This window comes from Flavobacterium bomense (assembly GCF_003970355.1).
Genome location: NZ_RYDJ01000008.1, coordinates 1 through 57,671, shown reverse-complemented (window position 1 = coordinate 57,671; position 57,671 = coordinate 1). Strand labels below are relative to the sequence as shown.

Sequence of the window (57,671 nt, the reverse complement as noted above, 5' to 3'; positions counted from 1 at the left end):
ACTTTTATTTATGGAGAAGTTTTTATCAGAATAGCGATAATAGAAACCAGTAGCACCTTTAATGGTTTCAATAGGTGCATCATATCCCGATGAACTTCTCATAAAACTAATATCTTTACGTAAGGTTCTGATTTCAACACCAGAGCTATTTGGATCAAATTCTATTATAGCATCATTTACCGAATCGAGAAGATCTTCGATGCTATATTCTTTACCAAAGTTTTGAAAGCATTTGTCTAGCTTGTTGTACCGGACTAATTGGTGTTTTGTTGTAAACATTTTTATGAGTCTAAATAGGTTGATTTACAACTAAGTGTTGAAATAAATCACCTTGTAAATCTATAAATTTTAAACAAATAAACCTATTCAAATTTTGAACTGGTTATTATTACTGTAAGTAAACCCTTGTGTTTTATTTACAGTGTTTTGCTTAAATATTTCAAATTTATAGAATTAAAATCTTTATGTTTTACGGTTTTCCACATTGTGGAAATAATAATTAAATTTTCATAAATTATTGATAATATATATTTGGCTTTTATGGCTTCATTTACCGGTATATACTATATTAATCTGGTTTTCTTTCTTGAATTAATTTTATACAGATATTCAATAAAATCTGGAAATTCCTTCAGACTCAACAGACCTTTTGGTTCCAAATGCATTTGGTTTAACTCGATATACTTTATTTGTTTTCGGAAGGTTATTTCATTCATTAAAAAGTATCTTTTTGCGATAGGTACCGTTTTTGGGTACTTATCGCAAAGATTTACTTTCATTATTTTTTTCTGTTTCCATTGGAAGGGAAAATTGTTTTACATCGATATATGCCAAGCCTGTAAAGCAGCTAAAAACGAATATATCGCGAACGAGCTCCAATCGCTCGGAAACAAATTCTTTGTTTATCATTTGCTCTATTTCGGCTTCAGAAAGGAACTCTCGAATGACTTCTTTGACTTTTGCTTTGTAATTGGCGAAAAGATCCTTGTTTAGCCATCCATTGGCCAAACACTGGTTGATGATTTTGTGGAAGTTCTTGATGTATTTTACAGCAGTGTTATTGGCACATTTTCGTTCACTGCGCAAGTAGAATTCATATTCGGTGATAAAGGAATGATCGATCTTCTCAATATTGATATCCGTGATGTTGTATTTCCAAGAAATAAAATCTTTAGTGTGTTTTAACGAAGTCTCATAGCGTTCCAGTGTACCAGGTGCGTATTCCTGACCCACCAGTTCTTTGATTTTACGATTGTGTTCCTGGAAGATAGGAATTAACATTCGCTCCCTTTCTTTTTTACCGGTTAACTCATTTTTGAAGGATTCAAAGTTTACCGGGATGTCTTTTTTAATTAAATTTTTCTCCACATTTAAAATCTTTGATTTTAAATCGTCAAGATGTCCATTGATTGAACGAGCTTCCTCCGAAGTCCCTCTCATTTTAGACATTTCGGAGTGCCATTTGTCTGGGTCAACAAACTTGCCGGTGCTGTTATCCAGTCGTCTACCATTGATGGTAATTCGTTGAAAAATTGGAACCAAACCTTGAGCATTGACTTTGACTCTTTTTAAATAAAAAAGGATTGAAATTGGATTGTCCATAATTGGTAACCTTTAAGTTAATAGAAATTTAGAAAAACTATCAACTCAAAACAAGATGTTCAATGAATGAACCCCTTGTTTCAAAAGGGTTTACATAGGTAGGGGTACAATGTTTTTGAAATTTTATAGTGCCCCGAATTGTACTCCTTTAGAATGAGAAACTATGAATAATTTGGATAGGGAGTAAATTAAAAAACCCTCTAAATCATAGGATTTAAAGGGTTTTGGTAGGTTTTTTGAAATAACCAGCGGAGAAAGAGGGATTTGTATTCCATTTCTAACCGGTTGATATTGTTACGTTTTAATAACTTTTATTATCCTAGGGTCTTGCTTTTGCTCCTCAATTTTGACTCGAAAATTTTCGAATCCATCCATAGCAAATATAATGAAATATTTAGATTTAAAATTATTCAAGAGCATGGCTTAATTTAGAAAACTACAATTTCTCAACCCATTTACCGATTTCAACAAGTAGTTCGTCAAAGTCAGGTTGGCCTTTGTAATACAGTTTAGCTGTTTTTTTATATCGTTCTATAAATCGCTCTCTAAGTTCTAAATTCTTCAATAAAAAAGCTTCATTATCAGCAATGGGTATTTCATAGTCTTTGGGAGGAAAACGAGCTTCTTTGTGTTTCTGATATTCTTTTGTGCCTATGAATGATTTTACTGTATTATCTTGTAACAGACTATAGACATCGTAGTACTGGCGTATCAAATTTTGTCTTTCTATTTTATCTTCCTGCTCCTGCCTAAATTTGGTTGCAATTGTTTGTAGTTTTTCGACAAAAGTGTACCCAATGTGATAGCAGGCAATATCTACAGCCCGATTGTCAATTATGTCTACTTTTTGCTGTATTGCTTTTTCGTATGCCCAAGACGATATTGTTAGAGGGTTGTTTGGTGTTACCGTGTCAAATCCAACTTCCAGTAAAATTCCTTCTTTAACTCCTTCAATTGTTTCCATTATACTCTCATAATGTAATCGTATGCCTCCACTGCGGTATTGCTTTAGGTCGTCAAATGTTTCATCTCTTTTTACTGCTATGATTCCGTTTATTTTTATTTCATCTGCCAATCCATCATAAAAATCTTTTCTTTTTTGAATATTCCGGGGCTTATTGTTGTTTGGGTTTTCATTTATTTCCATTTCAGCCGGTGGTTTGATATGGAGGGCGATGTCTTCGGAGAAACGGTGTATGATTCCATACCCTTTAGATAGAGAAGTACCTCCTTTGAGTTCGAATTGAAACCCTTCCTGTTTTAGCCCGAACAACACATGCATAATCCAATAGTCTTTTTCGATAAGTCCAGGTTCGATATTAATTCTGCTCCTACAATACGGAGCAGATCACGGAAGTTTTTATGGTTGTGTAAGTAATCAGACATATTGTGCTGTTATAACAGGTTCCAACATTTTTTTTGCTTTAACACTGCCGTACTCCTGAAGTGATTTTTTTAGTTTTTTAGCATCCATTGTTTTTGCTTTCAATCTCACTTTTGACACTACTTCTTTTGGGTCTTCAGCTAATTGGTCGAGATTGTTTAACAGGTCTACCAATAAAAATTCTGGGGTGGCTTTTAATGGGAAGTGAGGTTTTACCCTAAATGAAAATGTCATATCGCCGAGGTTGAAATCGCCATGACGTTTGTGGTTATAAACCGTTTTGCTGTTGTATAACTGAGTGGTTCCTACTCCCAGAGAATTATAAGCATTTAAGGAAGTTATCAAAAAACGTTTGTCTTTGAGAAAAGAGCGCACCAATACTTCTTCTTCTGGAGGTGTTTCTCCAAAGACTGTTACTTCGGGATAATAGTATAAGCCTTGTGACAGTTTTTGCAAAGTGCCTTCCTGCACCAACTCATCTAAATGGCGGTCAACGGATTTTGACCATTTGGACAAATCAGCCCTACGGTATACTTTTCCTCGTTTTAAATGTTTTTTTAATTCTTGTAATTTATTCATGTTACAAAGTTAATAAATATTATTTAATTGCATATATTTTTATTGAAAATTCATGCAATATGTTTTACATAACTCTATTTAGTTCTGTCTAATCTAAAATAATTTTTTATCTTTAGCGCTTTTAAATCATTCGATCCATGAATATCAAAGGTCACTGCTATTCACAATCTATTATTCTTCAAGCTGTATATTTCAAACTTTGATTTAAGTTAAGCTATCGTGATGTTGAGGAAATAATGAAAATGAGGGGAGTTCAGGTTGACCATACGACAATTCAGCGTTAAGTGTAGTACTGCAATCACATCTTGCAAAAATTCTATTACTCGTTTAAGCCAAGTAGATAAACATACACTTACAATTTTACAAAAAAACTTGGATTTACTTGTTGATTTAAAATCAATATATAATCGAGCTAATATTACCCAAAAGAGAGAATTTGTAAAACTGGTGTTCGACAGCAACTTATACTATCAGGATGGTATCTATCGAACACCTACAATGATTGATTTATTGTCTCGTAATCACCTATTAATGAAGGAAAAAGGTTTGTTTTTATATAATAAAAAAAGGGATGATTTTTCAATCATCCCATCCAGTGGAGTCGCCGAGAATCGAACTCGGGTCCAAACAAGCAACTAAAAAGCTTTCTACGCGTTTATTTTCTGATTGAGTTTTCGATACTGTGCTAGGCCAGAAACAGCCACACGATACTTATCTTCTTAATTTTGAAATCCACCCGAAGCTCATGGAAATCTAGGTTTATTTTTACGGTTCTCCTAAACTGAACGCCACAAACCAAGGCTTTCAAGGAGAATCCAGCTTTCCTATCTGATAGGAACGTGGCTTAATCGTACTATAATTCGGATTATGCAGCTAAAGCGTAGTTATTTTCGCCGTGTAAAATGGTAAGATCTTATATTTACGAGCAAGGTCTCAATGCTCGACGTGCTTACTTATCAATTCGACTTGCTGTCAAAACCAGTCGACCCCTTTTTGTTTAAAATTCCAATCCTGAATTTTAAGTTTGCAAATTTACACTTTTTATTGGGATTACTATTGCAAATCTAGTATCACTATTCTAAAATCATTCTTTTTTTTATTCATCTCTTAATTTGAATGGATAGTCGCCAAATAAAACAGCTAATTTTCGTACATTATACGTTTTTCGTGTAAATTTATTAGAAAGTGCTATAATAGTAACTCCTTCTTTTCTCAAAGTAATATAGGCTGAAGTATTTCCATGCCACCAGCCGTTGTGGAAATAAAAATTTTGTCCCGTTTCCCAATTGACCATTCGAATCCCCAAACCATAATTTTTTGTTCCTTTGCGTTCATTACTGTAGCCTTTATATACCTGACTTTGTAGTTCAGGTGTTAAAAAAGCAGCGCTATTTCTGGCTCTGTCAAACTTTAATAAATCACGTGGTGTAGAATAGATATTTTTATCTCCATAAACGGCATCCAGGTAATCTTTTCCTATCTCGACTTTGTTTCCTTTGTAGGATGTAACGGCAGTATCTTTATCTCTTTCATAATCAAAAACATACGTATTTTTCATATTAAGTGGCTTGAAAATAATTTGTTTCATAGCCTCTTTATAGGGAAGTTTTGTGATTTTTTCAATTATTAGTGCTAACATGGCATAATTGGTATTGCAGTAACTAAAACGGGTATCGGTTTTGAATTCTAAACCAATGTCTTTTGTAGCCATGATCGTCAGTATGTCTTGATTGGAAAGTATGTTGTGTCGGTCCCATATCGTTTTGTCTCGATCTGTAAAATAGGCGTAATTACGCATGCCGCTTCTGTGATTCAATAATGTTTTTATCGTAATTTCGGGATAAGGAAATTCCTTCAGGATTGTATTTACCTTTTGATCCAATTCGATTCTTTTTGCGTTTACTAATTTTAAAATAGCCGTTGCCGTAATAACCTTGCTGACAGATGCAATGTGCAGCGGCGTAGATTTAGTAATGACTGTTTTATCTTTGAAATTTGCATACCCTTCATATTTTTCATAAATAATTTGACCGTTTTTAGCAACCAGAAAACTTCCATTTGCGCTGTTATTGGGCCAATTTTTTTTGTAAAAAGAGTCTATTTCTTTTCTTTTTGAATCGACATATTCCGCGGTAAGTTTGGGCTCTAGGTTTGTTAACGGCTTCATTTTAGGCAATGTACTCTTTGGAAGTTGGGCATCACTTAATTCAACTTTCTTTTTCTCCTTGGCGCAGGAGCTCAAAATCAAAAAGAGGAGGTATATATGTAGTATCTTTGTTTTTTTTATAAAATTCATTTCTGTGGTGCTGGAAAGGCAAATATATAGAATCAAAGCCTTTTTGTTTGTTATTTTTTCTAAACCTTAACACTATTTTATCAGTAGACAGGGTACTCATTTTTGTATCATTTTGTACTTCAGTGACTAGGAGTGTACTGCCTGCAGATTTTAATTTTAAAATAAATTCAAATTCGTTTATTTGTTACATTTGTAACAAATAAACGATATAAAGTTATATTAAACTAAATCAAAAGCATTCAAAACGTATGAAATTTGGAATCTTAAAAGAACGGAAAAATCCGCCGGACAGAAGAGTTGTTTTCTCACCTAATGAATTAATAAAGCTGAAACAACAGTATCAAGAGTGTATGGTAAAGGTAGAATACTCTGATATTAGAGTTTTTACCGACTCTCAATATGAAAATCAAGGCATCGAATTGACTGATGATATCAGTGATTGTGATGTTTTGTTTGGGGTAAAAGAAGTACCGGTAGAAAATTTGATTCCTAACAAAACCTATTTCTTTTTTTCGCATACCATAAAAGAACAGCCCTATAACAAAAAATTATTGCAGGCTGTTTTAGAAAAAAATATCGATTTGTACGATTATGAAACAATTGTAGATGCTAACAATCGCAGGTTAATTGGTTTTGGTCGTTATGCAGGGATAGTAGGGGCATACAACAGTATTCGTGCTTTTGGAATAAAATTCGAATTGTTCAAATTGCCAAAAGCAGAAACATTATCCGGTAAAGAAGCCTTAATAGCTCATTTAAAACGATTAGTATTACCGCCTTTAAAATTTGTTATTACAGGAACAGGAAAAGTGGGAAACGGAGCCAAAGAAATTTTGGATGCTATAAAAATAAAGGAAGTTTCGGTGGAGAATTATTTAACTAAAAACTATTCGCAGCCTGTTTATACTCAAATAGATGTCTTAGAATATAACAAAAGAAAAGACGGGCAGGTTTTAGATTTTATTGATTTTTATCACAATCCAAAAGAATATGTTTCTGATTTCGAAAGATTTACAAAAGTGTCTGATATCTATATAACAGGACATTTTCATGCCAATGAGGCTCCGGTAATTTTGACCCGAGAAATGCTTCAATCCAATGATTGCAAGATCAAAGTAGTGGCAGATGTTTCTTGTGATGTGAATGGGCCAATAGCCTGCACCCTCAGATCATCAACAATTGCTGAACCTCTCTATGGGTATGTGCCAAATGAAGATAAAGAAGTGGATGTGTTTCATCCTGCGGCAATTGTGGTTATGGCAGTTGATAATTTGCCGTGTGAATTGCCTAAAGATGCCAGTGAGGGATTTGGAGAAATGTTCATGGAACATGTAATTCCTGCATTTTTCAATGGAGATAAAGATGGAATTTTGCAAAGAGCCAAAATAACTGAAAACGGAAAACTGACTCCACGATTTAGTTATTTACAAAATTATGTTGATGGAAAATAAATCTTTTTTCTTATGAATCCAAAAGCCCTGAATACAACGTTGCCGGTTTTTTTTATTAAAAGTTTTTAGACATGTTTTTTTTTGGTTTTATAATATTATAAATCAATTAACACCAGACAATTTTTGGCTCGACCGAAAATGATTATTTTTGTATAAAATCAGAAATTTATAATGACTAAAAAGATTCCAATTTCCATATTAGAGTTAGCATTAATTACTCAAGATAGCGATGCAAACGAAACATTTAAAAAAACAACAGCACTGGCGCAACTGGCAGACAGTTTAGAGTACGACCGTTTTTGGCTAGCCGAACATCATAATATGGCTAATGTAGCCAGTACAGCAACGGTTGTTCTGATTGGTTATATTGCCAGCCAGACTCAGAATATCCGGGTAGGTTCCGGCGGAATAATGTTGCCCAATCATGCTCCGTTAATTATAGCGGAACAGTTTGGAACCTTAGAAATATTGTTTCCCAACAGGATTGATTTAGGATTAGGAAGAGCGCCGGGAACAGATGGATTAACCGCACAAGCGATTCGGAAAGATTTCTTTGAGCAATCGCAGCGATTTCCTCAAAATGTTGCCGCACTGCAAGAATTTTTCTCTAAAGATAATGCTATAGCCAAAGTGCGCGCTTTTCCTGCCGAAGGAACGAATGTTCCCATTTGGATTTTAGGTTCCAGTATGGATAGTGCTGCTTTGGCTGCTGCCAATGGTTTGCCGTATGCCTTTGCCGGTCATTTTGCGCCAAAACTAATGCATCAGGCATTTGAGTTTTATCGAGAAAATTTCAAACCTTCCCAATTTTTAGAAGCACCCAAAACTATGGCTTGTGTAAACGCCATAGCTGCTGATACGGATGAAGAAGCGGAAAAATTATCAACCAGTTTGACTCAAATGTTTTTGAACTTGATTCGGAATGATAGAAAACAATTGCAACCGCCTGTTGATTCGCTAGATGGGATTATGCGTGAAGAAGAACATTTTCATGTGAATCAAATGACTGCTTGTTCGTTTGTAGGAAGCAAAAAGAAATTAGAAACAGAATTGAAACAATTTATCGAATATACGCAAATTGATGAATTGATGATTACAAGCCCAATTTTTGATCATGAAGACAAATTGAAAAGCATTCGAATCATGAAAGAAGTTATGGATACAATTAATAAGAAATAAAAACTATAAGACATTCTTTCTCAAAGCATAAAGAAACTTAATTGACTTATATGATGAAAAAAAATAATCAGATAAGCCATGTAAGCAAAGATCAATTTTTAAATTTTGCTATTTAGAATATAAATAGATACAAAGAAACCCTGCAACGTTACATTGCAGGGTTTCTAATTTACAGCTTAATAATTAAAAATTCAACATTGATAATTAATTATTTAAGGCTTCCCACCATATCTTCGGGTTTAACCCAAGCATCAAAATCTTCTGGAGTTACGTAGCCTAGACGAACAGCTTCTTCTTTGAGAGTTGTTCCGTTTTTATGTGCAGTTTGTGCAATTTCAGCTGATTTGTAATACCCAATTTTAGTATTCAAAGCCGTAACTAACATCAATGAGTTGTCAACTAATTCTTGAATACGTTTGTAGTTAGGTGCAATTCCTTGTGCACAATGTTCGTCAAAAGACATACAAGCATCACCAAGTAATCTGGCTGATTGCAAGAAATTTGCAGCCATCAAAGGTTTGAAAACATTTAATTCATAATGACCTTGCATTCCTCCCACAGAGATGGAAACATCATTACCCATCACTTGTGCGCAAACCATTGTCAATGCTTCACATTGTGTTGGGTTTACTTTTCCTGGCATGATGGAAGATCCCGGCTCATTTTCAGGAATAAGGATTTCTCCAATTCCGGAACGTGGTCCAGAAGCCAGCATACGGACGTCATTGGCAATTTTATTCAATGAAACGGCTAGTTGTTTTAAGGCACCGTGCGTTTCTACAATGGCATCGTGCGCGGCAAGTGCTTCAAATTTATTTTCGGCAGTTACAAATGGATGTCCGGTAAATTCAGCGATGTATTCGGCAACTTTTACATCGTATCCATCAGGAGTATTCAATCCTGTTCCTACGGCTGTTCCTCCTAAAGCCACTTCGGATAAGTGTGCCAATGTATTTTTAACCGCTTTCAAACCGTAGTTCAATTGTGCTACATATCCTGAAATTTCCTGACCTAATGTTAGTGGCGTAGCATCCATTAAATGTGTCCGACCTATTTTGACTACTGTATTAAATTCAACTGCTTTGGCATGAAGCGTGTCTCTTAATTTTTCAACTCCGGGAATAGTAACTTCAACTACTGCTTTGTAGGCTGCAATGTGCATTCCGGTAGGGAAGGTGTCATTTGAAGATTGGGATTTATTCACATCATCATTGGCTTTGATGAATTGTTCGCCTTCGCCAATGTTGAATCCTTTAAGAACTTGAGCACGATTGGCAACTACTTCGTTCACGTTCATATTACTTTGTGTACCAGAACCTGTTTGCCAAATTACCAATGGGAATTCATCATCTAGTTTTCCGGCTAGAATTTCATCACAAACCGCAGCAATGGCATCTCTTTTTTCGACTGGTAAAACGCCTAAATCACAATTGGCATACGCCGCTGCTTTTTTAAGATATGCAAAACCTTCCACGATTTCTTTTGGCATGGAAGCTGATGGGCCTATTTTGAAGTTGTTCCTGGAACGTTCTGTTTGTGCACCCCAGTATTTGTCAGCGGGAACCTGCACTTCACCCATGGTGTCTTTTTCTATTCTGAATTTCATTTTGTTGTTATTTAAGAATAATTATGTTGTTTATTACGTTTTTAGCCCCGATGGCAACGGAAATCCTTTTCTTTTTATTTTCAAAAAGAAAAGATTGGAGCGTACAGCGGGAAATAGCTCCAAATTCTGAGTTCAAAAATACGGATAATTCCTTTTTTATAAAAATTGATTGATAGTTTTTATGGTTTTTTATTGGTACGAAAAGGAATTAAACTTACATTTGTGGCTACATTCAAAAATTCCGGAAAACATGTTTGAATTTTCACAGTATTTAGGCTTTTTACTTTTCTTAACCATCCTTACTATAGGATTTTGGTTAATGTTTTTTCTTGTAGGTTTCGTTCAATATTGGATTGGCGGTGCTTTATGGGAAATGTATAAAGAAAGAAAAGCAAAGAAAGAACAATCAGTATAATCTGTTTGTTAAATAAAAAAAGGACTTCTGAAAAGGAGTCCTTTTTTTATGCTTTTACTTTTCAATTTTATTAGCTCTGATGAATTTATAAAAAAAAAGACCCATTTTCATGAGTCCTTACTTTATTATCCTTGATAATCTCCTTCGTTATCATTTTGCAATTTTTTAGGCTGTTTTTCTTTTTCGTTTTTTGGTTTGTTAAAACGATATGTGAATGACAAACTAAACTGTCTGACTCTCCATTGCATCTCACCGTAGGAGTTTGCAAATCCGGGAAGGTTTGTTTCCATCATTCTTTTTCTGGAATTGAATACATCGCTGATATTAAACGAAAGCGTTCCTTTGTCTTTCATGATATCTTTACTGAATGCTAAGTTTGCACTAAAAACACCTAGACGATTTCCTTGAGCACTTTTTTCTGCACCATTATAAGTCGCATTCGTTTGCCAGTCAATTTTGTACGGCAACGAAACTTTTGAGGTGATTCTGGTGAACCATGATGTTGCGATATTGTCAAAATTTTGTGTAATTATTTTGTTGTTGAAATCAGTATAAACAAAATCTCCTTGTGTTTCGTTTCTGAAGAAATTGAAATTCCCGTTTAATTTCCACCATTTGTACGGAGAATAATTTAACGTGAATTCAAAACCTGCTCTATATTCTGTAGCTAAATTAATTGGTGAACTGATTGTTATTGGTATGCCGTTAACGAAATCTCCGGATTCTCTTCTTGCAAATTGAAAAACATCTGTTGTTTTATTTACATATAGGGATGTATTAAAGGTAAGTTTATCCCATCTTTTGATATAACCAAAATCAATAGCATCTGAAAAAGCAGGATCTAAATCTGGATTTCCCACAAAAATATTGATATTACTAGACAAGTTGCTGAATGGATTCAACATTCGTCCTCTTGGTCTTTGTATTCTTCGGCTGTAGCTTACCGAAGCGCTGCTTTTGTCTGAGATTTCATAAGTAAAGAAGGCGCTTGGGAAAAAGTTATTGTATTTTTTAGTATTAAAATCATTAGTTGCCAATTGATTGATATTAATATTAGAATCCTCAAAACGCAATCCTACTAAGACAGAAAATTTATTTATTTTCATTCCATATTGGGTGTAAACAGCATTCACTTTCTCCTTATATTCTAATGTATTGGTGAAGTTTTTATTGATTAGGCCGTCATTTTCAACTTGATAATCCGTGAGTAATTCTGAAAAATCACCACGATATCCAGCCTCAAACTGACCTCCTTCGCCAATAGGCAACACATAATCCATCTGTAGTAAATTTCGACTTTGACTTTGGTTGTTGAGGGTGTTGTCAAATTTTACCTTAGCGGTATTGGTAGCTCTATCCGTAATTACTGCTATTTCGAGGTCTTTACTAGTTGAAAAGGAACCGTCAAGGGTTAATTTATGTCCTTCTTTTTTGAATTTTTTAGTAAAATTAGTTGCAAATTCTACATTTTCACTATCACTGTTTTCTAAATTGATTCGGTTGCGAGTGTAATCAAAAGTATTGTCTGCTTCAAAATAATTCTGAAAAACATTATCCCGATTATCTCCGTTATTTTTTCGGTAATTGAATGTATTGGTCCATGCGGTGGTCTCGTTTAAAAACAATTCTATTCCAAAATTTCCATTGTATCCTTTACTAAATCGGTCATTTTCTCGGGTTTCATTTACAATATTGTTGATAGTGTTGTCCGCATTTAAATAATTGGTATTTGTAAGAGCGTTTCCTGGACTGTTCCGCTTGTTGTATCCTTGAGTAGTGAAAAGATTAAAGTTGTCAGATTTATAATTTAATGTACCACTCAAACCATTATTTTCAGGATAACCTGCCGAGCCAATAAATGTTCCGTTTAAACCTCGGTTTTTTCCTTTTTTCAAAATGATATTTAATAATCCACCACCACCTTCCGCATCGTATCGTGCTGATGGGTTAGTGATCACTTCTACTTTTTCAATGGCATCCGCAGGAATCAATCGCAAGGCTTCCGCGATATTTATGGCATTTGAGGGTCTGCCATCAATAAGAACGCGAACATTATCGTTTCCACGAAGACTTATATTTCCTTCAATATCTACCGCTACAGAAGGAATGTTGTCTAACACATCACTTACAGTTCCACCTTTTACCATCAGGTCATTACCCACGTTGTATACTTTTTTATCTAATTTGATTTCGACAGTAGTTTTTTCAGATCGAATAATAACCTCATTTAATTGATTCGCATCCTCCTCTAAACTAATCAATCCTAAACTGGTGTTAACCTGAAGGTTTTTTTGCTTAATTTCATTTACTTTGAAAGAAATAAATTCAATATTAATATCGTAAACACCTGGAATAACTTCTATATCAAATTCTCCTTTTGGATTTGTTATTCCTCCGGCAACCGGTTTTGGATTGTTAGGATTCAGGAATGTTATAGTAGCATATTCTAAGGGTTGTTTGCTGATTTTTTCTATTACTTTACCGGAAATTTTAATTTTTTGGGTGGGAGCTTGTTGGGCAAAACTAAATAGTGTAGTAAAGAAAAGCACTAGAATTAAAACAGATTTCATTTTTTTCATTTTAAAAAAACTTTGGTTACAGTCGTTAGATTGTAAAAGTAAGAGATGGTTTAATAGTACAAATCATAAAAAAATGTTAATTAAAAAAATAAGAATTTTAGGAAATAAAGGCCTCTACTTTTTCTAAATCTCTTCCTATTATTGCTTTATTTCCCATGATAACCAGGGGTCTTTCTATCAGAATTGGATTTGATAGCATAGCTTGAATGATTTGTTCCTCATTCATCGTTGTTCCTTTAAAATTTTCAATCCAAATTTTTTCTTTTTGACGAACCAATGCTATTGGTGCTATATTTAGTTTCTTTATAATTGCAGACAATTGCTCAAAAGTGGGCGGACTTGTCAGATAATTGATTACTTCAAACTCTTTTTCTGATTTTTCTATTAATGCAAGACAATTTCTAGATTTTCCGCAACGTGAATTATGGTATATTTGTATCATATTTAGTCGTTTTTAAATAATTGTTTAAAAGCATTAGATTAGTGGTAACAAAAATAACGTTTGTGAAACTAATCAAGTATAAAATTAAATTAAAATAGATGTTTATAGCGCAGGGTTTAAAATCAGAGAATACGTTTTGGAAATATATTAAGGGGTCATTTATATTTATTTTTGCTTCAACTTTGGGTCAGTTGCCACTTATAATTCTTTTAATTTATGAAACAACAGTTAAAGGAAAACCTTATCCTTTAAATAATGAAGCCGTAATGCAGTTTTTTGAACCCAATTTAACCCTGTTTTTAGTCCTGATTCCATTTGTGGTTCTCATGGGAAGTATTATTTTGGTTGTGCGTTATTTGCATCATCAAACGCTACTTTCGGTAACTACTTCAAGAGCTAAAGTAGACTGGAAGAGAATCGTATTTTCCTTTTTAATTTGGGCGGCATTTACTGTTGTATCTACGTTGTTATTTTATTTTTATAGTCCAAGTGATTTTGTGATCAATTTTAAGCCTGTTCCATTTGCTATTTTGGTTCTCATCGGTATTGTTTTAATTCCGATACAAACTAGTTCTGAAGAATATATTTTCAGAGGCTATTTGATGCAGGGATTTGCGAACCTTGCTAAAAACAAGTGGTTTCCTTTGCTGATGACTTCTGTTATTTTTGGGGGAATGCATTGGTTTAACCCTGAAGTAACTAAGATTGGTCCTATTATTTTAGTATATTATATAGGAACCGGATTGTTTCTTGGAATGATTACCTTGATGGATGAGGGTATGGAACTCGCATTGGGATTTCACGCAGCTAATAATTTAGTGGGTGCATTGCTGGTCACTTCGGATTGGTCTGCCTTTCAGACACATTCTGTTTTTAAGGATATTTCGGATCCATCTGCGGGATTAGATGTTATTGTGCCGGTTGTTTTTATTTACCCGATACTTTTATTTATCTTTAGTAGAAAATACAACTGGAAAAATTGGAAAGAAAAATTAACTGGAAAAATTTAGTAATAGAACAGTTTCAATAATTTATAAAAAAAAACGCAATCATGGTCAATACAATTACGTATCAAAATGTTCATAATCTATTTAAAATGAATGGTTACCATCTAAATCGAAACGATTTATGCAGAGTAGCGTATAGTTTTATCAAAGAAGGGGAAGAATATGAAAAAGCTGTGGGTGATTTTATCCTAGATTGGTTTGACAACAAATCCTATCTAGAATTGAATACATCAGGCACCACTGGAATCCCAAAAGTGATTCGAATAGAAAAACAAGCCATGGTAAATTCAGCCATTGCAACCGGTGATTTTTTTGATTTGCAACCAGGTAATAAAGCTTTACATTGTTTGCCAACTAAATATATAGCCGGAAAAATGATGTTTGTAAGAAGTTTTATCCTGGGTCTTGATATTGATTTTGTTGCGCCAAGTTCACATCCTTTGTTAAACAATGAAACTAAATATGATTTTGTTGCCATGGTGCCTTTACAGGCTCAAAATTCATTGACAATGTTGAAGAATGTCAAAAAAATGATTGTTGGCGGCGCTAAAATGAATAAAACTCTTGAAAAAGGACTTTGTAAATTAAAAACCAAAGTGTATGAGACCTATGGAATGACGGAAACCATCACGCATATTGCGGCAAAGGAAATAGGTGAGGTGGCTTTTTCAGTATTACCTAATATAAAAATAGCTAAAGACGACAGAGATTGTCTGGTTATTAATGCACCTAAAATTTCAAGCGAAGCAATTGTTACTAATGATTTAGTAGAACTGATCAATGAGAACCAATTTATTTTTTTAGGTCGAATTGACAACATCATAAACAGCGGAGGAATTAAATTAATTCCAGAGCAAATCGAGGAAAAATTAGCTACTATGATTCATTCCAGATTTTTTGTCACTGCAAAACAAGATCTTGTTTTAGGAGAAAAATTAGTATTGATTATTGAAGGGGAACAACAAATTATAGCTGAAACTGTTTTTGATGTTTTGGATAAGTATGAAAAACCAAAAGAAGTTTTGTTTGTTGCAAAATTCGCTGAAACACAAAACGGAAAAATAAAACGAAAAGAAATTACAGAAAGTATTTAAATTGTTTTTAATAAAAAAACATCCGCCTAAACGAGGGCGCTGAAAAAGTCTTTTTCCGAATAAATCGATAAATAAAAAGAGGGTAAATCTTAGGATTTATCCTCTTTTTTGGTATGTTTAGTTCTAATTATAAGAGTTTTTTTAGATGTTACTACAACAGTAATCAACACATTTCAGTGAACATTCTTTGTCTATGATTTATTTATTCCAAAGAATAATTTTTTGAGAAAGATCAATGATTTAATAGATTTTCCCTTAATTTATGACAAATTGTTAAATAAATACTGCACCAATAATGGACGTATGGCAGAAAGTCCCAATTCGTATGTTTAAGTATTTGCTTCTTAAAACAATTTGTAGCGTTTCGGATGTTGATGTAGTGGAAGGTTTGCGTTACAACATGTTTTTTAAATAAATCCAGAACCATTCCGGTTTAAACTGTACAGGTGAAATAACAATTTTCACAGTCAATTTAAAAAGAATATTTAAATTAATATAAGAAAAATGCAATCTACCAGAGTTACTTAAAAGGACTCTAGCTAAGCCTAAAGTAGGTTTATTGAACCTCCATTAAAAAATCAATCATAAAAAAAGAAAAAACGCTTGTAACCGATTATATAAATCCTGTTATAAGCGTTTTTTTATTATCTAAAAAATGATTCTGATCAAAATTAGGGATGTTTTTTTATTAAATTATTGCTGCATTTTAAAATAATAATCAGCTGAATTTTTCCCGCTTCCGTAGAATAAGAAAAATATGCAAGCTCCTAATATTAGCAATGCCAATAGTAAATTTTGGGAATGCATTGCTCCCATAAAATTTATTATAGTAGCACCTACCAATATGGGAAGTTGTGTTATTATAGCCCATCTTGTCAGTAAACCAAAAGCAATCATTATACCACCTACCATGTGTGCTGGAGCAATATAGTGGATAAGGAACATTCCGCCACCAATCCTGTCAATTGGAGATATTAGATCATTTAAATATTGGATGTTCGTTATAAAAGAGATTCCTTTCATAAACAAAAATACACCAAGTGTTATTCGTACCAAATCCACGGTTAAATAAGTGTGCGTATTCGCCCATTTATTTAAATTTTTTACGCTATTCATAATACTATAGTTTTAAATATTTAGTACTAAGTTACTGAATTTTAATATAATAAATTATAATTGTTAAAGAAAACTAAACTTTGATTGTTTTTTTGTTCAAAAAAATAGTATGTCAGCTATTGAGAATAAACCACTAATAATGCTGTCTTAATTTATAAGTACAGCGTAAGTAAGTATATTAAATAATTAAAATGAATTTGGTTTAGATTTTCAGCACGTTATATCGCAAAGGGGCTAATGCTATAACTACCAATACTTTGAATAAAGGCAATTATATGTGTGCAAAATAATAAATATAAGTGCCAGTAAATTAGGAGTTAAACTTGAATAATTCCTAAGTTAAATTTTTTATCAATAGGCGAGTGGTTAGCCGCTTCTATTCCCATAGAGATCCAAGTTCGGGTGTCTAAGGGATCAATAATAGCATCTGTCCATAATCGTGATGCGGCATAATAAGGCGAAACTTGCTCGTCATATCTGGCTTTTATTTTATCAAATAATTCTTTTTCTTTTATTTCATCTACGAGTTCTCCTTTTGCTTTAAGCGAAGAGGCTTCAATTTGAGCCAGCACTTTTGCAGCTTGGGTTCCGCCCATAACGGCTAATTCCGCACTTGGCCAGGCGAATATTAATCTTGGATCATACGCTTTTCCGCACATGGCATAATTTCCAGCACCATATGAATTTCCTACAATTACAGTGAATTTTGGTACAACGGAATTGGATACCGCATTTACCATTTTGGCACCGTCTTTTATAATTCCTCCATGTTCTGATTTAGATCCTACCATAAATCCAGTAACATCTTGAACAAAGATCAATGGGATTTTTTTCTGGTTGCAATTGGCAATAAAACGGGTGGCTTTATCTGCACTATCGGAGTAGATTACGCCACCAAACTGCATTTCACCATTTTTAGTTTTTACCACTTTTCGTTGGTTGGCAACAATTCCCACTGCCCAACCATCTATTCTGGCATAACCAGTGATAATAGTTTGGCCATAGCCGTCTTTATAAGCTTCAAATTCTGAATTGTCTACTAAACGATTGATGATTTCCATCATGTCATACTGCTCATTTCTGGCTTTTGGCAAAACACCGTAGATTTCTTTTTCGTCTAATGCTGGTTTTTGGGATTTAATTCGGCTGAAACCAGCTTTATCAAAATCACCTATTTTATCAACTATATTTTTTATTTTATCCAATGCATCTTTATCGTCTTTGGCTTTATAGTCGGTCACACCGGAAATTTCACAATGGGTAGTTGCTCCGCCCAGAGTTTCATTATCAATACTTTCGCCAATAGCAGCTTTGACAAGATAACTTCCTGCCAAGAAAATACTTCCTGTTTTTTCGACAATCAAAGCTTCGTCACTCATGATGGGTAAATAAGCTCCACCGGCGACGCAACTTCCCATTACAGCAGCAATTTGGGTAATTCCCATGCTGCTCATTTGGGCATTATTTCTAAAAATACGTCCAAAATGTTCTTTGTCCGGGAAAATTTCATCTTGCAAAGGCAAATATACTCCGGCGCTATCTACTAAATAAATAATTGGCAGTCGGTTTTCCATAGCAATTTCCTGTGCCCGTAAGTTTTTCTTGGCCGTTATAGGAAACCAGGCTCCCGCTTTTACGGTAGCATCATTGGCTACAACAATACATTGTTTGCCTCTGATGTATCCTATTTTTACCACGACACCACCTGATGGGCATCCACCGTGTTCTGCATACATTCCTTCACCAACAAATGCTCCAATTTCAATGCATTTCGCTTTTGGATCCAATAAATAATCAATACGTTCACGAGCGGTCATTTTGCCTTCACCATGTAATTTTTGAATGCGTTTTTCACCGCCGCCTAATTTAACTATGCTTAATTTTTGTCGCAATGCGGAAAGTAAAAGTTTATTGTGGTCTTCGTTTTTGTTGAAGTTTAAATCCATGATGAAAGAATGTTAAAAATAATTTTGGGCTAAAATACAAAATTCAACTAAATAAATTTTATTGGTTTAGAAAGAAAACGGAATATTTTTTTGATTTAAAAACAAAAAAACAGAAGTTACCTCCTGCTTTTTTATGAATTTAATAAAAAAAAAGGTTATTTATGTTTGGATTCATTTACAAGTCTTTTTAAAATTGCCCATTGTTTGAGTGCATCACGAGCTTCAACGGCCGGATACCCTAGCATGGTTTTTCCTGCAGGAATATCTCCTGTTACACCGGAACCGGCACCTACAATCGCACCATCGCCTATGGAGGTGTGATCCTTTATAGAAGCGCTTCCGCCAATGATTACGCCATTTCCTAATGTTACAGAGCCTGCTAATCCACTGTTTCCAGCCATAATACAAAACTTACCTAGTTTGCTGTTATGCCCAATTTGGACTAGATTATCAATTTTACAGCCGTCACCTAAAATGGTTGAACTGAATTTGCCTCTGTCCACACAGGTATTAGCGCCAATTTCGACACTATTACCAATAATTACATTTCCAATTTGCGGAATTTTGACCAAACCTCTTTGTGGGTCAGGCCGAAAACCAAAACCATCCGCACCTATAGTCGCATTAGGATGCAAAATACAATCATTGCCAATGTGACATCGTTCTCTGATAACCGTTCCTGACCAGATTACTGTGTTTTTACCAATCGTACATTCATCTAGAATGGTCACATTAGGATATACAGTGGAGTTGTCTCCAATTATGACATTAGGTCCTATATAACAGCCAGCACCAATTCGGGCACCAGTGCAAATAGAGGCAGTTGGATCAATCACAGCACTGGGATGAATGTCAATAGTAAATACTGGTGTTGGTGGAGCAAAGAGTTCTAGTACCTGAGACATCGCTAAATCAGCATTTTTAACTTTTATGAAAGCTCTATTTTCTCCGGGTTCTATAGCAATATCTTCATTGACCACTGCCGCACAAGCATTGGAAGTAAACCATAATTTTTCGTATTTTTTGTTTCCAATGAATGAAATTTCGGAAGCGGTAGCCATTTCTAATTGTTCAGGAGCAGTAATGTTTTGGGTAGTATTCCCTATAATTACGCCATTAAGAATCGCATTAATTTCTTGGATTGTATAAGATTTCATTCCGTGTAGATTGGATTTGGTTGTTTAATATTTTTCAAATAAAAGAATTTAGCGTTGAAATTCCTAATCTTACTAATTTCTTTAACAGGAATAAATGGAGTGGTTATATAAATTGTGAATACAATATTGTAATTGTTCCTTATCCTTTGGACATGAGGAAATGCTGATTGATTACAATAAATAGCAAACAACAGTTAGCGGTAGAGACTTTGTTGATTGAATGGTTGGGGTTAATTATAAAACAAATAGCCGGTACTTAATTATAAGTACCGGCTATTTTCTATTTATTTGACTCGGATAAATTATCTTTTCACAATCATTTTTCCATTGTTTTCTCCTTTAAATAAACCAAGTAGCGCTGTAGGTAATTGATCAAAACCTTCTACTATAGTTTCTGTAAACTTCAATTTTCCTTCATTGACCCATTTTGATAAGTGTGCAATTCCTTCTGGAAAGTCTTTTTGAAAATTATTGATAATAAAACCCTGCATTAATACACTTCGGGTTAATAACATGGGTTGGATTCGGGGTCCCATTGGTATTTCGGTGCTGTTGTATAGGGAAATTTGTCCACACAAAGCAATTCTGGAATGAAAATTCAGGTTTTCGATAACCGCATCAGAAATACTGCCACCTACATTGTCAAAATAAACATCCACACCGTTTGGACATAATTTAGCAATTGTGGATTTCATATTGGTATTTGTTTTGTAATTGACGACTTCGTCATAGCCAAATTCTTCTTTTAGCATTTTTACTTTTTCATCAGAACCGGCAATTCCTATTACACGAGCACCTTGGATTTTTGCAAGTTGGCCTACTACTATCCCAACGGCTCCTGCGGCTCCTGATACCACAACGGTTTCTCCCGCTTTTGGTTTTCCAATTTGCATTAGACCAAAATAAGCGGTAAGTCCTGTCATTCCCAGTATTCCTAAATAATATGTTAGGGATTCTACTGTTGATTCAATTTTTTGCAGGCCTTTTTCAGAGGCAATCATTTGTTCGCTCCAAGGCAAAGCGCCCAGAACAGTATCTCCTGTTTTGAAAAGATCGGATTTTGATTCTACTACAGTAGCCAAAACTCCGCCCTCTATAGGTTGGTCTAATTCAAATTGAGGTACATACGATTTTCCTTCATTCATTCGACCGCGCATATAGGGATCTACGGAATAATACAATCCTTTTAAAAGGACTTCTCCTTTTTTTAGATCGTTTAATTCTATATTTTCAGATCTAAAATCATTCAATGTTGGAATTCCATTAGGTCTTGATGCTAATACGATTTGTTTCGTTTTCATTTTTTTTTGTTTAATAAAAACTCCATTAGCCATTAGCTAATGAAGTTTTGTTTCCTGTTTTCTTTTTTAAAACTAATTTATAGTTTGGTTCTGAAATCATTTATGATTCCCCCTTTTGCAAGTACGTTAATTTGACGATCACTTAAACTGTGTTTGGTTTCAAATTCTAAAGTGCTTCCGTCCCCTTTTTCGATCACTACTTTTATATTATTTCTATTGACAACATCTTCACGGAGGTTTTTAAAACGGATCAAATCTCCCTGTTCCATTTTGTCATAATCAGAAACGTTTATAAATTCTAAAGGCACAATTCCAAAATTGACTAAATTTTGCCAAGCAATACGGGCATAACTTTGGGCAATAACAGCCACTTGCCCCAAATATTTAGGAGCAAGAGCGGCATGTTCCCGACTGGAACCTTGGGCATAATTTTCTTTTGCAATAACGATATGTCCACCAAATTCTTTTTTAGATTTCATGGCTCGGTCATAAAAACTAGGATCGATCACACTAAAAGCATATTTACTGATTTCAGGAATATTACTTCTTAAGGGAAGTACATCGGCTCCGGCTTTCAAAATTTCATCTGTAGATACATTATCGCCCATTTTTAATAAAATAGGAATTCGATAGTCTTGTTGTAAAGCTTCAATTTCAGGAATCGATTTGATATTTGGACCTTTATGTAATTCAACTCCTAATCCATCTTTTAGGGGAGCCACGAGCATATCAGTATTGATAATTTCTACTTCAGGATTCTCAAATTTAGGATATTTCATGCCATAGATTTTTTCCATATCTCTAGGATCTGTGATTTTTCCTGTCAGGGCAGATGCAGCAGCCGTTTCGGGACTACACAAATAAACCTGATCATCTTCTGTTCCAGAACGACTTGGGAAATTTCGAGGCATGGTTCTTAAACTGATTGTTCCGGTAGCGGGAGCTTGCCCCATTCCTATACAACCCATACAACCTGATTGATGAAAACGAGCACCAGCAGTAATCAAATTTGCAAAAGTAAAATTCTTTAGCATGTTTTGAATTGTTTGTCTCGAAGTAGGATTGACATCAAATGAAACTGCACTGTTGATTGTTTTGTCTTTTACGATCACTCCGGCAATCCAAAAATCTCGTAATCCAGGATTTGCAGAAGAGCCTATTACGACTTGACCAATTTCTTTTCCGGCAACTTCGCTCACAGGAACTACATTTCCAGGACTTGTAGGCAGGGCAATCAAAGGAACTAAATCGCCCAAATTGATTGCTGCATATTCATCATAAGTTGCTCCTGAATCGGCAATTAATTCCGTCCAGTCAGATTCCCGATTTTGGGAAATTAAAAACCGTTTGGTTTCATCATCACTGGGGAATACAGTTGTTGTAGCACCTAATTCAGCACCCATATTGGCAATTACATGGCGGTCCATCACGCTCAGATTTTTCAATCCTTCACCATAATATTCTATAATTTTTCCCACTCCGCCTTTTACATCATAGCGTCTTAGCATTTCTAGAATGACATCTTTGGCACTAACCCAATCGGGTAGTTTACCGCTGAGTTCTACACCCATTACTTTTGGCATTTTGACAAAATAAGGTTGACCTGCAATTGCAGCTGCAACATCTAAACCACCGGTTCCAATGGCCAGCATGCCCAAAGACCCTGCAGCACAAGAATGACTATCGGACCCAACGAGTGTTTTTCCCGGTTTGCCAAAACGTTCCATGTGCACCGGGTGACTTACGCCATTTCCGGGACGACTGTACCAAAGACCAAATCTTTGTGCCGCCGAAAGTAAAAATAAATGGTCATCGGCATTTTTAGAATCCGTTTGCAAAAGATTGTGATCCACATATTGAACCGCAACTTCCGTTTTGGCTTTTTTTAGACCCATGGCTTCTAATTCTAATTGGACCAATGTTCCGGTTGCATCTTGCAATAAAGCCTGATCGATCCGGATTCCAATTTCCTGACCCGCAATCATTTCACCATGTAAAAGATGCGATTGGATTAATTTTTGACTAACGTTTAATTTTGACATATTTTGTGCGTTTAGATACTTTTCTTAAATCTAAAAATCGAGATATTGTTTTATTCTAGAACGGATCAGATATTCCACTGACACGAATTAATTTTTTATTTACAAATTCATGAATTCCAATTTCAGAGAGTTCTCTACCGTAACCAGAACCTTTGGTTCCTCCAAAAGGTAAATCGGCTTGTGTCCAAGTTGGGTGATTGATAAATACCATTCCAGAATCAATCTGATCAGCAAGTCGTTTTCCACGTTCGATATCTTTAGTAAATATGGATCCTCCTAAACCAAAATCAGAATCATTCGCCAAGGCAATTGCAGCAGCTTCGTCTTTTACTCTGTAAAAAGAGGAAACTGGTCCGAATAATTCTTCGTGATATGCTGGAATTTCAGGATTTAGATCCGTTAGAATGGTAGGTTCCATAAAGGCTCCCGGACCATCAACTCTTTTTCCTCCGAGTAAAACGGTAGCTCCAGCAGCAACTGATCTTTCCACTTGATCTACTAAGTGTAATAAAGCTTCTTCACTACTCAATGGACCTAATTCTGTATTTGAATCCATTGGATCTCCTACTTTTAATTTAGCTAGTTTAGCTGTGTACTTTTCGATAAATTCATCAGCAATAGCTTCTATAGCAATAATTCTTTTGGAAGCGATACAGCTTTGTCCATTATTGTTCATTCGGCCAACTACGGCCCATTCTACAGTTTTATCAATATCGGCATCTTCTAAAACGATTAAGGCATCATTACCTCCTAATTCTAAAACTGATTTCTTAAGGTTTTTACCAGCTTCTGCAGCTAAACTTGCACCAGCGGCTTCACTACCGGTAAGTGAAACGCCTTTGATTCTTTTGTCAGAAACAATGGCTGAAGCTCTCTTTCCTGAGATTAACAAATTAGTGTATAATCCAATTGGCGCTTGCGCTTCTTTAAATAAATCTTGAATTGCAATTGCACATTGAGGAACCATAGAAGCGTGTTTTATCAAGATAGTGTTTCCCACCATAATGTTTGGCGCAATAAAACGCGCTACCTGATAAAAAGGGAAATTCCAGGGTTGAACACCCAGTAAAACCCCAATTGGGCTTGATCTGATAATGGCTTCGCCAAGTTCAGGCTCTAATTTTTTATCGGCCAAAAAGGTTTCGCCATTTTTAGCATAATAATCTAATATATTAGCACTTAATTCAACTTCACCTTCTGCCTGTGAAAATATTTTTCCCATTTCGAGTGTAATCAAAGTAGCCAAAGCTGTTTTCTTCTTTCTCATTAAAGAAGCTACTTTGTTTAAAACAGCCGCTCTTTCAGAATATGATGTTTTTTTCCAATCTTGGAAGGTATTGGCAGCTTGTACAATGGCATCATCTACTTGCTTGTCGGTCATTTCATCAAATGATTTCAAAACTTTGTTTGTTGCGGGATTCGTTGTTTGTATGGCCATAATTCTAATATTTAAAGAAGATTAATTTTTGGCTTCTGCCAAAAATAATTTATACTGTAAAACAGATGGTTTTAGCATGTATAATTCAATAATTGGTTAGGAAATTTTTACGAAGTAGATTGGTTTTTTTGAAAAAAATAAAATTGTTCTAGTTTGTAATAACAATTATTGAATAACAAAGATAAAAATATTATGAGGAATAAGACTTACATAATTCCCACATTAACTTTTTTTTATGCGTAAAGTAAACACATCTAAAAAGCCTTCTTTTTAAATGTTGTTTCTTTTCGTCTTCCTTTTTTTACATTTGGATGGATGGTGCTAATTTTTACTTTTTTTAATTAAAACAAGACAAGAAATAGTAATTATAGCGGTTTAGATTAATACAACAGGATATTTTTTAAATTAATTTTTCTTCATAATAGTGTTACTTTCAAAACAGAAAAAAATTAGCATTGAAAATGGGATGCAATTGTGGGTCGTGAATAATTACTAAGCAGAAAATAATACCGTTTTCTAATGGCTTTAGAAAAAAAGGTAAATAGTAGTATGATGCCTTAAGTAACATGATAAAATGTAGCCGTTAAAAAAGGGGTTTATCTATAAAAAAAATCCCACCGACTTTAAAGCCGGTAGGATCTGTTTTATTTTAACTAAATGGTATTTTATTCCTCTTCCTTTTGTCCCATCATCATTAGATAAGCTTTCAGGAACTCATCAATTTCTCCATTCATAACGCCGTCAACGTTGCTGGTTTCATAACCGGTGCGAACATCTTTGACTAACTTATAAGGTTGCATGACATAATTTCTGATTTGGGAACCCCATTCTATTTTCATTTTACCAGCTTCAATATCAGCGCGTTGTGCCTGTTTCTTTTTTAACTCAATTTCGTACAATTGAGAGCGTAACATCTGCATGGCACGCTGTCTGTTGTCTTGCTGCGATCGCGTTTCGGAACATTGTATTTGAATTCCGGTAGGTTTATGAAACAATTGTACTTTAGTTTCCACCTTATTTACATTTTGTCCACCAGCTCCGCTGGATCGCGAAGTCGTGATCTCAATGTCAGCAGGATTGATGTCAATTTCGATGCTATCATCTACCAGTGGATACACGTAAACGGATGCAAATGAGGTATGACGTTTGGCATTGCTGTCAAAAGGAGAAATTCGTACCAGTCGATGCACGCCGTTTTCGCCTTTTAAATATCCAAAAGAATAATCGCCTTCAAATTCGAGTGTTACGGTCTTGATACCGGCAGCTTCTCCTTTCTGGAAATTCAGTTCTTTGATTTTGTAACCGTATTTTTCGCCCCACATCATGTACATGCGCATGAGCATTTCGGCCCAATCACAACTTTCGGTTCCACCGGCACCAGCAGTAATTTGTACCACAGCACTCAAAGTATCCCCTTCGTCCGAGAGCATGTTCTTGAATTCAATGGCTTCAATATGCGCTTGAGTGGCGTAGTAATGTTCGTCTAATTCTTCTCCGGTAAGTTCACCTTCTTTGTAAAAATCATAGGCAAGTTGCAATTCATCCGTCATTTCGACTGCTTTATTGTAATCTTCAATCCACTTTTTCTTATTTCGCAGATTTTTTACAATGATCTCAGCTTCTTTTGGATTGTTCCAAAAATCAGGGGCAAAGGTTTTTTCTTCTTCGTTTGAGATCTCAATTAGCTTGGCATCAACGTCAAAGATACCTCCTCAACGCACCAAGGCGCTCTACAATACCTTTAATTTGTTCGGTAGTTGTCATAAAATTATATTAATTTGGTTGGTCTGTTTTCAATAATTTATCAAAATTGCTGCCGTGTACTACAATTAGTGTAGTTTTAACGGAACTAGTTGGAATTAATAAACGGTATTGTGTAAATTTGTGGCACAAAAATAGAAAAATTTTACGAAGGGACAATTCGCGAATTGTCCGTACTGAAAATAAAAATAAATATGGAAATAAATTTAGTTAGCGACACAATCACGAAACCTTCACGTGAAATGCTGGTTCATATGTTAAATGCTGAAGTAGGCGATGATGTTTACAAACAAGATCCTACAGTTATAGCCCTAGAAGCCAGAGTTGCTGAGATGTTTGGTATGGAAGCGGGTCTTTTTTTTCCCTCAGGAACGATGGCCAATCAAACAGCGATAAAATTGCATACCCAACCCGGAGAACAATTAATTGCTGACAAATATGCACATGTATACCATTATGAAGGCGGCGGTGTTTCCTTCAATAGTGGCGTTTCTTGTTGCTTATTAGACGGAAACCGCGGAATGATAACTGCAGAGCAAGTGGCTGGAGCCATCAATGATCCGGAGTTTTACCACAGTCCTTTAACAAGTTTAGTTTGTGTAGAAAACACCACTAATAAAGGTGGCGGCGCTTGCTATGAACTGGAAGATTTGCAAAAAATAAAAAAGGTTTGTGATGCTAATAATTTGAAATTTCACCTGGATGGCGCCCGAATCTGGAATGCTTTGGTAGCCAAAAATCAAGATCCAAAAGCATTTGGTGAATTATTTGATACCATTTCGGTTTGTTTGTCTAAAGGTTTGGGAGCACCAATTGGTTCGGTGTTGTTAGCGGACAAAGCCACGATTCACAGAGCATTGCGAATTCGAAAAATATTAGGTGGCGGAATGCGTCAGGTAGGCTATTTGGCAGCAGCCGGAATTTATGCCTTGGACAATAATATAGAACGCCTTGCTGAAGATCATAGGCGAGCGAAAGAAATTGCCGAAGTTTTGAAAAAGGTAAGCTGGGTTGCATCAGTAGAGCCGGTTGAAACTAATATTTTGATTTTCTCGTTGGTTCCAAATTGTATCGAAAAGAATTTAATTGAATTGTTAAAGCAAAAAAATATTTTAATCAGTTCCATGGGGCATGGAAAACTGCGAATAGTCACGCATCTTGATTATAAGGAAGTTATGCATACCTATGTATTGGAAACCTTGCAGAAGTTAGTATAGTTCTTCTTGGAGAATTTGTTTAAAGTTTAAGGTTTAAAGTTTTTATCGTGATCAAAAAACGTTAAACCTTAAACTTTAAACTTTTTTATTTAAACAAATCTTCCATTCCGGGAATCATTGGCATATCCATTTTAGTAACGACATCCAGTTCGCTCTGATTGACATTTGTCGCTTTTTCGATTGCTTTATTCAATACTAAAATCAAATAATCTTCCAGTTGCTCTTTATCTGCTAATAGAGTGTCGTCAATAATAATTGATTTTAGGGTTCTGTTGGCAGTCAAAGTAACTTTCAATAAACCATCAGTGCTTTGTTCGTCTATAAGAACAGTATCTAAACGTTTTTTTGTGTCTTCTATCTTTTGTTTGGTCTCTTTAAGTTTGCCCATCATTCCCATTAAATCCATGTTTTAATTTTTTAAATTAATTTGATTTACAAAATTACTATATTGCATAGTTATAATCAATAAAATATTCATGAAAAATAAACTCGTCTTAAGTTGTCTTTGTGTTATTTTTGCACCATCAATTACTAATATAAAAGCGCAACAAATGTCAAAAAATATTCCTTCTCCCGTAGCTAAAATAATTCCAAAAACTTTAGAAAAACACAACCAAAAACGGGTAGATAATTATTTCTGGTTAAACGAGAGAGAGAACCTGGAAGTGATTGATTATTTGAATCAAGAAAATACGTATTATGAAGCCATGACTGTGGATACAAAAGGGTTTCAGAAAGAATTATACGAAGAAATGAAAGCCCGCATCAAGGAAGACGATCAATCGGTTCCTTACTTATACAATGGTTACTATTATATCACGCGTTTTGAAACCGGAAAGGATTATCCCATTTATTCCAGAAAAAAAGGAAGTCTTACCGCTACTGAGGAAATTTTATTCAACTGTAATGACTTAGCTAAAGACCATTCTTACTTTCAATTGGGTGGTTTGAGCGTGAGTCCGGACAATAAATTTGCGAGTTTTGGTATTGATACCGTTGGAAGACGTATTTATACGATACAAATCAAAAACTTAGAGACGGAAGAAATTCTTTCGGATAAGATTGAAAATGCTACTGGAAGTTCTGTTTGGGCCAATGATAATAAAACGATATTTTACACCAGACAAGATAAAGTTACCTTGCGGTCTGATAAAGTTTTTAAACATAAATTAGCCACAGATTCAGCTACTGATATATTAGTTTTTAATGAAAAAGACGATACGTTCAATGTTTCTGTAGGCAAAGAAAAATCAAAAAAATATATTGTAATAGGCTCCGGAAGTACCTTAACAACCGAGTACAGAATTTTAAATTCAGATACTCCAGATGGAGAGTTTGTGGTTTTTCAACCAAGGGTTCGCGGCTTAGAATACAGTATTTCTCATTTTGGAGATTCTTTTTATATCATGACCAATAAGGACAAAGCAACTAACTTCAAGTTGATGAAAACCCCTGAAAACGCTACTGCAAAAGAAAATTGGAAAGATGTCATTGCGCATCGAAAAGACGTTTTACTGGAAGATATCGAAATTTTTAGAAACTATTTAGTTGTAGAAGAACGTTCCAATGGTTTGAACCACATTCGTATTATGCCTTGGAGTGGAGAAGGAGAATATTATTTGCCTTTTGGAAGCGAAACGTATAGCGCATATACGACGACAAATGTGGATTTTGATACTGATATTTTGCGTTACAGTTACCAATCATTGGCAACGCCATCTTCAGTTATTGACTTTAATATGAAAACCAAAGAGAAAGAAATCAAGAAAGAGCAACAGGTTCTTGGGGGTAAATTTGATAAAAATAATTATATCGAAGAGCGTGTTTGGGCCACAGCAACAGATGGTACCAAAGTACCCATTTCTATGGTGTACAAAAAGGGGTTGAAAAAAGATGGGAATAATCCGGTATTGCTTTATGCCTACGGTTCATACGGCGTTACCATGGATGCTTATTTTTCATCTACGCGTTTGTCAATTTTGGATCGAGGATTTGTATTTGCCATAGCACACATTCGCGGTGGTGAAGATTTAGGAAGACAATGGTATGAGGACGGAAAATTATTGAAAAAGAAAAACACCTTCACTGATTTTATTGATTGTTCTAAGTTTTTGATTCAGGAAAAATATACTTCACCAAAACATTTATATGCCGAGGGCGGTTCAGCAGGTGGATTATTAATGGGAGCAGTTGTCAATATGGCGCCGGAATTGTACAACGGAGTAATTGCGCAGGTTCCTTTTGTAGATGTTATCACCACGATGCTTGATGACACGATTCCGCTTACAACAGGAGAATATGATGAATGGGGCAATCCAAACGAGAAAAAATATTATGATTATATGGCATCCTACTCTCCTTATGACAACGTAAAAGCTCAAAACTATCCTAATATGTTCGTTTCTACCGGACTTCATGATTCACAAGTACAATATTGGGAGCCTGCCAAGTGGGTTGCAAAGCTCCGTACTCAAAAAACAAATGATACCGTTTTATATCTTAATACGAATATGGATGCGGGTCACGGCGGTGCTTCAGGTCGGTTTGAAGCCTTAAAGGAATTAGCAAAGGAATATAGTTTTTTATTAGATTTAGAAAAAATTAAAAACTAAACAGCTTTTTTTTGTTAAATTTGTAACTTTCGAGGTGTAATTAGAAATTGCTGCAACTAACTATTTTTTTATGAAAAAAAAAGTAAACGCTTACAATAATGTCTTAGAACTTATAGGTAATACTCCTCTTATTAAGTTAAATAAAGTCACTGAAGAGTTAGAAGGTGCTTTTTATGCAAAAGTAGAAGCTTTTAATCCGGGACATTCCTCCAAAGACAGAATAGCATTGCACATAATTGAAGAAGCTGAAAAGAGAGGTGTTTTATCTCCTGGTGATACTATAATTGAAACAACATCCGGCAATACGGGTTTTAGTTTAGCAATGGTGAGTATTATAAAAGGATATAGCTGTATTCTGGCTGTTAGTTCTAAATCATCTAAAGACAAAATAGACATGCTTCGCAGCTTAGGCGCTAAAGTGTATGTTTGTCCGGCGCATGTTTCTGCTGATGATAAACGTTCGTATTATAATGTTGCCAAACGTTTGCATGAAGAAACGAAAGGCTCGGTGTATATCAACCAATATTTCAATCAGTTGAATGTTGATGCGCATTATAAGTCTACCGGTCCGGAAATTTGGAAGCAAACAAATGGAGCAATCACACACTTAATTGCTTGTAGTGGAACAGGAGGAACTATTTCCGGTACTGCAAAATACTTAAAAGAACAAAATCCAAACATTAGAATTCTTGGAGTCGATGCTTTTGGATCCGTATTAAAAAAGTACCATGAAACTGGAGAATTCGATAATGATGAAATTTATCCGTACCGAATAGAAGGTTTAGGGAAGAACTTAATTCCATCAGCAACGGATTTTGATATTATTGATAAATTCATGAAAGTAACTGACGAAGAAAGTGCTCATGCGGCTCGAGAAATCACAAGGAAAGAAGGTTTATTTGTAGGATATACTTCAGGAGCTGTTTTGCAAGCCATCAAGCAATATGCTGATGAAGGAGAGTTTGATGTTAACAGTGTTGTTATTGCCATATTTCCAGATCACGGTTCTCGTTATATGAGTAAAGTATTTAGTGATGATTGGATGCATGAACAAGGTTTCTTTGACAGTATAAACCAAGAAGAAGTTCAAAAAATAGAAATGATAAAATAAGTTGAAATTATAAATAAAAAGTCCCATTAGCTTTTGCAAATGGGACTTTTTTATTGATCATATAAAGAAGAATACTTTTTTGGTTAATCCAATAATTCAGGAGTACTAAGTATTAATTCGATTTTTTTAATAGTGATCGTGATCTGGCTCATTTGTAATTCTATGTTTCTAAAAAAGAGACTAATATCTCTGTTGACCCAACTTTCAGAAATAACTCTTGCTCCCAAACTAATTCTTAAAATAGCACTTTCAATTTCAGTAGTATATTTTACATTAACTGCTTGACCAATATGGCATTTTTGGGCAGCAAGCCGAATGATTTCTAATGAAGAACCTTCAAACTGATCCGATAAATCAGTATTTAATAACGTATATAATTTTTTTACGTTATCAACAGATAAAACTTCATTATCTTTAAAAATAAAGAAAGGAAAAATGGTACGGATATTTCGTATTCCAAATTCTTTACTGCTGTAACTCTTCGTTTTTGTTTCATCACCATAAATAGGCTGTAAAAAAGTGGCTTCTTTTATGGAATCATCAACAAAATTGCAAAACATCTCAATACCCATATTTCGATATAAAACAGGTGTTTTGTAGTATCTGTCCATTTCAACTACGGCCGCATTCCAGCGCATATAGGAACCATAGTTATACCCATCGGATAATTCATTGGAACAAAAACAAGAAGCCGGCCAATCAGAATGATTGTAATATTGGGTTAAACCTTTGGGCAATGTGTTTTTTACAGAATGTATTAATTTGTTGACACTTTTAGGTAAAATTAATGCACCGCAGTATGGAGGGCCCGTGAAAAATTTACTTCCTGTTATAGTAACAATATACCCTTTGTTTAAATAATTTTGTATGTCTTTTGGATCTAATCTAAGCTGTGAGCCATCTACAATAATCTGAATTGATAAATTTTCAAGTGTATTTAGTTTTTTTATAAATTCGTCACTGGGAGATTGATACCCTAATTTTGATTGGTCCATAGTATGTAACACTATGTGCCTGCCTTGATTTTTGGTCTTGATAACGGCATCAAATACTTCCTTATCTAATTGAGCAGAAGATTTTGATGCGCCATTTTCATCTCGAAAAGGGATTTTAATTAAATCAACCTCTCTAAAGCCTTCAATTTTAGTGTCTTTTTTAATTGGATAATTTAGTGCAGTAGTGTTTTCAAAGTGGCATCCTTTTAAGGCGGCAGCAACGCCACTACCAGTTTCATCAGAGGCCACCAAAATGTGTGTAATTTCTTTGTCGGAAATAATTTGTGTTATAGCTGCTATTTGCAGCGACGAATCGGTACCTGATGGAGAAAAAATTATTTCACATTCCTCATTTAATTTAAATATTTTTCTAAGGTTATTTTTTAGTAATTCAGAAAACTCGGTAGTAGTATTTTTAAAACTGTTTTTCAAGCTGTTTCTAATTAATATACTTCTCACTTTATCGGTTTTATCAAAAGCAAAATTTGAAACGCTGGACGCCGTAGATGAGGCAAAAGTAAATGCATCAGGTCTTGGGAATGGGCGACATCCGTATTTGTTTAGCAAATGAATTTCGTCGATATTCAATCTAAGATCTCCTCCAGACATTAATAAGTATTCGGTGGGTTTTGCTAGATTTTCAATAATAGGTTTCCAAGATTCTTTGAGTTCAGTATTTAAATTTTTTAAACCATGGAAAGATTGTAGCTCTTCGTTTATTAATGAAGATTCTGTATTTAAATAGGTATCATTTTTGATTAAATTAATTAAAACATAATCAAGATCTTCTAATTTTTCTTTATCATCTTTAGGTAGTAAATTATAAAATATTCGAATCACTTCAAGTGCAGCGATATCGCATAAAACAGCCTCTTTTTTTTCGTTATTCAACGCTTTGTACCATAACTGCCATTCAATACCATATCTTAAATAAACTAGAGCTAAAATAGGTTTGTTCAAAAAGGACGAGCCAATTATAATCGATTTATTGGGTATAATTTTGAAAATAGTAGGCTCACTAGTTGAGGTGATTATATTGATGTTATTTATCTTTGGTACAGTATTAAACCTTTTTAAAATACGCACTAAATAGTTTACATTTTCTTTTTCAAATAAACTGGTTCTTTTATATTGATTTTCAATTAGAATGTTGTTTGTCATATATGTTATAATTTAAAACGTTCCTTAGAACGATATTCTGTATTAGGAATATTTAGTTAATTCACTACACGCATTCAATCAGGGACTACATTCTGCTGAAAATTGTCACAAAAAATAATTTTCCCTTTTATTCTTAATATTCAATGATGGTGCTCTATTTTTAAATAATTATGCTCTCACTTGCTGGCTGTTTCGCTTGTTTTTTGGGCGTCGCATTTATCAAAAAGTAGGCAAATATAAGAAACTTGATATCAGGAAAAAATATATTAAAAATACTCGTTTGCTAAATCTCTTCGTGTTAATTGTAGACCGTGAATTAAACTTATATTCACTAAATAATGGAACTTATATTTTTTAATTAAATATTGTATTTTTTTATTTTTTATTTATTATTTGAGCACCTGATAAAAAAGGATATGGGATACTCCAGAGGACATTTAAAACAATAAATGACCGAGGCTTAATTTTAAAGTCATACATTTTCAGGCAAAAAAACTCCAGCCGAAGCTAGAGTTTTAGTTATTGTAGAAATTAAGTTTATGCTTCTTCCATAGTATGATACACGTTCATGACATCATCGTCTTCTTCCATTTTTTCAATTAATTTTTCTACATCGGCCATTTCAGCTTCCGATAGTTTTTTAGTAATTTGGGGGATTCTTTCAAATCCGGAAGAAAGAATTTCCAGTCCTCTGTTTTCTAATTCTTTTTGAATGGTTCCAAAACTTCCAAAGGGCGCATATATTAAAATACCATCTTCGTCTTCAAAAACTTCTTCAGCACCAAAATCGATTAACTCTAACTCTAGTTCTTCAGGATCAATTCCGTTTGCCGGGATTCTAAAATTACAGGTGTGATCAAACATAAATTCAACTGAACCTTGTGTTCCCAATGTGCCATTGCATTTGTTAAAATAACTCCTAACATTAGCCACCGTTCTGTTATTATTATCAGTAGCAGTTTCAACCAGAATGGCAATACCATGGGGTGCATATCCTTCAAATAAAACTTCTTTATAATTGGCCGTGTCTTTATCGGTTGCTTTTTTAATGGCGCGTTCCACATTTTCTTTTGGCATATTCACTGCCTTAGAGTTCTGGATCACGGCTCGTAATCTGGAATTGGCATCAGGATTTGGTCCGCCTTCTTTTACGGCCATTACAATATCTTTTCCTATTCTGGTAAATGCTTTGGCCATTGCTGACCAACGTTTCATTTTTCTTCCTTTTCTAAACTCAAACGCTCTTCCCATTTCTATTTCTTATTTTGAACTGCAAAAATACAGTTATTCTAAACTTTATCCAATGATTTTATTTCTTGTAAAAAGGTAATTTTACCACTTTGGCAGGGACGTCATTTTTACGGATTCGGATAAAGATATCGCTTTCCAAAGCACTATTTTCTGAAGTTACATACCCCATTCCTATTCCTTTATTCATTGAAGGTGACATCGTTCCCGAAGTTACAATTCCGATCACATTTCCTGTTGCATCTACAATTTCGTAATCGTGTCTTGGCACCGCACGTTCCTGCATTTCAAAAGCAACCAGTTTTTTAGAAACACCCGCTTCTTTTTGTTTTTTTAGATTTTCTGAATTCGTGAATTCTTTTGTGAACTTTGTAATCCATCCCAAACCAGCTTCAAGTGGCGAAGTCGTGTCATTAATGTCATTTCCGTACAAACAGAAACCCATTTCCAATCGCAACGTGTCACGAGCTGCAAGACCAATTGGCTTGATTCCAAATGCCGCACCTGCTTCAAAAACTTTAGTCCAAATTTGTTCTACTTCTGAATTTTTGCAATAAATTTCAAAACCTCCAGAACCAGTATATCCTGTAGCCGAAATGATTACATCTTTGATACCCGCAAATTCACCCACTTCAAAATGGTAATACGGAATCGCAGATAAATCTTTTGAAGTCAACGATTGCATTGCTTCAACCGCTTTTGGCCCTTGAATTGCCAATAATGAATAATCATCCGAAAGGTTTTTCATCTCCACACCCAAATCATTTTGAGCCGAAATCCAATCCCAATCTTTCTCAATATTCGACGCATTTACTACTAATAAATACTGCTCATCTTTCATTTTATAAACAAGCAAATCATCTACAATTCCACCATCATTATTTGGCAAACAAGAATATTGCGCTTTTCCGATAGTCAAAGTCGAAGCGTCATTTGTAGTCACTTTCTGGATCAAAGCCAATGCATTTGGACCCGTAAGCAGGAATTCACCCATGTGAGAAACGTCAAAAACACCCACGGCATTGCGCACCGTTTCATGTTCCGCATTCACTCCTTCATATAAAATGGGCATATTGTATCCGGCAAACGGTAGCATTTTTGCTCCCAAACTCTCGTGTATGTGCGTAAGCGCAGTATTTTTCATTGTGTTTTTCTATAAAATTTAATTTTGCTAATTTATTGATTTTATTTCGGGTGACAAAGGCAGAGCGAAGCAAAGTTTAAAGTTTCAAACGTTTTCGGAACAATCTGTACTGTAGGATTTGTAATAAGTATTTTTAGGAGCTATTTCCTGCTTTTCACTGCAATCTTATTATTCGCCAAAAAGGCGTATAATAAGGATTTTCGTTATAATCAGGGCTAGGGAATTTCGGTTCAAATAACGAATTTGTTTCCTATTAAATTCGTAATTTTAAACAAATAAATTTCCATGACGAATCCTATTTATATTGACCAAAAAGAAATTCTAAAACGCCTCAAACAACCAGACAAACATACCCACAAAGGTATTCAAGGACACGCTTTAATCATTGGCGGAAGTTACGGCAAAATAGGAGCAGTGAGCTTATCCTCTAAAGCAGCTTTGAAAACCGGCTGCGGATTAGTTACCGTTTTCATTCCGAAATGTGGGTACGATATTTTACAAATCTCAATCCCAGAAGTCATGGTTTTAACTGACAATCAGGAGAAATCAATTTCCAATATTACTTTCGACATTACACCACAAGCCATCGGAATTGGTCCTGGATTGGGTCAGGCCGTAGAAACCCAAAATGCGCTGCATCAGTTTTTAAAAACAAATAAAACGCCTTTAGTGATCGATGCCGATGCACTGAATATTTTATCCCAAAACAAAGAATGGTTTTCTTTAGTACCGCCCAAAACAATCTTAACGCCACATCCCAAAGAACTGGAACGATTAATTGGAAAATGGCATTTCGAAGAAGAAAAAATGAATAAAGCAATCTCTTTCTCCAAACAACACGAAATTATAATCGTTATGAAAGGTGCACCCACCCAAATCATTGATGGTAAAACTTTCTACGAAAATACCACCGGAAATGCTGCGCTTGCAACCGCTGGAACGGGTGATGTTTTGACGGGAATGATTACAAGTCTCTTGGCACAAGCCTATGAACCCATTAGTGCCGCAATTCTTGGCGTGTATCTTCACGGATTAACCGCGGATATTGCCTTGCCAGAAACGGGCTATCAATCTTTTATCGCTTCAGATGTAATTGCAAATATTGGAAAAGCTTTTTTGAGTATAAAAAACTTGGAGTAGTATTTTGTCTTTTACCATTTCATTTTATTTCTTTTCCTTTTGTCATTCCGACGAGGGAGGAATATCATTGTAGTTTCCGGTAATTTTTTTATGAATAGCTAATTTATTCAACTTATTATTGATACAATTTAGCAATAAAAAATATTCTTGATAAGGTTAATTTTTCGTCAGACTGACAGATTGTTAGCAATCATTTTACAAAATAGACACGAAATTCTTCTCACTTATTTGTAAGTTTGTATCCAAGCAAAATTGCTTTATCCAATTTGATTATGGAAAAAATACCCCATCTTAGAACCGTAAATGTTACACGATACATCGCTCCTTTGCGGGAAGGTGGCTCTTTGCCCGCGCTCGCTGAAGCCGATGACGATTTTAAATATGTACTGAAATTCAAAGGTGCCGGACATGGCGTAAAAGCCTTAATTGCCGAATTAATCGGTGGAGAAATTGCTCGTGTATTAAACTTGAAAATGCCGGAACTCGTTTTTGCAAATCTCGACGAAGCTTTTGGCCGCAGTGAAGCCGACGAAGAAATTCAGGACTTGCTTCAAGGGAGTCAGGGTCTGAATTTAGCCTTGCATTATTTATCGGGAGCCATAAATTTTGATCCTGTTGTCACGTTGGTTAACCCAAAACTAGCTTCCCAAATTGTTTGGTTAGATGCTTTTATCACCAATGTGGACAGAACCTTTAGAAACACCAATATGTTGATCTGGCATAAAGAATTATGGCTTATTGATCACGGCGCAAGTCTTTATTTTCATCATTCGTGGACCAATTGGGAAAAGCAAGCACAAAGTCCTTTTGCACTGATTAAAGACCATGTTTTGTTGCCTCAGGCTTCTTTATTAATAGAAACTGATGTAGCATTCAAAAAAATAATGACTGACGATGTATTGCAAAATATCGTGAATCTGATTCCGGAAGTATGGCTCCATTGGGAAGATACCGATGAAACTCCGGATGCAATTCGGGAAGTCTATTTTCAGTTTTTAATAACACGTTTGAACCATTCCGAAATTTTTATAAACGAAGCACAAAATGCAAGAAAAGCACTTATATGAGTATGCCGTAATCCGGGTTGTGCCTAGGGTAGAACGCGAAGAATTCCTCAATGTGGGTATTATTCTGTTTTGTAAAAAAGCAAAATTCATCAAGGTTTTGTATGCAGTAAATGAATCCAAACTCCAAGTTTTTTCGGATGATTTGGATATAGAACAATTGCATTTAAATATACTGGCATTTGCCAAAGTAGCGCATGGCGAAAAATCAGGAGGACCAATAGGACAATTTGATATTCCATCGCGTTTCCGTTGGTTGACAGCACTTCGCAGTTCCGCCATTCAAACCTCAAGACCACATCCAGGATTGTGTGATGATTTAGAACAAACAACACAACGCTTGTTTGAAGAAATGGTGTTGTAATAAAATCTAAGAAAGACTGTTTAAGTGGCGCGCGAGGTGCATTCCCATACTAAAACAAGCTTGCAAGAGATAGCCTCCGGTAGGTGCATCCCAGTCGAGCATTTCACCAATGCAATAATTACTTTTTTTATCTTTTAGTTGAAAATTTTCGTCCACAGCATTCAGTTGGATACCGCCTGTTGTTGATATCGCATCGTTCAATAACGCAGCACCGGTAATTTCGAGGCTTAATTTTTTAATATTTTGAGCCAATAATTCTGGATTCAAGTAGATTTCTTTCGAAAGGTATTTTTTCAAAAGTCCAATTTGCGCGGGACTCAATTTTACTTCTTTCTGTAATGTTTCGCTCGTCTTTTTAAAAGTTGATTTTCTAATTTTGTCAAGCAAATCTTCATGACATAAGGTTGGTTTGAGATCTAGGAAAATTGTAGCTTTTTGTTGGCTTTCCAATTCTTCCCGAATGTATGGACTAAGTGCATAAATAGCATTTCCTTCTAAACCGAAACGTGTGATAACCGCTTCGCCTTTTTGTCTTTTATTCAAACAGCTAATCGCAATATTTTTAAGCGGACTGCCTTCATGTTCCAAGATGAAATCTTCCGGCCAGTTCACCCGATACGCACAATTCGAAGATTGAAAAGCAACGATAGGAATATTTTCCCTTTCAAATAAATCTAGCCAGGCACCATCAGAACCGGTGATCTTCCAGCTACCACCGCCCAGGGCAAAAATGGTATAGTCGGATTTTATTGCTGTATCTGTATTGAAAACGATGTCATCTTTGTTCCTCCAGCCCGTCCAGGTGTGTTGGTATTGAATAGCGACACCTTGCTTAGTCAAAACATCCAGAATTGCGTTGAGTACTGTTATGGGTTTGATGCCACTTTCAGGATATACTCGTTTGCTACTGCCAATATAGGTTGGGATACCGATGGTATCTATCCACTGTCTAAAGTCTTCATTATCAAAATCAAGCAATGCTTTTTTCAAAAAATGAGGTGGTGTATAGCGTGCAATCAATTCAGCAATGGGTTCCGAATGGGTGAGGTTAAATCCCCCTTTTCCGGCCACCAAAAATTTCCTTCCCAGTGTTTTGTTTTTTTCGTAGACTGTAACCTTGAATTTCTCACAATCCAATAATGCAGCCAGTATAAGTGCTGCGGGTCCTCCTCCAATAATTGAAACTGATTTTTTCACGTCACAAAAATAGGTTTTGTTTTACCCATAAATGCCGTTACGTATTTTATATTAGCCAATGTATATGTAAAAAATAAAAAAGGCTGTTCAAAATTATTTTGAACAGCCTTTTTAGAAATTTTTTATCCACTAATATTTTGCCGACTCTCCGGCTTTCGGCAAGGATTGTTTTATAAATTGTCTGATATCCTCGTTGGCAGTTTCTAAATCTACTTTTCTCAAATACATCATGTGCCCGCTTCTGTAACCTTTCCAGGACATTCGATCTTTTAGTCTTCCGCTTGGATCCATTTGCCACATGTTGTATTTTGAATTGAAATAATCACAAGCCCCATCATAATAGCCGGACTGAACCATTACATGCAAATACGGATTTTGAGCCATGGCTTGTCTCAGATTTTCTCCAGTTTTATCATTGGAATCATCCCAAGGCCGCACAGAACCAAACATATTGTATTTGAAATCGGTTTTGTAATTCAAATTATTGCGCAAGTACATATTGATGGCAGGAGTAAAGGAGTGGAGCCAAGAAGTAAGTTCGGCATTAAAATCAGGACTGTCACCAGCGGTTTTACGGTCAATTCCTTTGTAACGAGAATCTAATCTTCCTACGGTAAATCCTTGATCGCGCAACAATTCTTTCCAGAAATAATCATAGGGAACATCTAAATTATTTTGTAAAACCACTTTTTCCGAAAGTCCGGAATAGCGCGCAATTTTGGATGCCATTTCTTTTCTTTTTTGATCGTCCAATGCGCCTCCTTTGCTCATTGCGGGAAGCAGTTCATTTATGGTAAATTCTTCTACTTCAGGCAGCATATCCGTTAAATCTTTGTTCTGTAAATCAGCAGGTAATTTTTTATGGAACCAAGCCGTAGCAGCAAAATAAGGCAGTTTCAGTGCAGCTTCAGAAGCGACTCCACGAGTGATTCCCAATTCAGTTGGCGATACTAAAATAACGCCGTTCAAATACATCCATTCACTGTTTTGTAATTCTAGTGCCAATCCGGAAACACGCGTAGTACCATAACTTTCACCAATGAGATATTTGGGTGAAGCCCAACGATTGGTTCGGGATACAAATCCATTAATCCAATCAGCAAGGTATTTAATGTCGGCATTTACACCAAAGAATTTAGTGGTTGGTATTTCTTTACTTGTCGCTCTTGAATAGGCGGTATTAACAGGATTTACAAAAACAATATCGGCAACATCCAATATCGAATATGGATTTTCCTTGATTCCATAAGGCTGTAAGGGATAACCTTCATCATCAATATTAATTAAAGTGGGACCCGTATAGGCAATTTGCATCCAAACCGAAGCGGAACCTGGACCGCCATTAAAGGAGATGACTAAAGGGCGGGCAGCACGATCTTTTACATCAGAACGCTCATAATACGTGTAAAATAATCCGGCAATTGCTTTTCCATCCTCATCCCAAACCGGCATCGTCCCAGTGGTGGCTTTGTAAGGCACTTTTTGACCTTTGATAGTTGTGCTGTGTTCTGTTATGACCTGCGAATCCGGATTGAAAATAAGATTTGCAGCTGAATATTCTTCTTTTGAGGCAGGAGTAGCTGCTGGTGTTTTTGATGGTTGGGCATGCATTGTCGTAAAAAATCCAACTAAGAGCAACGATAGTACTGTTTTTTTCATAAAGAGATCGGTTTGAGGTGTTTTTAACAACAATTTTTTGATAAAATTTAATTTCACTAATGTATTGTTTTTTATTGGAGCATCTATAAAAGAATGCAAAATTGTGATTTTAATGCGTTTGACCTGTCATTCAAGCACATGGAATAGGAATCAAATAACTGTTGTGTTTGCCCTGATTTTCTGATTACCTTTGCATCATGGATAAAATTTTTCGTCCCAACCCTAATTCTTTCAAAAATACTTTCTGTGTATTTGATGAAATTTCTATTGATGCTATAAATGGATTGAAAATTCAGTATGACAGCAAATCGGGCAGTAAATATTATTATACTAAAACGGGAATGTATCGGTTGTCCAATCATTGGGGACGATTAGCTAATAGCAAATGGCGATTAGAACCTTTAGAACCAGAAACAATTTCTAAAATTAAATTGGGTTATGCTTCTTGGGATCGTTTTTATCCAGATAATGCTATAGAAGAACTCTATTATTTAGAAGCAAATTATCTAAAGAAAACAGTCAATTACCAACACAGAAATAATCCAAAGTATGATAAAAAAGCGATCTTGAGAACCAGTTTTGAAACCACTAAACGCATCAAGCAGATCCGGAATTTATTCAATCTGACTTCGTGGGCTAACTATTTTGATTGCGACGATATTGATCTTTTGAGAGAGAAAATTATCAATCAATTAATTTTTACCACTAAAACGTTAGAGGAAATAAAAAAAGAATTTATTTGATGCCAGCCACGGAATCATCTGAAAAATATTGATTTTTCGCCTTTTAAGTAATAACCATGGTATAATGTCGTGTTTTAAAATCAGGATAAAATTATGTAACAATCTGATTTAAAGTCATTTTACTTAAAGTTAATTCTTTTGACTTTACGACTTTTAAACTTTCGACTTACTTAATAGACTGCTTCGTGTTTTTAATCACATAAAGAAATCAATAATAAATCATTAGTAGTGATAGGTTTAGACAGGTATCCCAGAATATTTTCATATGATTTAGATTTGTTTTTATCTTCAACTGCAATGGAGGAACTCACGATATACACAATGATTTGTTTATCAAATAAAGATTTTATAAGTCCCATTTCTTCCATAAATTCCCAGCCGTCCATTATTGGCATATTAATATCCAATAAAATGATATCCGGAAGTGCAGCATTATTTTCTACTGCAATATGAAGATGGTCAATTGCTTCTTTTCCATTTTTAAATGATGAAACCCTCGAAAATATTTCGGACCTTTGAATTATTTTATTTACGATAATTTGATAAATGGCATCATCATCGACTATCCAGATTGCTTTTTTTGTCATTGAATATAGATTTTAAATGTTGTTCCAATATCGGGTTCACTTTCCACGGTGATATTTCCTCCCATAGCATCAATTTTATTTTTAGTAATAAACAATCCAATTCCTTTTGAATCAGAATTAGGGGTAAAGGTCTTGTACATTCCAAAAATTTTATCGGCATTTTTAACCAGATCAATCCCAATTCCGTTATCCGAAATTTGAAGGACTTTCATCTCGTTTTCTATAACCAAAGTAATTTTTATGATGGGTTTTCGCGAGGGATGTCTGTAACGAATAGAATTTGAAATAATATTATAAAGTATGCTTTCCAGATAAGCCGGATTATAATTTATCATTATTTGATCTGAAATGGCTGAAATAATAGTGACTTCATGGGCCATAATTTGTTCCGAAAGTACATTTTGTGTTATCTGAATGTACTGTTTTAGGTTCAAAGGTTCGGATACTAAACCAATATTTGTGCTTATGTTTACGACTTCATTCAGGTGTAACATGGTTTCGTTCAGCGAACTAGAGACTGTTTTTAAAAGCTCCATCATTTCTGCTCTTTCTTCTTCGGATTCTGAGGAGGTGATTAATCCTATAATTGAAGTAATATTGCTAGTATGTGATCTTAAGTTATGAGAAACGATATAGGAAAAATTCAGCAATCTTTTATTTTGTTCCGTAACAAGAGTAAAGGATGATTTTAACTCTTTTTCAGCTTCTTTTGTTTTAGTAATATCAATCATAATGCCTTGTAATCTTGCTACTTTACCATTTTCAATGACAACATTTGCGATGTCACGCAGCCAAACTACATCCCCATTTTTGGCTACCATCCGATACTCAAAATCAAGGTCTGCCTTGTCATTTATTTGTATAGTACAATAATTCTGAACCCATTCACTATCTTCTAAATAGAGATGGTCACTCCAAAAAGTAGGGCTTTTAAGCCATTCTTCAGGGGTATAACCTAATATGTTTTCAACTTTCTGACTAATGAATTTAAAAGTAAGATCAGTAACACCGCATTCCCAAACAATTCCGTCAATGGTATTGATCAGCGATTTAATTCTTTGTTGGGAATCTATAATTATTTTTTCAGAGTATTTACGATCAGTAATGTCTTGTGTGGAAACAATGATTCGTTCAAATGTTTTTTCATAACCACGAATAACATTCCATCTTAAGTTAATGTCCCGTAATTTGCCTTCTGAATCTTTTATTACGGTTTCAATAATAAATTGTTTGTTATATTGAGTAATTGAGACCAAATTTTTTATGAAATCTTCTCTGGACTTCATATTAAACAATTCTCCTTTAATACTTATTAATTCCTCTAATGAGGAAACCTTATAAAGCAACAAGTTAGCTTTGTTAACATTGATAACTTTAATTAAAGAATGACATTTGTCAACAACTGCGGGATTATTGTTGAAATATTCTGTTACCTTTTCTTTGTTTTCTCCAAACAAATTTAATTCCTCCAGATATTTTTTAACATCTAAAAAATCCTCTTCTCTAAGAGGTAATGGAGAGTCCAGAAAAAGGCTTTTGAACCGGTCTTCACTTTTTTTGATTAATTGCTCCGCTTCTTTTTTTATTGAAATATCCTCTATAATAGCGATATTAGTGGATGCTATTTTATTTTTTTTATAGAGTGCTGATACCGTAAGATTGACCCAAAGAATAGTACCAGATTTTGTAAAATACCGTTTTTCCACTGAATACTCAGTAATTTCACCATTCCGGAGTTTTTCAAGTTTTATTAAATCTTGTTCTAAATCATCGGGGTGCGTTACTGATTGGAAATTTAAGTGTTTCATTTCCTTTTCAGAATATCCTAATAATTGGCAATATTGGTTATTGATTTCAATAAAATTACCGGTTAAGGAATTTATGTGCGCTATTCCTACAGGTGCCTGATCAAATATGGCTTCAAATTTTATTTCAGAATTCAATAATTTTATGGCCTGAGTATTTACAAGAGACAGCAATTCTTTTGGTATTTTCAGCACTATAAATAGTAAAACACCAAAAAGCGCAGCAAAAAACACACCAATAATTCCAGGAATTAAAATTTGAGGATAGAGGTAATTCTCGTGTTTTGATATCAGATATAATTTCCAGTTGCCATCCGGAATAGAAGTTGAAATAGTATAATTTTTTGAAAATTCAGTTCTAATGGGCAAATAGAAAATTTCTTTTTCATTATCAAATTTTGAAAACTGGAAGTAATATTTAGAATCATCAATATCTGTTATCCCTGAAGTTTCTAAAAAAGTTTCTAATGTAATGATAATGGCTGAAAATCCCCAAAATTTATTGTTTTCAAATACTGGAAACCGTCCTATAATTCCCATTCCGCCTTGTTTTAATTTCAAAGGCCCGTCAAAATACATTTTTTGGGTTTTTATAGATTTTAAAGATTCCTTTTTTTGATGGGGTGCTGTTAAAACATTTAATTCTAAGGATGCTTCATTTCCTTTTAAAGGATAGATGTACTTAATTATTCCATTAGGAATCAGCAAAATTGCACTGATGTTGGTATTTGTTTCAATCAGTTTTTTACTTACGGAATCAAAATTTTCAGGAACACCTTTGTCATTGATGGTCAGTGCTAATGTTAACGTTGAAGTGTAACAGTTTTTAAGCGATTGATGAATGTTTTGACGAACAAAATGAAGAATAGTATTCATTTCGCGTTGTTCATCTTCTTTTATTAGTTGGTATTGCTGCCAAACGATGAAACCAGTGAGACAACTTAAAATGAGAAATGTCATGAAGCCCATTGTCCTGGGCTTGTCTATAAACCATCGGATGAATTTATTATGTTTTTTTTTAGACATTATGTAGTATTTTTAGTAGGTTTTTGGGGCAATATCATTAAAAAAATAAATATATAAAAAATAAAGATTAAAGTATATTTTTTTTTTGGATTTAGTTGCAGTATCAATTTTTGTGTTTTATATATTTTTTAGTGTATTTACAGTATATGCCTCATAATCTTTGATATCAAAAAAAAATGATTTTCGCAAAAAAAAAGTACACTACGGAGAAGATATTTCAAAGCCCATTTGAAAATTTAAAGCGTAAAGTAGCCTGTTGACAATTAAAAGAAGCACTATCAAACTAAAAACAATTTTAATTTCAATAATTAAACCGAACTTTGCAGTAGTTTTTGAATCGAAAAATTGATTCAACATTTGATAATTTAGAGCGCAAGAGCATGAGTAGAAATAACGAAAGAAATATTAAAAAACACAACGATAAGTTGCACAAAGCGCAGGATAAATTAAAACAAGCTGAAATGCTGCGCAAGGAAAAACTAAAGCAAATCACTAAAAAATTTAATGAAGATAAGGCTTCAGAAAAATAATGTAACTACATCATGGAAAAAAATAAATTTAGCGAAGTAAAAAGTGGCGTTCAGCAAATAATAGATTTTATTGCTAAAAAAAATGCCCGGGAAGCCAATACTAAATTAGCAGAAGTTAGCGAGCAATTAGATGAACTCCTGGATTTTGCCGAAGAGGATGAAGACCTAATGGAGATAAGCCGCTATCAAGTCTTGTTGAACCAGTTGCATCAAAAAATAGTAGGGTTAAATGGACAGGCAACCGAATCCATTTAGACGAATTTTATCAAAGAATGATCAAAAATAAATGTTATTGCGGTTTTGATAAAAATTTCCAGGATTGTTGTGAACCCATTATTAATGGAGTAAAAAAAGCGACTACTGCGGAGTCTTTAATGCGTTCCAGATATTCAGCTTATGCAACGCATCAAGTAGATTATTTGTTAGCCACGACCCATATTACGGTGAGAAAGCAGTATTCTAAATTTGAAATTCTAAATTGGGCCACCTCAAATAAATGGCAGCAATTGGAAATTATAGAATCCACAGAGAACACGGTAGAATTCAAAGCTCATTTTTTAGACACCAAACTTCATAAACAAATTCATCATGAATTTTCTACTTTTAAACTTGAAAATGGATGTTGGTTTTATGTGGACGGACAATTTTTTTAGGTAGCTTTTTTTGGACTTTATCGTTTTTAACTAAAAATTAATAAATGTTTGTATAGCATACATTTTTTATTGGTGTAATTTTATTGGCTATGAAAAATGACACTAAAAAAGGTTTTTATTTCAAGCAATACGAAGCCCCCTTTCAGTCTCCGTTTGATAAGCTCTTTGGTATTTTCAAAGAATTAATTACACATACTTCAGGAGATTTTGATGAAGCAATCGACTGGTTACGGGAATTGGACAAAGAATATAAACTCACTGATGAACACTACAGTATTGATGATTTTATTGAAGATTTAAAGAAAAAAGGATACATCCGCGATGAACTTAAAGAGGATGGAACTGCTGGAATTGGTATTACTGCCAAGACGGAGCGTGCCATTCGGCAACAAGCCTTGGACAATATTTTTGGTAATCTGAAACGCTCCGGAAGCGGCAATCACAAGACTAAACATTCCGGAAACGGTGACGAACATACCGGGGAATTTCGGGAATTTCATTTTGGTGACGGACTCGAACGAATTTCCTTGACCGAAAGTTTACGCAATGCCCAAATCAATAACGGAGTAGCAGATTTTATGTTGACCGAAAATGATTTAGTTGTCGAAGAAACGCAATATAAATCACAGATGAGTACTGTTTTGATGATCGACATCAGCCACAGTATGATTTTGTACGGTGAAGATAGAATTACTCCCGCCAAGAAAGTAGCAATGGCTCTTGCTGAATTGATTACGACACGTTATCCAAAAGATACTTTAGATATTCTGGTTTTTGGAAACGACGCTTGGACCATTGCAATTCGGGATCTACCGTATTTAAAAGTGGGTCCTTACCACACCAATACAGTTGCCGGTTTACAACTAGCCATGGATATTCTGCGCAGGAAACGAAACACCAACAAGCAAATTTTCATGATTACCGATGGGAAGCCAAGTTGTGTCCGCGAAAAAGACGGTTCCTATTATATGAACAGTAACGGACTCGACGAATATATTGTGGATAAATGCTACAATCAGGCGCAGCAAGCCCGAAAACTACACATTCCAATCACCACATTTATGATTGCGAATGATCCGTATTTGCAAAAATTCGTCAATAAATTCACCGAATCAAATCAAGGAAAAGCATTTTATACCGGATTAAAAGGACTGGGTGAAATGATTTTTGAGGATTATGAAACCAATCGTAAAAAGAGAATAAAATAGTAATTAGTCACAGTCTCAGTTGTCAGTTCGAGCGCAGTCAAGAACAAATTGACAGTTAACAATAATAACAATTTTAAAAGCAATATGAAAATAGAAAATATAAAAACTCTCGGAGAATTAAAAAAATCAGGTTACAAAAGTATAAACATCAAAGATGAGTTGCGTACGAACTTAAGAAATAAAATTAAATCAGGACAACCAACTTTTGAAGGTGTTCACGGTTTTGAAGATACCGTAATTCCGGAACTAGAACGTGCTATTTTGTCGCGTCACAACATCAATTTATTAGGGCTTCGTGGTCAAGCCAAAACCCGATTGGCGCGCAAAATGATCGAATTGTTGGACGAATACATTCCGTTTGTGACAGGTTCCGAGATTAATGACGATCCGTTGCAGCCCATTTCTCGTTTTGCCAAAGATATTATTGAAACTAAAGGCGATGCAACTCCCATTTCCTGGCTACACCGAAGCGACCGTTTTTTCGAAAAATTAGCTACGCCGGATGTAACCGTTGCAGATTTGATTGGAGATGTCGATCCAATTAAAGCAGCAAATTTAAAACTGTCCTATGCGGATGATCGTGTGATCCATTTTGGGATGATTCCAAGAGCGAATCGTTGTATATTCGTTATCAACGAATTACCGGATTTACAGGCGAGAATCCAAGTAGCACTATTTAATATTTTGCAGGAAGGCGATATCCAGATTCGTGGATTCAAATTGAGAATGCCCCTTGATCTGCAATTTGTATTTACAGCAAATCCAGAAGATTACACGAATCGTGGGAGTATTGTAACCCCATTAAAAGACAGGATAGGTTCTCAAATCCTGACACATTACCCGGAAACCATTAAAATTGCCAGAACCATTACAGAGCAGGAAGCAAAACTGGACGCCACACAAAATAATATGGTTTACGTGCCTTCGTTAGCGAGAGATTTATTAGAACAAATCAGTTTTGAAGCAAGAGAAAGCGAATATATTGATAACAAAAGTGGGGTGAGTGCCAGATTGAGTATTACCGCTTTTGAGAACTTATTAAGTACTGCAGAAAGAAGGGCTTTGAAATCCGGAGTAGATAAAACAACGTTGCGATTGTCTGATTTTATGGGAATTATTCCTGCTATTACCGGAAAAGTCGAATTGGTTTACGAAGGAGAGCAGGAGGGAGCTGCCGCCGTAGCACAACATTTATTGGGCGATGCGATCCATACTTTTTTCCCTGCATATTTTCCAAAAATCGAAAAATTAGAGAAAGAAGGTGTCAAAAATGCCTACACGGATATCATCGAATGGTTTTTTGCCGAAAGTGGTTTCGAATTATCAGACGATTGTTCTGATGAAGAATACGAAAGAATATTAGGAAGTATTGTTCCTCTTGAAATTTTAATCAAAAAATACCAACCGCAACTGGAAAAAGAAGATAAATTTTTCATGAAGGAATTTATTCTTTGGGGATTGGTTGAATATAAAAAACTAAGCAAAGACCGTTTTTCTAAAGGGTATCAGTTCAAGGATATTTACGGAAGCTTTATTAGTAAATTGTAAATAACATACGTTTTTTACACTATAAGTCATTTAAGGAATCACTATTGTGTAGTTCCTTAAATGACTTTTTTGTTTAAAAATTGATCTATTTTTGTCGTTTTTTTTTTCTAGAGAATAAAATAAGCGTCCCATTTATTTATTTCTTTATCGGCGTTACTGATTTTTATTAGTCTACCTTGCCTCATTGACCGTCTAAGCGGTCAAAAAGAAAGACATGGAAAATAGCTTTGAAGCCTTGATTGCTACTTATATTGAAAATAAGGTAGGCATATCCGAACATTTTTTGAGTACCGATTTAGCTAATAATCTAAAACAAAATTTGATTATTTTAAACCAAAATAGTCTGTTGACGGAAGCAGGAATTGGTAACGCAGAAAAGGTTTCTTATGATGGTGCAATACGAAGCGATTCCATTTATTGGTTGGATAAAAAACACAACAACGCATTCGAAAATGAGTTTTTTGCTCAAATAGAAGCTTTTATTATTTATTTGAATGAAAGTTGTTATGCTGGAATAACGGGATATGAATTTCATTATTCGTTGTATGAATCGGGCGATTTTTATCTCAAACATTTGGATCAATTCAAGAATAATCCCAGCCGAAAATACTCTATGATCAGTTATCTGAACAGCAATTGGCAAGAAAGTGACGGTGGTGAGTTGCTGATTCATCAAGCTAATAACAATCAAAAGATAGCCCCAACTCAAGGTAAAACAGTTTTCTTTAAGAGTGACGAATTAGTTCATGAAGTTTTGGTCACCCAAAATACCAGAATGAGTATTACGGGATGGTTGAAGAGTGATTAATATTTCTAAAAAAAAATACTCAGTTTCCCTTTATCCGCGTAACTATTTTTTGAAGTAATCGCTTTCCGTCCCTTTTGTCTTTAGGAACTTCAACCGCTTTTAGTTCTGTTTTGCTTGCAATAAATTGATAGCTGAAAGCAAATTGAGGGTTTTTTGAATCGTCATTTAACAGTCCAAAGCGCAAATCATTGAAATATAAAGATTGATTTTTTTTAGAAATAATATACCAGCCTTCGCTCGCTTTTTTTAGTTTTTCAAAATCTGAATTTCCTTTTAGCTGCGATTCTAGAAATTTATTTTTGCTATAAGCAGTAAATAAAATGGGTTGCGTGTCAAAAAGAGAGTAGTCGCCTAATGCGTAATTGTTTGCTGTGGCTACGTTAGCATTCCACAAAATGAGGTTGAAAGCGGTGGGTTTTACGATGATTTCAGAATACTGAATTTTTTGTTTTGTTAATGCTTTTTCAAATTGGTTCAAGGCATATACTTTTATAAAACAGGACAAAAGGAGATACGCACTACTGATGGATAATCCTCTAATTATATATTTTTTGCGAAGTACTGCGTTTTTTGTTTTCCAAGTCACAATCAATGTAATAATTAGTGGAATGGTGTACAACGGGTCAATTACAAAAATGGTTTTTAACGCAAATCTATAGTCTAAAGGCCATAAAATTTGTGTACCCCAAGAAGTGAACATGTCCAATAACACATGGGTAAACAAACACCAAAACGCCATACGAGTTGCCTGAAAAAAGTTGATTTTATCTCTTTCTATTTTTGAAATAATCCAACCCAAAACAGGCGATAAAAACAGAAAAAGAAAAAGAGAATGACTGATGCCGCGGTGAATCAGGATGGCATCTACAGGATTTAAAAACAATCCCACTACAATATCTAAATCGGGAATTGTGCCCAGAATTGAACCATATAAAATTGTTTTATTTTTGAGCTTTTTGCCTGCGCATACTTCGGCAATGGCAATTCCTAAAGCAACTTGAGTAAAAGAATCCATTCTGTAAAAGTAGCTGAAATCAATAGATATCTTGATGACCAGTAGTAAATTTTTGGTGTGAATTACACTTTTTTTTATTGTACTTGAAAAAATATCTTAAAATAAAACTATACTGATCAGTAGAGATTTTAAAATAAATATGTGCTATCTTGTCCCATAATAAATAAACCAAGCTATGTATAAAATTCATACTATTGATTTACACTTTCAATCCGAAAAACATTCTATTGGTGCTTTTTTAATTGAAACCGAAAAAGGTCCGATACTTATCGAAACCGGACCGGAATCTACTTGGGAGTATCTTGAAAAAGGAATCCAGAAGATAGGGTATGAGATCAAAGATATTCAGCATGTATTCCTGACGCACATTCATTTTGACCATGCCGGAGCAGCATGGAAATTGGCACAAAATGGCGCTAAAATATACGTACACCCCATTGGAATTCCACATTTAGCTAATCCGGAGAAATTATGGAATTCAGCCAAAATGATCTATACCGATAAGATGGAGCTTCTTTGGGGGAAAATGGAATCTATACCTGAGCAACAATTGATTGGGGTTACGGACGGTGATGTTGTAGACTTGGGAGATATTCAAATAAAAGTATGGTATACACCGGGTCATGCTGTGCATCATAATGCGTATCAAATTGAGGATGTGATATTTACTGGGGATGTGGCCGGAGTAAAAATAGGAGATGGTCCCGTTGTACCTCCTTGTCCTCCCCCGGATATTAATATTGAATTATGGAAACAATCCCTTAGAAAATTAAAAGATTTAAAGCCTAGAGCCTTGTATTTAACACATTTTGATTTTCAAAAAAATCCGGATGAATTACTATCAGGATTAGAAATAGTTCTGGATGATTGGGCTAGTTTTATCAAACCTTTTTATGACAATCAAACTCCGCCAGAAAGTATAGTTCCTCAATTTATGGAATACACCCGAAAGCAGTTTTTGGACAAAGGACTCGATGCGGAAGAAATTCAAACCTATGAGTTTGCTAATCCAAGCTGGATGTCTGTAAATGGTTTATTGCGGTATTGGAAACTCAAAGAACAAGGAAGGATTTAAGATTGCCATAATTTGATGGCTAAATTCTCCTTTTGTACTACTGAAACCGGATGCGTACTATTCTTGTTCTGGAAATATTACTTTCAATACTTTCATAAAAGAGCAAAAGGAAAGACAATAAATGGTAGTTTTACCCTCTAAAAATTCGCTATGCTATTTCTTGTTTTAAGTATTATTTGCAGTGTCACTGTGGGAGTGTTGTTTAAAATGGTTCGCGGATATGAAGTCAGTCCTATTCAAATTGTTGCTTGGAATTATGTATTTGCGCTTATTCTTTGTTATTTTTTCTTCAGTCCAAATCTTACCAATATTGGCACTTTAGCACCTTGGGGAATTTATGTTTCTCTTGGGGTTTTGTTGCCAGCAATCTTCCTTTTTTTGGCGGCTTCAATCAAACAAGTAGGGATTGTAAAAACGGATGCTGCTCAAAGGCTATCTTTGTTTATTCCTATTTTAGCGGCTTGGCTGGTCTTCAAAGAGGATTTTACTATCCTAAAAATAGCGGCGCTTTTGGCAGCATTTCCAGCGCTGTTGCTAATCCTTGCTAAACCTTCTGAAAACACAAAAAATAAATGGATCTATCCTGCGGTGGTGCTATTAGGATTTGGAATTATAGACATCCTTTTCAAGCAAATTGCCCTTCACACCACTTTACCATATACAACGTCATTATTTGTAGTTTTTGGAATTGCGTTGTTTATTATGATTGGCGCTGTTATTTATAACGTGATGATAACTAAAGTCTCATTAAACTTCAAAAATATTATTTTTGGTGGTATGGTAGGTATTTTCAACTTTGGAAACATACTCTTCTATCTAAAAGCGCATAAGGCTTTCGCTGAAAATCCTTCAACGGTTTTTGCCGGTATGAACATGGGTGTAATAGTAATGGGAAGTCTTGTTGGGATTTTTATTTTTAAGGAAAAACTAACTAAAATGAATTTTGCTGGACTTTTTCTGGCTTTAATAGCGATTGTTTTAATCGTAATCTCGCAGATCATTTAAAGAATAAGTTGCAACTAAAAGAGTTTTCATATACAATTTTTGGTTTTTTTGATTGCATTTAAAGCAAAAGTATCCGATCTAAAAGCGGATCTACAGTCGAATCAAAATTCCGTAAAACAAGGTTGCATAAAAAAGTGATATTTTTTGCATTTAATTTCACAGAATCATTGTTTTTTTTATAATTTACCGTATACAATAAGTTATTGGTCCGAAACTGGTGTAATGGAATAGAAAATTAAGCACTAAATATTCAAATATATGTTGTTTTATATAATTGCAAGTTTAATGCGATTTTCAAGGTTGGTTCAGTTTATTTAACAATTTCAAAAATAAATAAATAACAAGATAAATGATTAAAGGAAAAAAAGCAAAATGGATTAGGAAGTCTCACCGATATTTAGGGATATTTTTGGGTCTTCAATTCTTAATGTGGACTATTAGTGGACTATATTTTAGTTGGTCAAACATTGATGACATTCATGGAATGCAATTTCATAAAAAAGGAATTGTTGCTGAGTCGTTTTCAGGTTTAATTAGTCCTTCACTTCTTCATCCTTCGATAGCAATTCAATCTATCGAATTAAGGAAAATAAATAATCAACCTTTTTATTGGGTGAATGAGAAGATGCTTTATAATGCGAAAACTGGAAAATTAAAAAATGGGATCTCTAAAAAAGAAGCATTGTCAATTGCAGATAAATACATTATATCGGGTTTAAAAGTAAAAGAAATACAACTCATTAAAGAAGTAGGGAAACACCATGAATATAGAGAGCATTTACTACCTGCCTACGTTATTTCATACCAAGAACCGGATAATTTAAAAGTTTATATTTCAGTCAATGACGGAGGTTTTCAGACGATTAGACATAGAAATTGGCGATGGTTTGACTTTTTATGGATGACCCATACCATGGATTATGAAGGTCGAGATAATATGAATAATATTGTTTTGCGACTATTTTCATTGTTAGGGTTAATAACTGTTTTAAGTGGTTTTTTACTTTGGTATATCTCTTCGCCTACCGTTAGAATAATCTGGAAGAAAATAAAAAAATAATTTAACATAATAAAACAAACCATAAAATCAATTTAAAATCAAAAACTATGAGAAAAATAATTCTAATACATTTCTTTATTTTACAAGCATTAGTAATTTCGGCACAAGAAAAAGTTCAAATAAAACTAACTTCGGCAAGTCCATCTGCATCATTTGAACAAGAATTGGGTAGCACAATGATTAAAGTTTCTTACAGCAGACCACTAGCAAGAGGCAGAAAAATATTTGGTGAATTAGTGCCTTTTGAAAAACTTTGGCGAACTGGCGCTAGTGATTGCACTTTAATAACTACTAACGAAGATATTGTATTTGGAAATACTACTTTAAAAATGGGTAGCTACTCAATATTCACAATACCTTCTAAAAAGGAGTGGACAATAATTGTAAATGCAGATACAACATTACACGGCGAAACTGGATATGATGCCAAAAAAGATGTTTTTCGTTTAACAGTTCCTGTAGAAAGCATATCTAATTTCTATGAAACATTTACAATCGAAATAAATGATATTAACAGCAAAGGAGAGGGGTTTCTAAAAATAATATGGGAAAATTCGATGATTAAAATTCCATTAAAAAGTAAAGCAGATGAAACTATTTTAACAGTAATAGATAAAAACATCATTAAAGAAAAAACCCTTGATGCTAATTTATTATTTCAAGCAGCAAACTATTATTACAGTACAAACAGAGATTACAAACAAGCAGTGGCTTGGCTTTTAGAAGCCGCGAAATTGGATCCAGATAATTTTTATTATCCTAATTTGAGACAAAAAATAGCAACGGAATTAAAAGACTATCCAAGTGCAATTGAAGCAGGTAAAAAAGCTTTATCTATAGCAGAATTTAAAAAAATGAAAAGTGTAGAATCACTCAAAAAACAAATTTTAGAGATGGAGTTACTATTGAACAAATAAATTAATTTTAAATCAAAAATTATGAAAATGAAACACACAACAGAAGAGCATACAGAAGAATCAAGTTTAACTATGTACAAAAAATTGACGATTATGATAGTGGTGTCATTTATAGCTATGTACATACTAATGTATTCAATGGTAGATATTTTATCTATATTTATAAGGGGTTAGAAGGGTAGAGGTGTACAAAAGGAGTACTGATTTTGATCAAGTAACTATCTTTAGTGTTAGTAAAAACAATTTGTATTTTTTATTCATTCAAAAACTGCTGAGTTCTATACTTTGTTTTTATGATAAAAAACGTTCTTTCTGTGATGGAAAAAATATTGAAATGAATCGCTTAGCTTTTGACAACTTTTCTTCAATTTTGTTATATACAAAGCTAAGTTGCTTTTCATTCAAGTCTAACACTGATACAAATTTATCATTTATATTTTAGTTAATTTTACCGCCTTAACAGTAATTCGTCCTTTTGTTTCTTTAATTAGATGCTATGTCACGTCCTAATAATGATTTTACTGCTATAACAGTAAAATAATAAATTTTTTAATGATTTAAGCCGTGCGTGTTATTAAATTGTATATTTTTACCGCTAAAACAGTATATAATGAATGATTTTGATTTAGGTGCTTTAATTAAAGACCATCGAAAAAAAGCAGGACTTACACAGCTTGAACTAGCCGACTTAGCTGGAGTAGGCAAGACCACTGTTTTTGATATTGAAAAAAATAAAGAGACAGTTCGTTTGAATAATCTTTTTGCAGTACTCCGAGTGCTAAATATTAAAGTAGAATTCAAAAGTCCTTTAAATAAATAATTATGAGAAGAGCAATTGTATTTGCACACGGAAAAAGAGCTGGAATTTTAACGGAAATTGCTGCTAACGACTATCATTTTGAGTACGATGAAAATTATGATGGCGAAGCGGTTTCATTGACTATGCCTACAACTCAGAAAAAATATAGCTATACATTTTTTCCACCGTTTTTTGAAGGGCTATTACCTGAAGGTGTAATGTTAGAGGGATTACTACGTATTGTCAAAATTGACAAAAAAGATTACTTCTCTCAACTGATAGCAACGGGAAATGATTTAGTGGGAGCAGTAACGGTTAAATTGATGGAAGATGAATAGATGTCCTATTACGTATGACTTGTGTGGTACAGATAAGTACAGTGAAAAAGGATTACGCATGATAGCTCCTAAGCTGGCTTATTTAAATGATTTACCTTATACAGCTGTTGAACTTCGTCAGGAAGCCGCAAATAGAGCTAAAAAGCTATCCATTCAGGGAGTGCAACCAAAGCTTAGTGCGGCTATTTCAATAGTGGATCAAGAATTTAAAATTGTGGACCAATTTGGAACGTACATTATTAAGCCACAAAATGATTTATTTCCACAATTACCGGAAAATGAAGATGTAACTATGCGAATGGCGAAAGTGTTTGGTTTAGAAGTGCCATTTCACGGGATGCTATATGGCAAAGATGGTAGTTTGTCTTATTTCATTAAACGTTTTGACCGCTACGGTAAAGGAAATAAGTTCGCAACAGAAGATTTTGCTCAATTGACTGGGAATACAAGAGACACAAAGTATCGTTTTACGATGGAAAAATTGATTCCTGTACTTGATGAATATTGTTCATTTCCCGCAATTGAAAAAGCTGATTTTTTTAAAAGAATTCTTTTTTGCTATCTGACCGGAAATGAAGACATGCATTTGAAAAATTTTTCGCTAATTACCAAAAATGGAAAAACAACACTGACACCTATTTATGATTTTCTAAATTCTACAATAGCGATTAAAAATCCTGACGAAGAAATTGCTCTAACTTTGAAAGGAAAAAAAAGTAATTTAAGAGCAACTGATTTTATAGATTACTACGGCAAGGAAAGATTACAACTCAACGAAAAAATTATAGCAAGTATTCTCGAACAAATGAAAAAAGCAACTCCTGAATGGAAGGAGCTGCTTGAAATTTCTTTTCTTACTGATAGAATGAAAGAGAAGTATTTGGAGTTGTTGGAAAGTAGGGTAGGGATGTTTTAGTAATCTCCGCAAAAATGCGGTGAATAAGCAACTTATTCACCGCATTCATTAAATTTGATTAACAGGTAGTTTTTGAAGTGTAACAAATGTATGAATTAAACTTAATAGAAGAAAACTAAAATACTGCTAAATCAATGGGAGTCAACTAATAGAAAGCAAAGTAAAGTTAAAGAAAGTGCTTTTATTTCCCGATGCAGAAATTAGCATTCCTTATTTAAATAGGGTTTTCAACTTTAGTGGTACAATTATGGTACTGGATATGCAAATAAAAACTGCACATTAAGTTAAGCTACATTTTTGTAATTAATTTGATTGTTAAATTCTTCAATAG

General features: G+C 34.5%; 49 protein-coding genes, 1 other RNA gene and 1 pseudogene (1 of these 51 running past the window's edge). 26 read left to right on the top strand and 25 right to left on the bottom strand.

The window, feature by feature from the left end; genetic code table 11:
* The 6 genes from EKL98_RS08595 to EKL98_RS08570 all read right to left on the bottom strand — a co-directional run.
* Positions 1 to 279, bottom strand: partial view of a helix-turn-helix transcriptional regulator gene (locus EKL98_RS08595; RefSeq protein WP_126562049.1) — the 5' end (the start) only. 729 nt of this gene lie to the left of the window's left edge; the window shows 279 of its 1,008 coding nt (coding positions 1-279); the start codon lies at positions 277 to 279; its stop codon lies off the left edge, out of view.
* A gap of 477 nt (positions 280 to 756) precedes the next feature.
* A complete protein-coding gene (locus EKL98_RS08590) occupies positions 757 to 1,602 on the bottom strand; it encodes a site-specific integrase (RefSeq protein WP_126562048.1) in 846 nt (281 codons plus the stop codon).
* Between the two features lie 436 nt (positions 1,603 to 2,038).
* A complete protein-coding gene (locus EKL98_RS08585; protein WP_233589399.1) occupies positions 2,039 to 2,884 on the bottom strand; it encodes a nucleotidyl transferase AbiEii/AbiGii toxin family protein in 846 nt (281 codons plus the stop codon).
* 96 nt (positions 2,885 to 2,980) lie between these two features.
* Positions 2,981 to 3,565 carry a DUF6088 family protein gene (locus EKL98_RS08580; RefSeq protein ID WP_126562047.1) on the bottom strand — a complete coding sequence of 195 codons (585 nt, stop codon included), beginning with the start codon at positions 3,563 to 3,565 and terminating at the stop codon, positions 2,981 to 2,983.
* A 593-nt stretch (positions 3,566 to 4,158) separates the two neighbouring features.
* Positions 4,159 to 4,555, bottom strand: a transfer-messenger RNA (tmRNA) gene (gene ssrA / locus EKL98_RS08575).
* 106 nt (positions 4,556 to 4,661) lie between these two features.
* Complete coding sequence (locus tag EKL98_RS08570) at positions 4,662 to 5,861, bottom strand: serine hydrolase domain-containing protein (protein WP_126555487.1); 1,200 nt, start codon at positions 5,859 to 5,861, stop codon at positions 4,662 to 4,664.
* Between the two features lie 248 nt (positions 5,862 to 6,109).
* Between EKL98_RS08570 and EKL98_RS08565 the strand changes: the two genes are divergently transcribed.
* Entirely contained in the window at positions 6,110 to 7,312 is a 1,203-nt protein-coding gene (locus tag EKL98_RS08565; protein WP_126562046.1) for an NAD(P)-dependent oxidoreductase, read from the top strand.
* Between the two features lie 171 nt (positions 7,313 to 7,483).
* Positions 7,484 to 8,491, top strand: coding sequence for an LLM class flavin-dependent oxidoreductase (locus tag EKL98_RS08560; RefSeq protein ID WP_126463369.1), 1,008 nt, complete (start codon positions 7,484 to 7,486; stop codon positions 8,489 to 8,491).
* A gap of 208 nt (positions 8,492 to 8,699) precedes the next feature.
* Here the strand turns inward: EKL98_RS08560 and fumC are convergent, their stop codons facing one another.
* Positions 8,700 to 10,097: a class II fumarate hydratase gene (fumC, locus tag EKL98_RS08555; protein WP_126562045.1), complete on the bottom strand. Its 1,398-nt coding sequence runs from the start codon at positions 10,095 to 10,097 to the stop codon at positions 8,700 to 8,702.
* A gap of 250 nt (positions 10,098 to 10,347) precedes the next feature.
* Here fumC and EKL98_RS08550 point away from each other — a divergent pair, with 250 nt between their 5' ends.
* On the top strand, positions 10,348 to 10,512 hold the full coding sequence (locus tag EKL98_RS08550) for a hypothetical protein (RefSeq protein ID WP_091170588.1): 165 nt from the start codon (positions 10,348 to 10,350) through the stop codon (positions 10,510 to 10,512).
* A 125-nt stretch (positions 10,513 to 10,637) separates the two neighbouring features.
* Here the strand turns inward: EKL98_RS08550 and EKL98_RS08545 are convergent, their stop codons facing one another.
* Both EKL98_RS08545 and EKL98_RS08540 read right to left on the bottom strand, forming a co-directional pair.
* Positions 10,638 to 13,082 carry an outer membrane beta-barrel family protein gene (locus EKL98_RS08545; RefSeq protein WP_317125383.1) on the bottom strand — a complete coding sequence of 815 codons (2,445 nt, stop codon included), beginning with the start codon at positions 13,080 to 13,082 and terminating at the stop codon, positions 10,638 to 10,640.
* 106 nt (positions 13,083 to 13,188) lie between these two features.
* Complete coding sequence (locus EKL98_RS08540; protein ID WP_126463362.1) at positions 13,189 to 13,533, bottom strand: arsenate reductase family protein; 345 nt, start codon at positions 13,531 to 13,533, stop codon at positions 13,189 to 13,191.
* A gap of 98 nt (positions 13,534 to 13,631) precedes the next feature.
* Between EKL98_RS08540 and EKL98_RS08535 the strand changes: the two genes are divergently transcribed.
* The 3 genes and pseudogenes from EKL98_RS08535 to EKL98_RS08525 form a co-directional block, all read left to right on the top strand.
* Positions 13,632 to 14,543 (top strand): CPBP family intramembrane glutamic endopeptidase, encoded by a 912-nt coding sequence (locus EKL98_RS08535; RefSeq protein ID WP_126562043.1) that lies wholly within the window; start codon positions 13,632 to 13,634, stop codon positions 14,541 to 14,543.
* A 41-nt stretch (positions 14,544 to 14,584) separates the two neighbouring features.
* Complete coding sequence (locus EKL98_RS08530; protein WP_126562042.1) at positions 14,585 to 15,634, top strand: AMP-binding protein; 1,050 nt, start codon at positions 14,585 to 14,587, stop codon at positions 15,632 to 15,634.
* Between the two features lie 204 nt (positions 15,635 to 15,838).
* Positions 15,839 to 16,046, top strand: a pseudogene (locus EKL98_RS08525) (transposase); the annotation flags it as partial.
* A 281-nt stretch (positions 16,047 to 16,327) separates the two neighbouring features.
* Here the strand turns inward: EKL98_RS08525 and EKL98_RS08520 are convergent.
* The 7 genes from EKL98_RS08520 to prfB form a co-directional block, all read right to left on the bottom strand.
* Entirely contained in the window at positions 16,328 to 16,750 is a 423-nt protein-coding gene (locus tag EKL98_RS08520) for a DoxX family protein (protein ID WP_126463356.1), read from the bottom strand.
* A gap of 317 nt (positions 16,751 to 17,067) precedes the next feature.
* Entirely contained in the window at positions 17,068 to 18,696 is a 1,629-nt protein-coding gene (locus EKL98_RS08515; protein ID WP_126463354.1) for an acyl-CoA carboxylase subunit beta, read from the bottom strand.
* A gap of 155 nt (positions 18,697 to 18,851) precedes the next feature.
* Entirely contained in the window at positions 18,852 to 19,853 is a 1,002-nt protein-coding gene (lpxD, locus tag EKL98_RS08510) for a UDP-3-O-(3-hydroxymyristoyl)glucosamine N-acyltransferase (protein WP_126562041.1), read from the bottom strand.
* Positions 19,854 to 20,155: 302 nt separating this feature from the next.
* Positions 20,156 to 21,154 carry an NADP-dependent oxidoreductase gene (locus EKL98_RS08505; RefSeq protein ID WP_126463350.1) on the bottom strand — a complete coding sequence of 333 codons (999 nt, stop codon included), beginning with the start codon at positions 21,152 to 21,154 and terminating at the stop codon, positions 20,156 to 20,158.
* A 77-nt stretch (positions 21,155 to 21,231) separates the two neighbouring features.
* Positions 21,232 to 23,196, bottom strand: coding sequence for an aconitate hydratase (locus EKL98_RS08500; protein ID WP_126562040.1), 1,965 nt, complete (start codon positions 23,194 to 23,196; stop codon positions 21,232 to 21,234).
* 55 nt (positions 23,197 to 23,251) lie between these two features.
* Positions 23,252 to 24,634 (bottom strand): NAD-dependent succinate-semialdehyde dehydrogenase, encoded by a 1,383-nt coding sequence (locus EKL98_RS08495; protein WP_126562039.1) that lies wholly within the window; start codon positions 24,632 to 24,634, stop codon positions 23,252 to 23,254.
* 665 nt (positions 24,635 to 25,299) lie between these two features.
* Positions 25,300 to 26,398, bottom strand: a protein-coding gene (gene prfB, locus EKL98_RS08490) for a peptide chain release factor 2 (RefSeq protein ID WP_126456165.1) whose coding sequence is annotated in 2 segments (ribosomal slippage) — positions 25,300 to 26,334 and positions 26,336 to 26,398 — 1,098 coding nt in all. Because the reading frame shifts where the segments join, the coding sequence is not laid out codon by codon here.
* A 191-nt stretch (positions 26,399 to 26,589) separates the two neighbouring features.
* Here prfB and EKL98_RS08485 point away from each other — a divergent pair.
* Positions 26,590 to 27,612, top strand: a complete 1,023-nt coding sequence (locus EKL98_RS08485) for a threonine aldolase family protein (RefSeq protein WP_126456163.1) — start codon at positions 26,590 to 26,592, stop codon at positions 27,610 to 27,612.
* 85 nt (positions 27,613 to 27,697) lie between these two features.
* On the opposite strand, the gene EKL98_RS08480 is transcribed toward EKL98_RS08485, so the two are convergent.
* Positions 27,698 to 28,018 carry a YbaB/EbfC family nucleoid-associated protein gene (locus EKL98_RS08480; RefSeq protein WP_126562038.1) on the bottom strand — a complete coding sequence of 107 codons (321 nt, stop codon included), beginning with the start codon at positions 28,016 to 28,018 and terminating at the stop codon, positions 27,698 to 27,700.
* A 70-nt stretch (positions 28,019 to 28,088) separates the two neighbouring features.
* Between EKL98_RS08480 and EKL98_RS08475 the strand changes: the two genes are divergently transcribed.
* Both EKL98_RS08475 and EKL98_RS08470 read left to right on the top strand, forming a co-directional pair.
* Positions 28,089 to 30,224, top strand: coding sequence for a S9 family peptidase (locus EKL98_RS08475; protein WP_199740690.1), 2,136 nt, complete (start codon positions 28,089 to 28,091; stop codon positions 30,222 to 30,224).
* 70 nt (positions 30,225 to 30,294) lie between these two features.
* Positions 30,295 to 31,335 (top strand): PLP-dependent cysteine synthase family protein, encoded by a 1,041-nt coding sequence (locus EKL98_RS08470; protein WP_126463342.1) that lies wholly within the window; start codon positions 30,295 to 30,297, stop codon positions 31,333 to 31,335.
* Between the two features lie 83 nt (positions 31,336 to 31,418).
* Here the strand turns inward: EKL98_RS08470 and EKL98_RS08465 are convergent, their stop codons facing one another.
* The 3 genes from EKL98_RS08465 to gcvT form a co-directional block, all read right to left on the bottom strand.
* A complete protein-coding gene (locus EKL98_RS08465) occupies positions 31,419 to 33,491 on the bottom strand; it encodes a hypothetical protein (RefSeq protein ID WP_126562037.1) in 2,073 nt (690 codons plus the stop codon).
* 537 nt (positions 33,492 to 34,028) lie between these two features.
* Positions 34,029 to 34,742 (bottom strand): YebC/PmpR family DNA-binding transcriptional regulator, encoded by a 714-nt coding sequence (locus EKL98_RS08460; protein WP_126454832.1) that lies wholly within the window; start codon positions 34,740 to 34,742, stop codon positions 34,029 to 34,031.
* Positions 34,743 to 34,800: 58 nt separating this feature from the next.
* The gene (gcvT, locus tag EKL98_RS08455) at positions 34,801 to 35,883 is read right to left on the bottom strand and encodes a glycine cleavage system aminomethyltransferase GcvT (protein WP_126516245.1); all 1,083 of its coding nucleotides are present in this window, start codon (positions 35,881 to 35,883) and stop codon (positions 34,801 to 34,803) included.
* Positions 35,884 to 36,168: 285 nt separating this feature from the next.
* On the opposite strand from gcvT, the gene EKL98_RS08450 reads away from it, so the two are divergent.
* The 3 genes from EKL98_RS08450 (at position 36,169) to EKL98_RS08440 (ending at position 38,451) form a co-directional block, all read left to right on the top strand.
* Positions 36,169 to 37,023 (top strand): NAD(P)H-hydrate dehydratase, encoded by an 855-nt coding sequence (locus EKL98_RS08450; protein WP_126562036.1) that lies wholly within the window; start codon positions 36,169 to 36,171, stop codon positions 37,021 to 37,023.
* A gap of 272 nt (positions 37,024 to 37,295) precedes the next feature.
* Complete coding sequence (locus EKL98_RS08445; protein WP_126562035.1) at positions 37,296 to 38,090, top strand: HipA family kinase; 795 nt, start codon at positions 37,296 to 37,298, stop codon at positions 38,088 to 38,090.
* The gene (locus tag EKL98_RS08440; protein ID WP_126562034.1) at positions 38,068 to 38,451 is read left to right on the top strand and encodes a DUF3037 domain-containing protein; all 384 of its coding nucleotides are present in this window, start codon (positions 38,068 to 38,070) and stop codon (positions 38,449 to 38,451) included. The genes EKL98_RS08445 and EKL98_RS08440 overlap by 23 nt, the downstream gene beginning before the upstream one ends.
* Before the next feature lie 6 nt (positions 38,452 to 38,457).
* Here EKL98_RS08440 and EKL98_RS08435 read toward each other — a convergent pair whose 3' ends face one another.
* Both EKL98_RS08435 and EKL98_RS08430 read right to left on the bottom strand, forming a co-directional pair.
* Positions 38,458 to 39,648 (bottom strand): BaiN/RdsA family NAD(P)/FAD-dependent oxidoreductase, encoded by a 1,191-nt coding sequence (locus tag EKL98_RS08435; protein ID WP_126562033.1) that lies wholly within the window; start codon positions 39,646 to 39,648, stop codon positions 38,458 to 38,460.
* A gap of 129 nt (positions 39,649 to 39,777) precedes the next feature.
* Positions 39,778 to 41,307 (bottom strand): S10 family peptidase, encoded by a 1,530-nt coding sequence (locus tag EKL98_RS08430; RefSeq protein ID WP_126562032.1) that lies wholly within the window; start codon positions 41,305 to 41,307, stop codon positions 39,778 to 39,780.
* Between the two features lie 197 nt (positions 41,308 to 41,504).
* On the opposite strand from EKL98_RS08430, the gene EKL98_RS08425 reads away from it, so the two are divergent.
* A complete protein-coding gene (locus tag EKL98_RS08425; protein ID WP_126463326.1) occupies positions 41,505 to 42,050 on the top strand; it encodes a hypothetical protein in 546 nt (181 codons plus the stop codon).
* A gap of 191 nt (positions 42,051 to 42,241) precedes the next feature.
* Here EKL98_RS08425 and EKL98_RS08420 read toward each other — a convergent pair whose 3' ends face one another.
* Both EKL98_RS08420 and EKL98_RS08415 read right to left on the bottom strand, forming a co-directional pair.
* The gene (locus EKL98_RS08420) at positions 42,242 to 42,637 is read right to left on the bottom strand and encodes a response regulator (RefSeq protein WP_126463324.1); all 396 of its coding nucleotides are present in this window, start codon (positions 42,635 to 42,637) and stop codon (positions 42,242 to 42,244) included.
* On the bottom strand, positions 42,634 to 45,468 hold the full coding sequence (locus tag EKL98_RS08415) for a PAS domain S-box protein (protein ID WP_126562031.1): 2,835 nt from the start codon (positions 45,466 to 45,468) through the stop codon (positions 42,634 to 42,636). The genes EKL98_RS08420 and EKL98_RS08415 overlap by 4 nt, the downstream gene beginning before the upstream one ends.
* A 380-nt stretch (positions 45,469 to 45,848) precedes the next feature.
* Between EKL98_RS08415 and EKL98_RS17850 the strand changes: the two genes are divergently transcribed.
* From EKL98_RS17850 to EKL98_RS08385, 6 genes are all read left to right on the top strand, one after another.
* On the top strand, positions 45,849 to 45,998 hold the full coding sequence (locus EKL98_RS17850; RefSeq protein ID WP_197037251.1) for a hypothetical protein: 150 nt from the start codon (positions 45,849 to 45,851) through the stop codon (positions 45,996 to 45,998).
* Positions 45,999 to 46,010: 12 nt separating this feature from the next.
* Entirely contained in the window at positions 46,011 to 46,253 is a 243-nt protein-coding gene (locus EKL98_RS08405; protein WP_126463444.1) for a hypothetical protein, read from the top strand.
* Between the two features lie 17 nt (positions 46,254 to 46,270).
* Positions 46,271 to 46,651, top strand: a complete 381-nt coding sequence (locus EKL98_RS08400) for a YchJ family protein (RefSeq protein WP_126562029.1) — start codon at positions 46,271 to 46,273, stop codon at positions 46,649 to 46,651.
* A gap of 89 nt (positions 46,652 to 46,740) precedes the next feature.
* Complete coding sequence (locus EKL98_RS08395; protein WP_126463317.1) at positions 46,741 to 47,859, top strand: vWA domain-containing protein; 1,119 nt, start codon at positions 46,741 to 46,743, stop codon at positions 47,857 to 47,859.
* Positions 47,860 to 47,943: 84 nt separating this feature from the next.
* Entirely contained in the window at positions 47,944 to 49,407 is a 1,464-nt protein-coding gene (locus tag EKL98_RS08390; RefSeq protein WP_126463315.1) for a magnesium chelatase, read from the top strand.
* Positions 49,408 to 49,621: 214 nt separating this feature from the next.
* On the top strand, positions 49,622 to 50,215 hold the full coding sequence (locus tag EKL98_RS08385; RefSeq protein ID WP_126562028.1) for a 2OG-Fe(II) oxygenase: 594 nt from the start codon (positions 49,622 to 49,624) through the stop codon (positions 50,213 to 50,215).
* A 19-nt stretch (positions 50,216 to 50,234) separates the two neighbouring features.
* Here the strand turns inward: EKL98_RS08385 and EKL98_RS08380 are convergent, their stop codons facing one another.
* Entirely contained in the window at positions 50,235 to 51,230 is a 996-nt protein-coding gene (locus EKL98_RS08380; RefSeq protein ID WP_126562027.1) for a metal-dependent hydrolase, read from the bottom strand.
* A 175-nt stretch (positions 51,231 to 51,405) separates the two neighbouring features.
* Here EKL98_RS08380 and EKL98_RS08375 point away from each other — a divergent pair, with 175 nt between their 5' ends.
* The 7 genes from EKL98_RS08375 (at position 51,406) to EKL98_RS08345 (ending at position 57,340) form a co-directional block, all read left to right on the top strand.
* On the top strand, positions 51,406 to 52,305 hold the full coding sequence (locus EKL98_RS08375; RefSeq protein ID WP_126562026.1) for an MBL fold metallo-hydrolase: 900 nt from the start codon (positions 51,406 to 51,408) through the stop codon (positions 52,303 to 52,305).
* Between the two features lie 150 nt (positions 52,306 to 52,455).
* Positions 52,456 to 53,310, top strand: coding sequence for an EamA family transporter (locus tag EKL98_RS08370; RefSeq protein WP_126562025.1), 855 nt, complete (start codon positions 52,456 to 52,458; stop codon positions 53,308 to 53,310).
* A gap of 349 nt (positions 53,311 to 53,659) precedes the next feature.
* A complete protein-coding gene (locus tag EKL98_RS08365; RefSeq protein WP_126463305.1) occupies positions 53,660 to 54,370 on the top strand; it encodes a PepSY domain-containing protein in 711 nt (236 codons plus the stop codon).
* A 47-nt stretch (positions 54,371 to 54,417) separates the two neighbouring features.
* Complete coding sequence (locus EKL98_RS08360; RefSeq protein ID WP_126553503.1) at positions 54,418 to 55,287, top strand: DUF2911 domain-containing protein; 870 nt, start codon at positions 54,418 to 54,420, stop codon at positions 55,285 to 55,287.
* Between the two features lie 610 nt (positions 55,288 to 55,897).
* The gene (locus EKL98_RS08355; RefSeq protein ID WP_126463301.1) at positions 55,898 to 56,107 is read left to right on the top strand and encodes a helix-turn-helix transcriptional regulator; all 210 of its coding nucleotides are present in this window, start codon (positions 55,898 to 55,900) and stop codon (positions 56,105 to 56,107) included.
* Positions 56,108 to 56,109: 2 nt separating this feature from the next.
* A complete protein-coding gene (locus EKL98_RS08350) occupies positions 56,110 to 56,424 on the top strand; it encodes a HipA N-terminal domain-containing protein (protein ID WP_126463299.1) in 315 nt (104 codons plus the stop codon).
* Positions 56,417 to 57,340, top strand: coding sequence for a HipA domain-containing protein (locus EKL98_RS08345; RefSeq protein WP_126562024.1), 924 nt, complete (start codon positions 56,417 to 56,419; stop codon positions 57,338 to 57,340). Before EKL98_RS08350 ends, EKL98_RS08345 begins: the two co-directional genes overlap by 8 nt.
* The last annotated feature ends 331 nt before the right edge of the window (positions 57,341 to 57,671 follow it).

Bases quoted from the DNA above. Each gene is read 5' to 3' on its own strand.
- EKL98_RS08590 (WP_126562048.1), bottom strand. From the start codon at position 1,602: ATGGACAATCCAATTTCAATCCTTTTTTATTTAAAAAGAGTCAAAGTC.
- EKL98_RS08585 (WP_233589399.1), bottom strand. From the start codon at position 2,884: ATGCATGTGTTGTTCGGGCTAAAACAGGAAGGGTTTCAATTCGAACTC.
- EKL98_RS08580 (WP_126562047.1), bottom strand. From the start codon at position 3,565: ATGAATAAATTACAAGAATTAAAAAAACATTTAAAACGAGGAAAAGTA.
- EKL98_RS08570 (WP_126555487.1), bottom strand. From the start codon at position 5,861: ATGAATTTTATAAAAAAAACAAAGATACTACATATATACCTCCTCTTT.
- EKL98_RS08565 (WP_126562046.1), top strand. From the start codon at position 6,110: ATGAAATTTGGAATCTTAAAAGAACGGAAAAATCCGCCGGACAGAAGA.
- EKL98_RS08560 (WP_126463369.1), top strand. From the start codon at position 7,484: ATGACTAAAAAGATTCCAATTTCCATATTAGAGTTAGCATTAATTACT.
- fumC (WP_126562045.1), bottom strand. From the start codon at position 10,097: ATGAAATTCAGAATAGAAAAAGACACCATGGGTGAAGTGCAGGTTCCC.
- EKL98_RS08550 (WP_091170588.1), top strand. From the start codon at position 10,348: ATGTTTGAATTTTCACAGTATTTAGGCTTTTTACTTTTCTTAACCATC.
- EKL98_RS08545 (WP_317125383.1), bottom strand. From the start codon at position 13,082: ATGAAATCTGTTTTAATTCTAGTGCTTTTCTTTACTACACTATTTAGT.
- EKL98_RS08540 (WP_126463362.1), bottom strand. From the start codon at position 13,533: ATGATACAAATATACCATAATTCACGTTGCGGAAAATCTAGAAATTGT.
- EKL98_RS08535 (WP_126562043.1), top strand. From the start codon at position 13,632: ATGTTTATAGCGCAGGGTTTAAAATCAGAGAATACGTTTTGGAAATAT.
- EKL98_RS08530 (WP_126562042.1), top strand. From the start codon at position 14,585: ATGGTCAATACAATTACGTATCAAAATGTTCATAATCTATTTAAAATG.
- EKL98_RS08520 (WP_126463356.1), bottom strand. From the start codon at position 16,750: ATGAATAGCGTAAAAAATTTAAATAAATGGGCGAATACGCACACTTAT.
- EKL98_RS08515 (WP_126463354.1), bottom strand. From the start codon at position 18,696: ATGGATTTAAACTTCAACAAAAACGAAGACCACAATAAACTTTTACTT.
- lpxD (WP_126562041.1), bottom strand. From the start codon at position 19,853: ATGAAATCTTATACAATCCAAGAAATTAATGCGATTCTTAATGGCGTA.
- EKL98_RS08505 (WP_126463350.1), bottom strand. From the start codon at position 21,154: ATGAAAACGAAACAAATCGTATTAGCATCAAGACCTAATGGAATTCCA.
- EKL98_RS08500 (WP_126562040.1), bottom strand. From the start codon at position 23,196: ATGTCAAAATTAAACGTTAGTCAAAAATTAATCCAATCGCATCTTTTA.
- EKL98_RS08495 (WP_126562039.1), bottom strand. From the start codon at position 24,634: ATGGCCATACAAACAACGAATCCCGCAACAAACAAAGTTTTGAAATCA.
- EKL98_RS08485 (WP_126456163.1), top strand. From the start codon at position 26,590: ATGGAAATAAATTTAGTTAGCGACACAATCACGAAACCTTCACGTGAA.
- EKL98_RS08480 (WP_126562038.1), bottom strand. From the start codon at position 28,018: ATGGATTTAATGGGAATGATGGGCAAACTTAAAGAGACCAAACAAAAG.
- EKL98_RS08475 (WP_199740690.1), top strand. From the start codon at position 28,089: ATGAAAAATAAACTCGTCTTAAGTTGTCTTTGTGTTATTTTTGCACCA.
- EKL98_RS08470 (WP_126463342.1), top strand. From the start codon at position 30,295: ATGAAAAAAAAAGTAAACGCTTACAATAATGTCTTAGAACTTATAGGT.
- EKL98_RS08465 (WP_126562037.1), bottom strand. From the start codon at position 33,491: ATGACAAACAACATTCTAATTGAAAATCAATATAAAAGAACCAGTTTA.
- EKL98_RS08460 (WP_126454832.1), bottom strand. From the start codon at position 34,742: ATGGGAAGAGCGTTTGAGTTTAGAAAAGGAAGAAAAATGAAACGTTGG.
- gcvT (WP_126516245.1), bottom strand. From the start codon at position 35,883: ATGAAAAATACTGCGCTTACGCACATACACGAGAGTTTGGGAGCAAAA.
- EKL98_RS08450 (WP_126562036.1), top strand. From the start codon at position 36,169: ATGACGAATCCTATTTATATTGACCAAAAAGAAATTCTAAAACGCCTC.
- EKL98_RS08445 (WP_126562035.1), top strand. From the start codon at position 37,296: ATGGAAAAAATACCCCATCTTAGAACCGTAAATGTTACACGATACATC.
- EKL98_RS08440 (WP_126562034.1), top strand. From the start codon at position 38,068: ATGCAAGAAAAGCACTTATATGAGTATGCCGTAATCCGGGTTGTGCCT.
- EKL98_RS08430 (WP_126562032.1), bottom strand. From the start codon at position 41,307: ATGAAAAAAACAGTACTATCGTTGCTCTTAGTTGGATTTTTTACGACA.
- EKL98_RS08425 (WP_126463326.1), top strand. From the start codon at position 41,505: ATGGATAAAATTTTTCGTCCCAACCCTAATTCTTTCAAAAATACTTTC.
- EKL98_RS08420 (WP_126463324.1), bottom strand. From the start codon at position 42,637: ATGACAAAAAAAGCAATCTGGATAGTCGATGATGATGCCATTTATCAA.
- EKL98_RS08415 (WP_126562031.1), bottom strand. From the start codon at position 45,468: ATGTCTAAAAAAAAACATAATAAATTCATCCGATGGTTTATAGACAAG.
- EKL98_RS17850 (WP_197037251.1), top strand. From the start codon at position 45,849: ATGAGTAGAAATAACGAAAGAAATATTAAAAAACACAACGATAAGTTG.
- EKL98_RS08405 (WP_126463444.1), top strand. From the start codon at position 46,011: ATGGAAAAAAATAAATTTAGCGAAGTAAAAAGTGGCGTTCAGCAAATA.
- EKL98_RS08400 (WP_126562029.1), top strand. From the start codon at position 46,271: ATGATCAAAAATAAATGTTATTGCGGTTTTGATAAAAATTTCCAGGAT.
- EKL98_RS08395 (WP_126463317.1), top strand. From the start codon at position 46,741: ATGAAAAATGACACTAAAAAAGGTTTTTATTTCAAGCAATACGAAGCC.
- EKL98_RS08390 (WP_126463315.1), top strand. From the start codon at position 47,944: ATGAAAATAGAAAATATAAAAACTCTCGGAGAATTAAAAAAATCAGGT.
- EKL98_RS08385 (WP_126562028.1), top strand. From the start codon at position 49,622: ATGGAAAATAGCTTTGAAGCCTTGATTGCTACTTATATTGAAAATAAG.
- EKL98_RS08380 (WP_126562027.1), bottom strand. From the start codon at position 51,230: ATGGATTCTTTTACTCAAGTTGCTTTAGGAATTGCCATTGCCGAAGTA.
- EKL98_RS08375 (WP_126562026.1), top strand. From the start codon at position 51,406: ATGTATAAAATTCATACTATTGATTTACACTTTCAATCCGAAAAACAT.
- EKL98_RS08370 (WP_126562025.1), top strand. From the start codon at position 52,456: ATGCTATTTCTTGTTTTAAGTATTATTTGCAGTGTCACTGTGGGAGTG.
- EKL98_RS08365 (WP_126463305.1), top strand. From the start codon at position 53,660: ATGATTAAAGGAAAAAAAGCAAAATGGATTAGGAAGTCTCACCGATAT.
- EKL98_RS08360 (WP_126553503.1), top strand. From the start codon at position 54,418: ATGAGAAAAATAATTCTAATACATTTCTTTATTTTACAAGCATTAGTA.
- EKL98_RS08355 (WP_126463301.1), top strand. From the start codon at position 55,898: ATGAATGATTTTGATTTAGGTGCTTTAATTAAAGACCATCGAAAAAAA.
- EKL98_RS08350 (WP_126463299.1), top strand. From the start codon at position 56,110: ATGAGAAGAGCAATTGTATTTGCACACGGAAAAAGAGCTGGAATTTTA.
- EKL98_RS08345 (WP_126562024.1), top strand. From the start codon at position 56,417: ATGAATAGATGTCCTATTACGTATGACTTGTGTGGTACAGATAAGTAC.